The 45,157-nt window shown below is 37.7% G+C and carries 40 protein-coding genes, 1 pseudogene and 2 riboswitches; of the genes and pseudogenes, 9 read left to right on the top strand and 32 right to left on the bottom strand.

Annotated elements, in window-relative coordinates; genetic code table 11:
• Positions 1-1,028: 1,028 nt before the first annotated feature.
• The 5 genes from D1839_RS20920 to fdhA form a co-directional block, all read right to left on the bottom strand.
• Positions 1,029-1,376, bottom strand: coding sequence for a CPBP family intramembrane glutamic endopeptidase (locus tag D1839_RS20920; protein ID WP_286164844.1), 348 nt, complete (start codon positions 1,374-1,376; stop codon positions 1,029-1,031).
• A gap of 635 nt (positions 1,377-2,011) precedes the next feature.
• Complete coding sequence (locus D1839_RS16905; RefSeq protein ID WP_120380976.1) at positions 2,012-2,362, bottom strand: DUF2200 domain-containing protein; 351 nt, start codon at positions 2,360-2,362, stop codon at positions 2,012-2,014.
• A 427-nt stretch (positions 2,363-2,789) separates the two neighbouring features.
• Positions 2,790-3,026, bottom strand: a complete 237-nt coding sequence (locus tag D1839_RS16900) for a DUF4349 domain-containing protein (protein WP_120380977.1) — start codon at positions 3,024-3,026, stop codon at positions 2,790-2,792.
• A gap of 38 nt (positions 3,027-3,064) precedes the next feature.
• The gene (locus D1839_RS16895) at positions 3,065-3,418 is read right to left on the bottom strand and encodes a DUF4349 domain-containing protein (protein WP_158589689.1); all 354 of its coding nucleotides are present in this window, start codon (positions 3,416-3,418) and stop codon (positions 3,065-3,067) included.
• Positions 3,419-3,753: 335 nt separating this feature from the next.
• Complete coding sequence (fdhA, locus tag D1839_RS16890) at positions 3,754-4,971, bottom strand: formaldehyde dehydrogenase, glutathione-independent (protein ID WP_120381008.1); 1,218 nt, start codon at positions 4,969-4,971, stop codon at positions 3,754-3,756.
• 361 nt (positions 4,972-5,332) lie between these two features.
• Here fdhA and D1839_RS16885 point away from each other — a divergent pair, with 361 nt between their 5' ends.
• Positions 5,333-6,970 (top strand): M4 family metallopeptidase, encoded by a 1,638-nt coding sequence (locus D1839_RS16885; protein ID WP_199690333.1) that lies wholly within the window; start codon positions 5,333-5,335, stop codon positions 6,968-6,970.
• A 306-nt stretch (positions 6,971-7,276) separates the two neighbouring features.
• On the opposite strand, the gene D1839_RS16880 is transcribed toward D1839_RS16885, so the two are convergent.
• From D1839_RS16880 to D1839_RS16860, 5 genes are all read right to left on the bottom strand, one after another.
• Positions 7,277-9,067: a S9 family peptidase gene (locus D1839_RS16880; RefSeq protein ID WP_120380979.1), complete on the bottom strand. Its 1,791-nt coding sequence runs from the start codon at positions 9,065-9,067 to the stop codon at positions 7,277-7,279.
• A gap of 249 nt (positions 9,068-9,316) precedes the next feature.
• Positions 9,317-10,564 (bottom strand): dihydrolipoamide acetyltransferase family protein, encoded by a 1,248-nt coding sequence (locus D1839_RS16875; protein WP_120380980.1) that lies wholly within the window; start codon positions 10,562-10,564, stop codon positions 9,317-9,319.
• 15 nt (positions 10,565-10,579) lie between these two features.
• Positions 10,580-11,611, bottom strand: a complete 1,032-nt coding sequence (locus tag D1839_RS16870) for an alpha-ketoacid dehydrogenase subunit beta (protein WP_120381010.1) — start codon at positions 11,609-11,611, stop codon at positions 10,580-10,582.
• Between the two features lie 19 nt (positions 11,612-11,630).
• Complete coding sequence (locus D1839_RS16865) at positions 11,631-12,596, bottom strand: thiamine pyrophosphate-dependent dehydrogenase E1 component subunit alpha (RefSeq protein WP_120380981.1); 966 nt, start codon at positions 12,594-12,596, stop codon at positions 11,631-11,633.
• Positions 12,597-12,835: 239 nt separating this feature from the next.
• Positions 12,836-14,638, bottom strand: a complete 1,803-nt coding sequence (locus tag D1839_RS16860; protein ID WP_158589690.1) for a sigma-54-dependent Fis family transcriptional regulator — start codon at positions 14,636-14,638, stop codon at positions 12,836-12,838.
• Between the two features lie 952 nt (positions 14,639-15,590).
• Between D1839_RS16860 and D1839_RS16855 the strand changes: the two genes are divergently transcribed.
• Positions 15,591-16,067, top strand: a complete 477-nt coding sequence (locus D1839_RS16855) for a hypothetical protein (protein ID WP_120380983.1) — start codon at positions 15,591-15,593, stop codon at positions 16,065-16,067.
• Positions 16,068-16,119: 52 nt separating this feature from the next.
• Here the strand turns inward: D1839_RS16855 and D1839_RS16850 are convergent, their stop codons facing one another.
• The 7 genes from D1839_RS16850 to sufC all read right to left on the bottom strand — a co-directional run bounded on the left by D1839_RS16850 (position 16,120) and on the right by sufC (position 23,598).
• Positions 16,120-16,341 (bottom strand): hypothetical protein, encoded by a 222-nt coding sequence (locus tag D1839_RS16850; protein ID WP_120380984.1) that lies wholly within the window; start codon positions 16,339-16,341, stop codon positions 16,120-16,122.
• Between the two features lie 274 nt (positions 16,342-16,615).
• On the bottom strand, positions 16,616-17,431 hold the full coding sequence (locus D1839_RS16845) for an SRPBCC domain-containing protein (protein ID WP_120380985.1): 816 nt from the start codon (positions 17,429-17,431) through the stop codon (positions 16,616-16,618).
• Positions 17,432-18,376: 945 nt separating this feature from the next.
• Positions 18,377-19,774, bottom strand: a complete 1,398-nt coding sequence (gene sufB, locus D1839_RS16840; protein ID WP_120380986.1) for a Fe-S cluster assembly protein SufB — start codon at positions 19,772-19,774, stop codon at positions 18,377-18,379.
• A 69-nt stretch (positions 19,775-19,843) separates the two neighbouring features.
• Complete coding sequence (gene sufU / locus D1839_RS16835; protein WP_120380987.1) at positions 19,844-20,278, bottom strand: Fe-S cluster assembly sulfur transfer protein SufU; 435 nt, start codon at positions 20,276-20,278, stop codon at positions 19,844-19,846.
• Positions 20,268-21,488 carry a cysteine desulfurase gene (locus tag D1839_RS16830; RefSeq protein ID WP_120380988.1) on the bottom strand — a complete coding sequence of 407 codons (1,221 nt, stop codon included), beginning with the start codon at positions 21,486-21,488 and terminating at the stop codon, positions 20,268-20,270. Before D1839_RS16830 ends, sufU begins: the two co-directional genes overlap by 11 nt.
• Entirely contained in the window at positions 21,488-22,795 is a 1,308-nt protein-coding gene (gene sufD / locus D1839_RS16825) for a Fe-S cluster assembly protein SufD (RefSeq protein ID WP_120380989.1), read from the bottom strand. The genes D1839_RS16830 and sufD overlap by 1 nt, the downstream gene beginning before the upstream one ends.
• A gap of 17 nt (positions 22,796-22,812) precedes the next feature.
• A complete protein-coding gene (gene sufC, locus D1839_RS16820) occupies positions 22,813-23,598 on the bottom strand; it encodes a Fe-S cluster assembly ATPase SufC (RefSeq protein WP_120380990.1) in 786 nt (261 codons plus the stop codon).
• Between the two features lie 628 nt (positions 23,599-24,226).
• On the opposite strand from sufC, the gene D1839_RS16815 reads away from it, so the two are divergent.
• Positions 24,227-24,391, top strand: a complete 165-nt coding sequence (locus tag D1839_RS16815; protein ID WP_166554465.1) for a hypothetical protein — start codon at positions 24,227-24,229, stop codon at positions 24,389-24,391.
• 172 nt (positions 24,392-24,563) lie between these two features.
• On the opposite strand, the gene D1839_RS16810 is transcribed toward D1839_RS16815, so the two are convergent.
• The 10 genes from D1839_RS16810 to D1839_RS16765 all read right to left on the bottom strand — a co-directional run bounded on the left by D1839_RS16810 (position 24,564) and on the right by D1839_RS16765 (position 36,133).
• Positions 24,564-25,391 carry a MetQ/NlpA family ABC transporter substrate-binding protein gene (locus tag D1839_RS16810; RefSeq protein WP_120380991.1) on the bottom strand — a complete coding sequence of 276 codons (828 nt, stop codon included), beginning with the start codon at positions 25,389-25,391 and terminating at the stop codon, positions 24,564-24,566.
• 27 nt (positions 25,392-25,418) lie between these two features.
• Positions 25,419-26,087, bottom strand: a complete 669-nt coding sequence (locus D1839_RS16805; protein ID WP_120380992.1) for a methionine ABC transporter permease — start codon at positions 26,085-26,087, stop codon at positions 25,419-25,421.
• A complete protein-coding gene (locus tag D1839_RS16800; RefSeq protein WP_120380993.1) occupies positions 26,077-27,108 on the bottom strand; it encodes a methionine ABC transporter ATP-binding protein in 1,032 nt (343 codons plus the stop codon). The genes D1839_RS16805 and D1839_RS16800 overlap by 11 nt, the downstream gene beginning before the upstream one ends.
• Positions 27,109-27,209: 101 nt before the next feature.
• A riboswitch (SAM riboswitch) is annotated at positions 27,210-27,321 on the bottom strand.
• Between the two features lie 72 nt (positions 27,322-27,393).
• Positions 27,394-27,705: a thioredoxin family protein gene (locus D1839_RS16795; RefSeq protein ID WP_120380994.1), complete on the bottom strand. Its 312-nt coding sequence runs from the start codon at positions 27,703-27,705 to the stop codon at positions 27,394-27,396.
• Positions 27,706-27,727: 22 nt separating this feature from the next.
• Positions 27,728-28,084 carry a toprim domain-containing protein gene (locus D1839_RS16790; protein WP_120380995.1) on the bottom strand — a complete coding sequence of 119 codons (357 nt, stop codon included), beginning with the start codon at positions 28,082-28,084 and terminating at the stop codon, positions 27,728-27,730.
• A 525-nt stretch (positions 28,085-28,609) separates the two neighbouring features.
• On the bottom strand, positions 28,610-28,990 hold the full coding sequence (gene gcvH / locus D1839_RS16785; RefSeq protein WP_050352416.1) for a glycine cleavage system protein GcvH: 381 nt from the start codon (positions 28,988-28,990) through the stop codon (positions 28,610-28,612).
• A gap of 386 nt (positions 28,991-29,376) precedes the next feature.
• On the bottom strand, positions 29,377-29,730 hold the full coding sequence (locus tag D1839_RS16780; RefSeq protein ID WP_199690335.1) for an arsenate reductase family protein: 354 nt from the start codon (positions 29,728-29,730) through the stop codon (positions 29,377-29,379).
• Positions 29,731-30,638: 908 nt separating this feature from the next.
• Entirely contained in the window at positions 30,639-32,423 is a 1,785-nt protein-coding gene (locus D1839_RS16775) for an acyl-CoA dehydrogenase family protein (RefSeq protein WP_120380997.1), read from the bottom strand.
• A 121-nt stretch (positions 32,424-32,544) separates the two neighbouring features.
• A complete protein-coding gene (locus D1839_RS16770) occupies positions 32,545-33,720 on the bottom strand; it encodes an acetyl-CoA C-acetyltransferase (protein WP_120380998.1) in 1,176 nt (391 codons plus the stop codon).
• A gap of 13 nt (positions 33,721-33,733) precedes the next feature.
• Positions 33,734-36,133: a 3-hydroxyacyl-CoA dehydrogenase/enoyl-CoA hydratase family protein gene (locus D1839_RS16765; protein ID WP_120380999.1), complete on the bottom strand. Its 2,400-nt coding sequence runs from the start codon at positions 36,131-36,133 to the stop codon at positions 33,734-33,736.
• A 415-nt stretch (positions 36,134-36,548) separates the two neighbouring features.
• Here D1839_RS16765 and D1839_RS16760 point away from each other — a divergent pair, with 415 nt between their 5' ends.
• The 6 genes from D1839_RS16760 (at position 36,549) to D1839_RS16735 (ending at position 40,479) form a co-directional block, all read left to right on the top strand.
• Complete coding sequence (locus D1839_RS16760; RefSeq protein ID WP_120381000.1) at positions 36,549-37,592, top strand: metal ABC transporter solute-binding protein, Zn/Mn family; 1,044 nt, start codon at positions 36,549-36,551, stop codon at positions 37,590-37,592.
• Positions 37,593-37,630: 38 nt separating this feature from the next.
• The gene (locus D1839_RS16755) at positions 37,631-38,386 is read left to right on the top strand and encodes a metal ABC transporter ATP-binding protein (protein WP_120381001.1); all 756 of its coding nucleotides are present in this window, start codon (positions 37,631-37,633) and stop codon (positions 38,384-38,386) included.
• Between the two features lie 15 nt (positions 38,387-38,401).
• The gene (locus D1839_RS16750) at positions 38,402-39,235 is read left to right on the top strand and encodes a metal ABC transporter permease (protein WP_120381002.1); all 834 of its coding nucleotides are present in this window, start codon (positions 38,402-38,404) and stop codon (positions 39,233-39,235) included.
• A gap of 109 nt (positions 39,236-39,344) precedes the next feature.
• A complete protein-coding gene (locus D1839_RS16745; protein WP_120381003.1) occupies positions 39,345-39,764 on the top strand; it encodes a Fur family transcriptional regulator in 420 nt (139 codons plus the stop codon).
• Positions 39,743-40,141 carry a fluoride efflux transporter FluC gene (locus D1839_RS16740; protein ID WP_286164845.1) on the top strand — a complete coding sequence of 133 codons (399 nt, stop codon included), beginning with the start codon at positions 39,743-39,745 and terminating at the stop codon, positions 40,139-40,141. Before D1839_RS16745 ends, D1839_RS16740 begins: the two co-directional genes overlap by 22 nt.
• Positions 40,138-40,479, top strand: coding sequence for a fluoride efflux transporter FluC (locus D1839_RS16735; RefSeq protein ID WP_120381004.1), 342 nt, complete (start codon positions 40,138-40,140; stop codon positions 40,477-40,479). The genes D1839_RS16740 and D1839_RS16735 overlap by 4 nt, the downstream gene beginning before the upstream one ends.
• Before the next feature lie 66 nt (positions 40,480-40,545).
• Here D1839_RS16735 and D1839_RS16730 read toward each other — a convergent pair whose 3' ends face one another.
• The 5 genes and pseudogenes from D1839_RS16730 to D1839_RS16710 all read right to left on the bottom strand — a co-directional run.
• Positions 40,546-41,328 (bottom strand): VLRF1 family aeRF1-type release factor, encoded by a 783-nt coding sequence (locus D1839_RS16730; RefSeq protein WP_120381005.1) that lies wholly within the window; start codon positions 41,326-41,328, stop codon positions 40,546-40,548.
• Between the two features lie 104 nt (positions 41,329-41,432).
• Positions 41,433-41,747 (bottom strand): DMT family transporter, encoded by a 315-nt coding sequence (locus D1839_RS16725; protein WP_077301029.1) that lies wholly within the window; start codon positions 41,745-41,747, stop codon positions 41,433-41,435.
• The gene (locus tag D1839_RS16720) at positions 41,747-42,085 is read right to left on the bottom strand and encodes a DMT family transporter (protein WP_120381006.1); all 339 of its coding nucleotides are present in this window, start codon (positions 42,083-42,085) and stop codon (positions 41,747-41,749) included. The genes D1839_RS16725 and D1839_RS16720 overlap by 1 nt, the downstream gene beginning before the upstream one ends.
• Positions 42,086-42,439: 354 nt before the next feature.
• Positions 42,440-42,536, bottom strand: a riboswitch (guanidine-I (ykkC/yxkD leader).
• Positions 42,537-42,652: 116 nt separating this feature from the next.
• The gene (locus D1839_RS16715; protein ID WP_120381007.1) at positions 42,653-44,158 is read right to left on the bottom strand and encodes a BCCT family transporter; all 1,506 of its coding nucleotides are present in this window, start codon (positions 44,156-44,158) and stop codon (positions 42,653-42,655) included.
• 667 nt (positions 44,159-44,825) lie between these two features.
• Positions 44,826-45,080: pseudogene (locus D1839_RS16710) on the bottom strand (transposase family protein); the annotation flags it as partial.
• Between the last annotated feature and the right edge of the window lie 77 nt (positions 45,081-45,157).

Genomic DNA, 45,157 nt, shown 5'->3' with positions numbered 1-45,157 from the left:
AAAAGCCTGAAAGCCCGTCTTTACATGCAATTAAAATATCTTCTACACCTCTATTTTTAAGATCTGTGCATACGCCCTGTGTAAATGGACGTAAAGCCTGTATATTTTATCTTGTATGTAAGAATCTCACTTCACAAATTTATCAGTAACCGTTTTAAACTAAATAGGTACCTATAATCTATAGTCTTTAGGTCGGAATAATAACTAGCGGAACACATAGACACAAGATTCAATCATTAACAAGCATACCGCTTTTATTGTTTGGATCAAAGTGAAGCTCAACGTAGTCACCGTGTGAGTAAGAAAGTATGTCCTATTGATAAACAAGAACAAAGGCGCAGGCGCCCGTTTAGCAACAAAGCGACTGGAGCGAATCAACTAAAGTTTTAGGGAATCATGCTCCTGCAACAGGAGTATACCGACGCCTGAGCGACAAGCCCGTTTTAAGTCGGCCTTCCTCTTAACCTCGAACCGATGATGACTTATCGTAGGGCGATTCGTGAAGTTGCCTAGTTGCTGGGCTCATGCGCCGGACGTGGCTATTCCGTTATATCGGTATCCAAAAGCCAAAATTTTTATACTCTCTTATCTTCTAAAAATACAAGCCAGCGCGTAAGATTATATATACACTTGCTTTTGTTGAAGACAACAAAAAACTGCAGTACACACGAATACTACAGTTCATACTAAGATTATTACTTTTTTTATGGTAAGCAAAGTTTGCTGCAAATATCATTAACCCTCATGTTTTATATTACGGTTAGAAAAAAATTGGCTTATAGTCGTTTCTTAATTTGTGAAACGTTATATATTTAGTCATAAAAAGTTTAGTTTCTTAAATTTTTCTAACGACCGTACCCGATTACAGAAACAAATCCTTTTTGGCTGGACTTTTTTTATTTAAGATGAACAAGTATGTAATCAGGATTAAATGAACGACTAAAACTATAATACTACCCTCCATTTTATAAATGCCACCTGATATTAATAGATTACCGTGGAACGTACTGGTGAAGAGATTTGGATAATCACTTGCCAATGAAACGCCACCGAGGATAATCGCTCCTATTACATTCCAAATGAAATGAGCAATGATTGGGAGCAACTATAGTACCTGTATATTCTAACAGCAATGTTACAAATATACTCATTGAAACAACATTCAGTACGGGGATAATACCTGCTTCAAATGCGCCACCGTGCATCGCGGTAAATAATATCGTAGTGGCAGCTGTGGCGACGATTATATTATATTTCCCCTTCCATAATTGGTATAAATATCCTCTTACCAATAATTCTTGCATTCCAGCATTCAAGAAGGCAGCAGCAATCCAAATCCATAAGTAATCAATGCTGTTTTGTCCTTGTATATTCATTGTTTTTGTAAACAGAAGAACAGCTACTACACTACCTAACCATAAGAAACACCTATTAGAAAATTTTTAAAGAACCGTGATGTTACAGGGATGTTTATTTTTCCCCTTTCTATTATCAAAACAAAAAAGACCGATAATAAAATCACTACAATAAGCGGAGTAAATTCCCACCATAGCCGTAATAACGCTGGCTTTTTCGTTGATATATGCGGTGTAAAAGAAATTAAAATTGCCCAGCTCATAAAAAAAATAATTGTTTTTAAAATAGTGCTTATGAACCTTTTCACTATTGATTCCTCTCTCTATCTACCTGTTGTAAACTGTTCAACAAAATGGACCAACCCTATGGCAAAAGCGAACACATTTCTTTGAATATCTATAAAACACATAAATCTGTAACGTTCACTGTTATAGTCTCAAGTTTCATCTTATCTCTAATAGTTAATTTTCTACTTTGTTCAACGTTTAACGAGCCTCAACTGATTTTCTGCCTGAATTAATGAAATAGAATGAAGCGCAATACCCTCTTTCACCTATACAACCACATCACTTATGTCGCCTACGTATCCACTTACAAAAAGCATTGATTGATTTATTTATATTTTATACAAAGAATCAGGCTTCTTCGTTTACCATTATTTGCGCAAAATATTTTCCATCGATTTTCCCTTTGCTAATTCATCGATAAGTTTATCCAAATAGCGTATTTCCTGCATCGTTGGCTCTTGGATATCTTCCACTCGGACTCCACAAATTACACCTTTGATTAGATTCCGTGAAGGATTCATTTGAGGAGCTTCCGCAAAGAAGGTCTCAAAGTCTGTTAGTTTTTCCAGTTGCGCTTCTAACTCTTCTTGGCTGTACCCTGTTAACCAACGAATAATTTCATCGACTTCCGTTTTCGTACGTCCTTTTTTCTCCGCCTTGGTAACATAATGGGGATAGACACTTGCAACACTCATTGTATAGATCTTATGTTTTGTCATAATCCAACTCCTTGTTTTAATGGCTTTCTTTATTTTATCATAAAAATAGTTGTCCAACACTAGCTCCGCGCTTGCCAACCCAAGTATTGAATTTTATGACTTGTTTAACGGAATTGTAATTAAACAATAATTTTTTGAATTTAAATATCGTGTTATCCCGCTCTTCTTTTTCTGAATATTTTATAGTCCGATATGTTAATGCAATTGTAACAACACCATGTCGTTAACACTTATTTACTGCATCCTACTCACTTCCTGCGATTTCGCTTTATCCATTTTTTTATAATCACCCCCCCTAGCGTAATTAGTCCACCAAACCAGAGAATAATTGGGACATTTCCTGCTATAAAAACAAATATAGCTGAAACCATTTTCAAAAGAAAGTTTGTACTTTTAACGAATTATTGTGTCGTTGCTTCCCAAGTATTTAAATCTTTATTTTTAAGGATACATCATTTTCTCGTACTTCAATATGAACCGTTGCTAGATCAGCTTTATTTTGCAAGTAATTCATTCGTCCCGTAATCTGCTCTATTTCCTCCTGCACTTTAGCAAGGTCTGCTGAAATATTTAATAAATCCTCCGTTTTTGCAGCTTGTTCTATAAAAGCTAGCAATCTTTTTTCTACCACTTTTTTTGAATGGAGCCAAGACTCTAAGTCCACGTATTCTTCTGTTACATCCTGGCCTGATACATTTCTTTTTAATAATTTGCCATCACCCGCTCGACTTTATCCATAAAAACATGAAATTGCTCTTGTGGAATTCTTGCAGTTAAAGAACCTGTTCGCTTTTCTTCCTCTGAATCGTTATCTCTCGTAGACTCCACAATATAGCCGTTATGATTAGTAATCAACTTTTCCAGGTCTGCCATTTTCATTTCATATTCTGTTACCTTTATCCTAATATCTGCAGTATAAATCACCTTTCGATCAGCAACGTTATATGTGTCCGTTTTAGGCACTTCATTTTCTTTACATTTTGTGGGTTGTTCTTCTTCACTCTCTACTTCATCCCTTCCTGTACTACCTTCACCATCTCCAACTTGCATTTCCATTGTTGCTTGTTCATTTTGAGTTTTGGATGTATCCCTATTGTCTGAACGTTCGAAACAACTAGCGACTACGGTTAAGAACAAAGGCTCAGAGCGCCCGTTTAGCAACGTAGCGAGTGGAACGAAGCAACTGAGGTAAAGGAATCATGGTGAGGCACGAACCAATGATGACTTATCATAGAGCGATTCGTGAAGTCGTCTAGTTGCTGGGCTCATGCGTCGGACGTATATATTCGGTTATTTCGTTATCCCAAAACACATCATTTTATGCTTTCTTATCTTTTTTTTAAAAAAGTGCATCGTTACTGTACTTCTAACAGGAATACGCGCAATTCATTCTATGCTTTTACCATTCCATGCGGGTCAATGACAAATTTCTTAGAAGCACCCCCATCAAATGCCTCGTATCCTGCTGGTGCTTCATCCAGTGATATTAATGTAGCATTTACCGCTTTTGCAATCTGTGCCTTGTCACTTAAAATCGCCCTCATTAAATCACGATGATACTTCATCACAGGGGTTTGCCCCGTCACAAACGTATGGGCTTTTGCAAATCCAAGACCAAAGCGAATTTTCAACGTACCCTCTTTGGCATCCTGATCAATCCCCCCCGGGTCCCCCGTAACATATAATCCTGGAATACCCAATTTTCCTCCAGCACGAGTAATATCCATAATCGTATTCAATACAGTCGCTGGAGCTTCACTTGCTCCTTCACCGTGACCACTTGCTTCAAATCCAACTGCATCAATGGCGCAATCCACCTCTGGGATACCAATGATTTGCTCCATTTGCTCACCGATATTTATATGATCGCGAAGATTAATCGTTTCACACCCAAAACTGCGAGCTTGTGCTAATCTTTCCTCAATCAGATCGCCAACAATTACAACAGAAGCTCCAAGTAATTGCGCTGAATGAGCAGCAGCTAAACCTACCGGACCTGCACCTGCAACATAAACTGTCGATCCTGTCTTTACTCCAGCACTTATTGCACCATGATATCCAGTAGGGAAAATATCAGATAACATTGTTAAATCAAGGATCTTCTCCATCGCTTGATCTTTATCAGGAAATTTTAATAGTTGAAAATCAGCATATGGAATCATTACATATTCCGACTGACCACCAACCCAACCACCCATGTCCACATAACCATAGGCAGATCCTGGTCTATCTGGATTTACATTCTCACAAATATGAGTGTCTTGTTGTTTACAATTTCTACAACGCCCACAGGCAATGTTAAAGGGTACAGATACCAAGTCTCCTTTATGGATAAATTCCACATCGCGCCCTACTTCAACAACTTCCCCAGTTATTTCATGTCCAAGCACCAAACCGCTTGGAGCCGTCGTTCTTCCACGGACCATATGCTGATCACTACCACAAATATTTGTCGTTACCACTTTAACAACCGCGCCATGATGACATTTTCGCCCTACATTTAGTGGATTTACTCCCGGCCCATCCTGCAATACTAGATCTGGATAACGGATATCTTGCACCTCGACCTTTCCAGCACCTACATAAACGACACCTCTGTTTTCAACCACTAAAACACTCCCTTTTTGCTCCAGATTTTGATGTTTTGCAAGCATTGTTAATCTAGTTCCATTATACTTCTTAAGAATTAATATTTCTATAATTCTATAAATTTAAACAAAACTTTTTTATTACAATAAAAATTAAATTTATCTCAAATCCGGTATTTTTTTCCTAATTATCGCTAAATACTCTCTACTTCCATCTCCATTTTATAGATGAGCACAAGTCATTTTTCTATTATTTTATAGTTCTATTGATATAAAAAAAATGCAAAAATAAGTCGAATAGTATATTGCATATCATCCAAATCTACGATACTATTAACTTCAAATTAATACCAATAATTACCACAAAAAAGGAGAGAGACATGTGCAAAAAAATTGGCTAAAAAAAGTTGGCGTTGCTTCGATGACGACAGTTCTAGTCCTTAGTAGTAGTCAAATGGTAAATGCTACAGAGAATGAAAAATGGAAGCTTAAAGAAAATGTTGAAACGTTGTGGGAAGAAAATAAACAAGAAGAGGTACCTTCCTTTATTAATGGAAAACTATCCGATCAAAATATCACGAGTGAAAAGGATGTAGCCACGTTTTTTGAAGCTAATCAAGCTGTTTTTAAATTAAACCCTAAAACAGAGCTCAAATTTTTGGCAGCGGATGTTGACGAAGTTGGAATGACACATTATAAGTACCAACCTAAAATTCAAAATATTCCTATAGAAGATTCCAAAGTAGTCGTACACGTTAATCAACATAATAAAATAGCTGCAATAAATGGTGAATTTCATCCGAATGCTCCTGCTAAATTAAGAGAAAAGCGCGTATTAACAAAAAAAGAAGCTCTTCATAAAGCTTGGAAACATATTGACGTAAAACGTAGCGAAGCAGACCAACAAATACAGTCCTTAACTGGAGAAGTTTTTAACTCCCTTGAAGAAAACGCCAAGCTAGTAGTTTTTCAAAATAACGAGAATTACACATTAGCCTATCGAGTTGAACTCCAATTTGCACAACCTTCTCCAGCAAACTGGAAAATCTGGGTGAACGCAGAAAATGGTGAAATTCTTAAAGCCACTAATCAAGTAAAGGAGGCAGCAAAGACTGGAACTGGAATAGGTACACTAGGTGATACAAAAGATTTAAATACGTTCTTACACCAAAATAGCTACTACCTATATGATACGACAAAAGAAATGAATGGAGTAATTGAAACATTCGATAATCAAGGCGGTAGTCAATATCAGCTGCCAGGCATTTATGTGACAGATAGTGATAATCAGTTTACGAGTGAATCGCAAAAAGCTGCTGTTGATGCTCATTATTATGCTAGCGAAGTATTTGATTATTATTATGATACCTTTGATCGTGTAAGTTATGATAATAATGGAGCTTCCATCCGCTCCTCTGTTAATTTTGGAAATGATTATAATAACGCAGCTTGGGTCGGTAACCAAATGATCTATGGTAACGGGGATGGTGATACATTCACTTATCTATCAGGTGCAAAAGACGTTGTTGCTCACGAATTAACACATGCTGTGATTCAGGAAACAGCCGATCTCGTATATGAAAATCAACCTGGTGCTTTAAATGAGTCTTTTGCAGATGTTTTCGGCTATTTCGTTGATACAGAGGATTGGCTACTAGGCGAGGATGTATTTACTCCCGGTAAAGAAGGAGACGCACTTCGTAGCTTAGCGGACCCTACTGCTTACAATCAGCCGGATCATATGGATGATTACCAAAATCTACCGAATACAAACGAAGGTGATTGGGGTGGTGTTCATATTAATAGTGGGATTGCTAACAAAGCAGCCTACCATACGATTCAAGCAATCGGCGCAGATAAAGCCGAGCAAATCTACTACCGAGCGTTAACTGTATATTTAACACCCAACAGTAGTTTCCTAGACGCACGTCAAGCTCTCATTCAATCAGCAAACGATTTATACAATGCAGAAACTGCAGACGCAATTGCTGAAGCATGGGAACAAGTTGGTGTTCAATAGCAATAAATAAATAAATAAATAATTCATTGTGGATAAGTGAGTATCCAGGAGCATGAGGAGCCGTTAACTCCTACTTTGGCTAGTTTTTACACCCCTAAACTGGGAGTGTCTCTAGCACATCCTGTAAAGGAAATTATGCTACTTGTTGGGTGAGCAGGTAATTTGTAGTTACCACCAGTGGGGGATTATTACTTATCCCCCACTTATCAAGAACGAATCTGTCTGTTTGGTTAAACCTAGGAGGTAAAAGCCAAGTTGTTATCTAAGTAAATATCGCACTTCTATTTTCATAAGTAAATTCACCACTTACTTTTTAACTAGATGTGTTTGCATAAACGTTATGATCGATTCATTCATAGTAACGTGGTTGGTCATTTTTTCAGTTTGATGTCCTTCATCTTCAAAAATGAGCAATTCTACATTTTTTCCTTGCTTCTTCAAATCGCTTGCCAATTGTTCCGCTTCCGAAACTGGTACACGCGTATCATTTCGTCCATGAAAAATAAGCAATGGTGCTTGTATATTTGCTGTATGACGAAGTGGTGCAATTTCCTCAAAAAAACCGACATCCTTTTTTAAAGAGCCATATTCATACTCTCTTAATTTGCGTCGCCACGGACCCGTGTTTTCTAAAAATGTTTTGAAGTGAGATATACCGACAATGTCCACTGCTGCTGCCCACAAATTAGGATAGTGGGTAATCGCAGCTAAAACCATAAAACCTCCATAACTTCGCCCCATAATCCCTATTTGTTCACGATTGACACCTCTATTTATAACAAGGTCTTCTACTAACCACTTGAGATCTGCAACTGCATTCATCCGTTTTCTTTGATCATCCAATTTTGAATACGTTCTTCCATATCCCATACTGCCTCGTACATTCGGGACTGCTACCGCAAAACCATTTGCTGCTAAATATTGGATGACTGGATGAAACTCATCGCGAATTTGGTATTCCGGTCCTCCATGAACATAAATCACTGCTGGTTGTGATTGCTTTACATCTCCGTAAAAGAAGTAAGGAACATTTAACCCATCAAAGGAGGGATAAGTAAATAAATTCGGTTCTATCAAATAGCTAGTGATCTCCGAATGACCAATATACGTTAATCTGGTGCAACTCCCCGTTTCTACATGTAGCTGCCAAATATCACCAGGTAACAATGCGCTTTTTATATGCAAAATTAATTCTTGATCGTTCACCCAATACACCGAGTTATACACACCTGTCGGTAACGTCTCTATATAGTCATAAGTGTTATTATCCAAATGATATACTCCGAGCTTCGATCTTCCACCTATATTTACGGTAAAAGCTAGTTGCTTTTGATTTGGTGATAACCTAAGTTCTTCTATATCCCAATTAGCATCAGATAATACTTCTGTTAAAATAGCTGGTTGATGTAAGGAAAATTGATAAATAGCTAGCGTATCTCGTTGAATGTCGGTGAGAACAAACCCTTCTTTTCCATTAGCAGTTAACTCTACCTCTTTAAACCTAGCTAAAGAACCATCTCCTAGTCTAACAATGTTGCCAGTTGCTAGATCCAAAAAAAATAACCTATCTTCAATGTTGGTTTCTGGTATCCGAATAAGCAATTGACTTCCATCCTTTGTCCAGCAAATAGCTTTACAATTTCCATCCGATTCAAAAACAACGGTCTGTTTCTTAGTCGTTAGGTCTAATACGAAAATATCAAAAGTACCGGGGGACCGTCTATTGCTAGAAAATGCAATTTGCTTTCCATCAGGTGACCAACCCCCAAAATAGTGAAAATGCTGTTTAGAAACTACTAATGCCTGAATATTCCGCCAACCACTGCTGTCCATAAGATAAAATTGTTGCTTCTCATTGCCATCCTCATCCATCCCTATGATGGTTTGCTGTCCTGTCGGAGAGTGGAAGACAGAAAGGACTCGATCAGGCAAATAGGTAAATTGCTCCAACTGAGTGGTTACTAAATTCATTTTCCATACTTGCGGTAATCCCGTTTTTTTTGTTAAAAACGTTATCTTATCTTGTTGACCGGGAATAACCATTGGTTCATAAGCGTGTTGTAATTGCAAGTATTCTTTAAGTAAAGATTGCTCCATTTATAAAAGCCCCCTTTTAATCTATTCTAAGTCATTTTCCCCTCTAACAATTTATGAATTAAAACTATTCTATCATTTATTTATACATTCGTCTTTTGTTGATAAGTAATAATATAAAAACCACTCTTTTCATTAAGAATTTGGTTTTGAAAAGAGTGGTAACCATATTTTTCTAAAAGAGAGGAAATAACCGGCCTATTCCTTTGGTTTATTTCTCTATTATAGAGGGCTATGCTACACTTTTAAACTCTATAGTAATAACAAATATGGCTTTGCTAGGTAATGAGCAATCGTATTTAAGAAAGCTGCTGCTGGTGATCCATCTAAGACTCGATGATCAAAGGTTAAACTTAATGGTAATGATATCTTATGCTTGACAGCTTCATTTTCACCTAACGTAAATTCTTTAATAAATGAACCTACGCCTAAAATACCACTTTCTGGCGGATTAAGAATGGGTGTAAAATATTCGACCCCTAGCGCTCCCAAATTGGAAATCGTAAATGTAGCTCCATTTAACTCCGCATTCTTACCCTCTCTAGCTGATTCTGTTACTTGTTTAATTTGCTCTGCTAAACTGCCAAGTGGTAATCTTTCTGTATGTTTTACAACAGGGACGACCAAACCATTTTCTAACGATGTTGCAATACCTAAGTGTACTACATCATATTGATGGAGTTGTTCATCTATTAAATGCGTATTTACTTCTGGATGTTGTTGTAAGCTTAATGTCACTGCTCTTGCCAGAAAAACAGTTAATGTTAGTTTGATATCTAAATTATTTTCTGCTGCTTCTGCCCGCATTTTCTTTTGAAAGACAAGTAGATCTGTTATATCCACTTTTCGGTGCAAAGTTAATTGTGCTGTTGTTGCAAGGCTGTACTGCATATTTGTAGCAATTGATTTTCTCATTGGCGACAAGCCAGATACATGAGCTGCTTTTTTTTGAGCAGTTTGGTTTTCTACCGTTTGTTCTTCTATTATTGTAGCCGCTGCTTGTTGCTTTGCTGCCTGTTCAATATCTCTTCGGGTGATTCTTCCCTTTGGACCAGTACCGGTTACGTTTGAAATATCTATCGCTAATGCTTTTGCCTTTTTCCGAGCAGCTGGTGAAATACGTCTTTTTCGTTGTGGACCATCCACTTTCTGATTAGCTTGATCATTTAGTTCACTTCGTTGGATCGTCTCTTGGTGTACCTCTGGTTCTTGTTCCGTTTTTGTTTCTTCAGCGGTCGATACACCTTCTCCCACCTCTTCTCCATCTTGACCGAGAATACCAATTGGCTCACCAACTGCCGCTTCTTCGGTTACATCTTTTATAATTTTTAATAACACGCCATCAGCTGTTGCCTCTACTTCACTCGTCAGCTTATCAGAACTGATGGTAACAATTCCCTCTCCCTCTTTTACTGTATCACCAGGCTGCTTGAGCCATTCTTCCACCGTTCCTTCTGTCATCGTCATGCCGAGTTTCGGCATTACAATCGATGTAGCCATATAATCCCCTCCTATTTATCTAGATAAGGTTAATTCTCCAATCATATCTTTCGCTGTTTGCACAACTGTTTCCGCTCTTGGGATATATAATTGCTCTAAATTAGTTGCAAATGGCGTAGGCGCATGCGGAGCCGTTACCATCTTAATTGGGGCATCTAATGAATCAAATCCCTTATCCACAACCAGCGCAGAAATATCTGTTGCCGCATTACAACGCGGATTCGCTTCATCAATAATCAGCAAACGACCCGTTTTTTCAACAGACTGTAAAATGGTGTCCTCATCAAGTGGAGATAAGGATCTTGGATCAATAATTTCAGATTCTACTCCTTGCTTTGCTAGCTGATTTGCAGCGTCTTCGGCAACATGCACCATTTTTCCAATCGCAACGATGGTTAAATCATCTCCCTTACGTTTTATTTCTGCTTGACCAAGAGGAATTGTGTAATAACCTTCTGGAACTTCGCCTTTCATGCTGTATAATGTTTTATCTTCAAAAAAGGCAACGATATCATTGTCTTCAATTGCTGTTAATAATAACCCTTTCGCATCGTATGGATTAGACGGAACAACTACCTTTAATCCTGGTATTGCTGTTAACATGCCATACAGAGATTGCGAGTGCTGAGCGGCTGCTCCAGCCCCTGCACCATGGCTCGTACGTATGGTCAAAGGAACTTCCGCTTTCCCACCAAACATATAACGAATTTTTGCTCCTTGGTTCATAATTTCATCCATCGCGCTGCCGATAAAATCGTTAAACATTAACTCTGATATCGGTCTTAATCCAGTGACCGCGGCGGCTACTGCCGCTCCCATGTAGCCAGCTTCGGCGATGGGCATATCCATAACACGTTTACGTCCATATTTATTACCTAAACCTTGTGTCACACCGAATACGCCACCCCAAGCTTCTTCGTCCTGCAAATGATCAACCGTGGCACCTCCAGCTACATCCTCTCCAATCAAAATAACTTTATTGTCTCGTTCCATCGCTATATCCATCGCTTCATTAATTGCTTTTGAAAATGTTAATTTTCTAGCCATTTTTCTCACCTCATTCATATTATTTGTAAGTAACATATACATTCTCAGTTAAAGCTTCCCCACGTGGCACTTTACTGTTATGTGCAAATTCAACCGCTTCTTTAACAGCTTTTATCGACGTTTTTTCAATTTCTTCCATATCTGCTTTATTTAACAGTTTATTCTCTAAAACATATGTCTTGAATTGTTCGATACAATCCACTTCAACTGGCCATTTTTCTCTATCGGTTTCCGATTTATACGATTGATTATCCCCTTCAAAATGACCATGTGTACGGTAGGTAATTGCTTCAATTAAGGTTGGACCTTCTCCATTTCTTGCCCGTTCTACTGCTTCTTGAGCAACTTGATACACCTTTGTAACGTCATTTCCATCTACACGAATGCCTGGAATATCATATGCCTTTGCTCGTTCAGCAATCGTTTTTGCTGAAGTGGCATATTCAAATGGTGTTGCTTCACCAAAACCGTTATTTTCCGCCACAAATATAACTGGTAATTTTAAAGCCGCTGCAATATTAATTCCCTCATGAAAAGTACCATGGTTATTCGCCCCATCTCCGAAGAAGCATACAGCCACACCGCCAGTTTCTAATATCTCTGCAGATAACCCTGCCCCAACCGCTAATGGAAACCCTCCACCAACGATTCCATTTGCTCCAAGCATGCCAACTTCCAAGTCTGCAATATGCATGGAACCGCCTTTTCCATTACATAAACCCGTTTCTTTCCCAAATATCTCAGCCATCATTCCATTTAAACTACAGCCTTTTGCAATACAATGCCCATGACCACGGTGAGTACTGGTAATATAATCATTACTTTTCAAATGGGCACAAACTCCCACAGCTATTGCTTCTTCCCCCGCGTATAAATGGACAAATCCTGGGATTTCCCCTGTTGCGAAAATTTTTTGTACTTGGTTTTCAAAATTACGAATATCATTCATCTTGGCATACATCCAACTGGCCATCTTCTTATCCATTTAAAATCCTCCTCCATGATTTTGTCCCTTCACTTAATACAAGCAAAATTCATGCCAACTTTTAAAGTGGATAAGATAAAGCGTTTTCATGAATAGCAATTAAAAATGAGACAACTTTTGCAAATTGTCTCGTTTTGTCGCAATTTTTATGAGGATTATTGTCAACGCCCTACTATCTATTTTTTGTTTGATTATCATTAATAACGAAAGCGTTAATAGACTAACAGCGCTGTCTTTTGCTATAATTGATACTTTTTAATCTTTCGATATAATGTGCTTCGCGACATGTTTAAATCAGTTGCTGCACTCGCCACATGATTATGATGTTTTTTTAAAGCTTGTTTAAGCTTTTCGACTTCTAACTGTTCTCGAAAACTTTTCGTTTCCATCTTATTGGTACCTCGATCTGGCAGTTCAGCTTGTTCCCATATTGAAATAATGCGGTACAACTCTTCTTCCTTAGGTGTATGATCTTGAAATAAGATACGGCAACGATCTAATGCATTAAATAATTCTCGAATATTCCCTGTCCAGCTTCCATTTTTAAAAATAGACGTCCACTTTTTAATCCAGCTTGGATGCCAGTTCTGTTTATTGCAATAGTGGTCAATTAAAAATGGAATATCTTCCTTTCGCTGCCGCAACGCCGGCACATAAATGGGAAAACCATAAATGCGATAGAATAAATCAGCTCGCATTTTTTCCTCTGCAACTAATTCTCTTATATCTACATTAGTTGCCGAAATAATTCGTACATCTATGGGAATCGGCTCATATCCTCCAATACGTGTCACTTGCTTTTGTTGTAAGACACGTAGCAGGGAAACTTGCATCGAATGAGGTATATCACCAATTTCATCAAGAAATAATGTACCGCCATTTGCTGCTTCCAGTTTCCCTTTTTGACCATTTCTATGAGCTCCAGTAAACGCACCAGGTTCATATCCAAACAATTCACTTTCCAATAGCTGTTCGGGAATGGCTCCGCAGTTAATAGAGACAAACGGTTGATCTGCTCGATCACTATTACGATGAATTGCTTCAGCAACTAATTCCTTGCCAGTACCTGTCTCGCCATAAATATGCACGGCAGCATCCGTTGAAGCAACTTTGTTAACGTCGTGTAATACTTTTTGGAACGCTGCACTTGTTCCTGTTACCCCGGCAAAATAAATAGGCTTTTTATCTGTTGCTTCCTCCACATAAACCTCGTATCCAATGGTACGTCCGTTTGCTCGAATTGCTTTTTTATTCTTGGATAAACTTAGTTCCAACTCTAGCTTGTCTAAAGGTTCGCCAACCATATGTCCATACTGGCTTTCTAAATATCTAGGCACTTTACAAATAAGAGAGTCCTTCGAACAAATAATTGCATCCCCTAGTGGCGGATATTGGAGGAGTAGCTCCATATCTTCATACACCGTTTTTCGCCACGCAAGGGCAACTGAATCAGCGATCATCTTTACTGTAGCTAATACATAATTAAAGTTTATTGGCTTATACGGACTCGATATATTAAGTATGCCAAGTAATTGATTATGGTGATCTACGATTGGAGCAGCAGCACAGTTCCACATTTGGGAAGCGATAGCGAAATGCCCATATCCTCTTACAGTAAACGGTTTTTTAAATCGGTGCGCTAAGCCAATCGCGTTTGTACCGACCTCCGTCTCTCCCCAATTTGCCCCCTGGACAAACAAAATATCGCAAGCTCTCGCTTCTACTGTCCGCTCTCCTTTATTTTGTAAAATATAGCCATCTTTATCAGTTAACGTAGTGACATACCGCCACCCTTTCAAGAAATAATGTAATTGGTCGCGTTGAGCATCTGCTAAAGAGATAAGCAATGTATTTTGCTTTAAACGATCTTGTAATTCATCTGCTTGTAAAATCGCTTTAGAAACGCCGTCAAACGGATCGACACCTTCTTGTTTACATCTTTTCCATGAATCAAGCAGTTCAGAGGATATATTTTCATCAACTAAACTTCCCTCGTTAATAAAACGCTTCCAATTCTCTTTAGTAACCACATCGGTAATCAAAAGCATCAGCCCCTATCAAGGATATATACCAAGTATTACTGGGAAACACATTTATCTTTTATTTGTCCTATAATCATAAGCGCGTTTAAGGCATCAGCTCAAGTTTTACAATTCATACGTGTTTATTGGCTCATACCTAAAGTCATATTCCATTTTAACCTTTGCAAGTTGTTCGGTTAAACCCTCAATTAGCATTTTTAATCGTCATCGAGAATAAAGGGCGTCTCCATCAAGTTAGGGGGCATTCAACCTACTAAATTACTAGTACTCTAATGGTATGACCTAAGACCTTTACGAATAATAGAGCAGTAGGTGCTGTTATCTCCCACTTAGACTTTTCCGCAGTACAGATTATCCAACTACTGAAGGGGGAGACTTACAGCACCTTATTTGCGGGATAAAATTTGTTTGCAAAAAATCGTTATTCCATTACAACTCTTTTTGTAAACTATAATAACATTCATTTGATACATCTGTTCATCATGTTATATAAAACCTAAAGAACTCCAGAAAGTGATTGCTTTAATTTAGTAGCGTGCACCGCTATCTGAATTTGACGTGCTCGTTTTGCTCTCATCCGGCTTTCATAAAGGGACCCTATTTTCTCCGCTATACTCCACTTATCCTTTCTAATTGGTGTAAACCAAAAAGCTGGAGGAATATCTTTAAAGATAGATCCTCATTGAATCACACCTTTTGATAGGTAATCGTCTGTTACTTACAGGTTGACATCAATTTGCACTACTCCCATGAAAATTTATGCTTTAAAAGCTAATTGCTGAATAATCTATCCATTCAACGCATATTTTCATTTGCATTGCCTATACTATGAGAAAGCAAAACAATTCATACATTCTTATGAGAAGCTATTTTTTTCTGGCGTACCTTTGAAATAAAGAAGAGTAAAAATCTCCTATACGATTTAATTTTCAAAAAAAGGAGCTTGAAGACCATGGACAAAGTTATTCATAATCTTGATTTACATTCGAAAGGAATTTGGTTTCCTATCACCATTAGCATTCTACTAGCGTTAACCATGTTTTTCGTTCCAAAAAAGCATATAACATGGAAAGAATTATATTCTACTTTTGGAATGATTGCATTTGTTACTTGGCTTAGCGATGCTTTGATTGCTAGAACATTAGACCTAATTGACCTTGGCGAACCAAAAACAGCAGGACTTGCAGAAATATTAGTGTATACATTTGTCCCTTCATCTCTTGCTATCCTTTTTATTAACAATTATACGTATAAAAATAAATGGTTGTTGGTATTAATCTTTACCATTATTGCTTCTGTTATGGAATGGATTATGGCACAGCTAGGTTACTTAAAATATAATGGCTGGAATCCACTTATTTCAATAGCAGTTTATATTATCGCTTTTGGATTTCTTATACCTGCACATATTAAATTGATTCGAACATAAAAAATTCTGTTAGCGAAAAATATTGCTTTCATAGCGAGGGCTTTATAAATTTTCACTGAATAAAATAGGAAATAACAGCAAAGACCAAAACAAAAATAATAGTTAGCAAAACAGAACTCCCCTGTAACACAAGAGATTGCGATAGACCATCACTTACATTCCAAGCTTCCGTTATATCTGGCTCGTATAAAAAGGTAACTATAACACCAGCTGAAATTTGCAACACCAAAAAACAAAATACAAAACTGGCTGAAAATAAAAGCAACCTTTTCATTTGCTTTAAACCTCTTTTCAATTACTTTTTTTCAACACACTAGTCCAATACTCTAACTACAATTCTATTTCTCGACTTTCCTTCATTTTAGCAAATTATCCAACGTATTGGAACCTTCCCTCCCTCGTTTTCGTACGTAAGAAAATAAAGTGAAGATATTGCTCATTTTCATCTAGCATTAGCCAGAAAAAGCGCTTACTGAAAACATAAAAAAACATCAAATTATTACTTCATCTCCAGAATTGGATTTAGGAAGCTCGTAAATTCCATTTTATTATTTTTCTGTTCGATTGTCCTCAGAGGATAAACGATAAGTAACCAATAAATCATCTTCAAGGTAATTGTTAAAAATTTGGTAGATTACACCATTCCTCCAGCCTATAAATAATTGCATTTTGACGATGCCCTGTCTAATTGCATCCTTATCAACGGAATCAACTATTCCTCTTCCTAATTGTTTATCAAACTCATTCTTGTAATCATCAGCAGCTCCCATATCATATCTCCAATTAGGTAAAGTGTTAATGGCGTCTACTCCCACTGCATCAGCTTCTCCAATCAGATCTATTACCTCAGACTCTGTCATTCCAATATTTAGGTTTTCTTTAATGAATTCATTGTCAAACCCAAATCTTTCGTACTCTATTTGATAAATATATTCTATAAAATTTTCAAACTGCTCATCAAAAATATGTTTAAAAGACCACTTAAGCATCTGTGTCACTAATTTGTACAACCAATTCGAAGGAACCAAAGAAACATTAACCATAAAATTTGTTCCTTCAGGAGTTTTTTCAAGGATATATTCTGTCTTACTAACACCTTCTTTTGTTTCAGTTTCGACTGTGACGTAGTTTGGCGGCTCATATTTTGTATATTTAGCTTGCAGTTCATATACTTTTTTTCCTATTTTTTGCCTAGTAATGAAAGCTATCCCTTCTTTTAAATCCTCTTCACTTCCATCATACATATTTTCAATTATTTGTGTACTCCACTTCAAAACATGTTCATCTTTATTTAAACACTCTGATACGAGTTCAATATCAGTATATATTTCTGATTCAAAACGGTAACAATGTATTTCTTTCATTTTTCACATTCTCCTATCCAGTTTTATTCGATTTATTATACTATGGAAAGGAAAAATTTACTATATTACTATAGAACAAAGGCGCAAGCGCCCGTTTAGCAACGTAGCGAGTGGAACGAAGCAACTAAAGTTTTAGGAATCATGGTGAGGCACGAACCAATGATGACTTATCGTAGGGCGATTCGTGAAGTCGCCTAGTTGCTGGGCGCTTAAGCCGGACGTGGCTATTCCGTTATATCGGTATCCAAAAGCCGAAATTTTTATACTTTCTTACCTCTTAAAAAAGAATGAAATCAATTCTTAATTAATTTATAAAGAAAGTCCTTAGCCAACAGTATCACAACAACATAATACATGGTAAATCACAATACGCCTAATGGCAGAAAAAGATATACTGCTACTTAAAATGCTGATGATTTTGAGCAAAAGAGAGCGTTTTATGCTCACTTTGTATTTAAGGTAAAGGATGTTCATAAAATTTAGTTCTTTACTTTCTTCTTGAACAAATCTCTAACTAAATCTATTACTAGATGTAAAATAATACCCCTATTAGTATACTTGATCCAGTCGCTTAGGTGATAAACAGGAAACAAGTTGAAATGTTGCAGTAAATAATAAAATATAGTTAATATTTAATGATTAATTTATTCAAATTCAAAATGAAGTCCTCCATACTGCTCGCTTGACTTAGATGGCTTTTGAAAAGATATATTCCCTATTAAAAATCCAATCACAATTTCTAACTTATTGGAGTTTTCAGGTTAGGATATTCTAATATAAAAACAACTGCTGATACATAGTTGCACATCACCGAAAAGATTGAAGATGACGCAATAAAAATGTATCAGCAGTATTTAGATTTAGAGTAATTTTTATTCCATTAATTGTGGGGGATTTGTGAGTGGCTAATCCACACGAACTTCTAAAGCATTGTTATCTCAAGCCTTATCCAATCGAACCTTCCATTTCAAATGAGATCAATCGGTTCATTTCAACCGCATATTCCATTGGCAATTCTTTTGTGAATGGTTCGATAAAGCCCATCACAATCATTTCTGTTGCTTCTTCCTCTGTTAAGCCGCGGCTCATTAGATAGAATAGCTGTTCTTCAGAAACTTTAGACACTTTTGCTTCATGCTCTAATGAAATATTATCATTATTTACTTCATTGTATGGAATCGTATCTGAAGTGGATTCATTATCCATGATCAGCGTATCGCACTCGATGTTGGAGCGAGCGCCAGATGCTTTACGACCAAAATGAACCAATCCACGGTAAGAAACTTTTCCGCCATTTTTCGAAATGGATTTTGAGACAATAGAAGATGACGTATTTGGTGCGAGATGATGCATTTTAGCGCCAGAATCTTGTAATTGACCTTTTCCGGCAAGGGCAATGGAAAGTGTATAGCCACGAGCACCTTCACCTTTTAGTAAGACTGCAGGGTATTTCATAGTAATCTTAGAACCAATATTACCGTCAATCCATTCCATCGTTGCATTTTCATCGCAGATAGCCCGCTTCGTTACTAAATTAAAAACATTGTTTGCCCAGTTTTGGATCGTTGTATAACGACAATATGCATCTTTTTTAACAAAAATTTCTACTACAGCACTGTGCAAGGAATTTGTTGTATAGATCGGTGCTGTACAACCTTCTACATAATGAACAGAAGCCCCTTCATCAACGATAATTAGTGTCCGTTCAAACTGTCCCATATTTTCCGAATTTATACGGAAGTAAGCTTGTAATGGTGTGGTTGTCTGAACACCTTTTGGCACATAAATGAACGAGCCACCAGACCACACCGCTGAGTTTAAAGCAGAAAATTTATTGTCCGTTGCTGGGATCACTTTACCGAAGTACTCTTTAAACAGTTCTTCATTTTCCTTCAACGCTGTATCGGTATCCTTAAACACTATCCCCATCTCTTCTAAATCTTCTTTTAAGCTATGGTAAACCACTTCTGATTCATACTGCGCCGAAACACCTGCTAAATATTTTTGCTCTGCTTCAGGAATGCCCAACTTATCAAATGTCCGCTTAATTTCTTCCGGAACCTCATCCCACGTTCTTCCTTGTTTTTCTGAAGGCTTCACATAATAGACAATCTCATCAAAGTTTAACTCTGATAGATCACCACCCCATTGAGGCATTGGACGCTCATAAAAATGCTCCAATGCTTTCAGGCGGTAGTCAAGCATCCATTTTGGTTCCTCTTTCATTCTGGAAATCTCTTCAACAATTTCACGAGTCAATCCTTTCCCTGAACGAAAGACAGAAACGTCACGGTCACGAAAACCATATTTATACTCTTCGATTTCTGGCATATTTTTTGCCATAAATAACCCCTCCTTTAGGTATAATTCAAGAACGATATCCATTTCGTAATAACGCTATATTATTACGCCTTATTCACCTTTAACACCCTTTTCCATCGCTTTCCAAGATAGAGTGGCACATTTAATTCTCGCTGGAAACTTAGATACACCTTGAAGGGCTTCAATATCGCCTAAATCTACCCCTTCCGTATCAACATCTTCTCCCAACATCATTTTGGAAAAAATATGGGACATTTTTATAGCTTTCTCCACTTCTAATCCTTTAATCGCTTGAGTCATCATAGAAGCCGAAGCCATGCTAATAGAGCATCCTTCACCTTCAAATTTAGCTTCTTTAACGATTCCATCTTCTACTTGCATAGTGAGCTGAATGCGATCTCCACAGGTTGGGTTATTCATATCGACAGTTAGAGCGTCCCCATCTATTCGACCTTTGTTTCGTGGATTTTTATAATGATCCATAATAACTTGTCTGTAGAGTGTATCTAGGTTATTAAAAGCCATTCCCAAAATACTCCTTTGTTTTCTGAAGTCCAGCTACTAAGCGATCCACATCTTCTTCTGTGTTATACAGATAGAAGCTTGCTCTTGCAGTCGCGGTCACATTTAACCAGCGCATTAATGGCTGAGCACAATGGTGTCCAGCTCGAACCGCGATTCCCTCTGCATCTAGAACCGTAGCTGTATCGTGAGGGTGAACATCATTCAGATTAAAGGTGATAAGTGCAGCGCGATGCTCTGGACCATAAATGGAAATATCATCCATCGCTTGCATCTTTTGCATCGCATATTGAGCTAGCTTTTCTTCACGCTTGGTGATATTATCCATACCGATATCTTCCAAAAAATCGATCGCTGCTCCTAATCCAATCGCACCGGCAATGATTGGTGTTCCACCTTCAAATTTCCACGGAAGCTCTTTCCATGTAGAATCATATAGATTTACAAAATCAATCATTTCTCCACCAAACTCAACTGGTTCCATATTTTCAAGCAACTCTTTCTTTCCATACAGTACTCCGATGCCAGTTGGAGCGCCCATCTTATGACCAGAAAAGGCGTAGAAATCGCAATTAAGCTCCTGCACATCTACTTTCATATGTGGAGCTCCTTGTGCCCCGTCTACGAGCAAGACAGCTCCATGTTCATGGGCTATAGAAGCTACTTCTTGAATCGGATTAATCGTCCCCAATACATTGGATACATGTGTCATGGCGACAACTTTCGTTTGCTTCGTAATGGTTTTCCTAACATCTTCTAACCGGATCGTCCCATCCTCTTGTAAAGGTATATATTTTAATGTAGCACCGGTGGCTTTGGCAGCTTGTTGCCAAGGGATGATATTACTATGATGCTCCATTGGCGTAATTACAATCTCATCCCCAGCTTTTAAATTAGCTCGTGCATAACTTGTAGCGACTGTATTAATCGCTGTTGTTGTTCCCCGTGTAAAAATAATTTCCGCACTACTGGAAGCATGAATAAATCGGCGAACTTTTTCTCTTGCCCCCTCATAAGCAGTAGTTGCTTTCGTTCCAAGCGTATGCACACCACGGTGAACATTTGAATTATATGATCGATAATAGGTATCAACAGCTTCAATTACTTGAATTGGTTTTTGTGACGTTGCTGAAGAATCCAAATAGACAAAAGGATGGCCATTCACTTCCTGGTTTAAAATAGGAAACTGCTCACGAATGGCTTTTACATCCATTAATATACCTTCCTTTCAATAACCTGCGTCAATTGATTTTTAACTGCTTCGATCGGTAATTGATTTACCACGGGTGCTAAGAAACCATGAACGATTAAACGCTCTGCCTCTTCTTGCGTAATTCCTCGGCTCATTAAATAGTACAACTGCAATGGATCTACTCTTCCCACAGAAGCAGCGTGACCAGCGGTTACATCATCTTCATCAATTAATAGAATCGGATTTGCATCCCCGCGGGCTTTTTCACTTAACATCAATACGCGAGATTCTTGTTCTGCATTTGCTTTTGAAGCACCGTGTTCAATTTTCCCAATGCCGTTAAAAATAGTAGTAGCACTATCTTTCATTACACCATGTTGTAAAATATAACCTTCTGAGTTTTTACCAAAATGAACAATTTTCGCAGTGAAGTTTTGTGTTTGCTTACCTCGACCAACAGAAACTGTTTTAGCATTGGATAATGAATTTTCTCCAACCAAATGCGTAATATTTTCTGAAACGGTATTCCCATCATTCATTTGCCCTAATGCCCAATCGATAATTGCATCACGATAAGCTACCCCACGGCGATTATTATAAGCAGTAGTACCTGCTGCAAAATTATCCACAGCTCCAAATGAGATCTTTGCATTGTCTTGCGCAATGACCTCCGTTACAATATTTGCAACCGTAGGCTCATTCTCATTATGTGAAATATAATTTTCCACATAGGTTAACGAACTACCCTGTTCTGCAACTACAAGCACATGGTTAAACATAGCTAATTCCGGATCTTCCTGCCAAAAAATCGCTTGTAACGGCGCTTCTACTACAATGTTTTTAGGGATGTAAACGAAAACACCACCATTCATTAAAGCCGCATGCATTGCAGTTAAGCGATGTTCATCAATAGATACAGCATCTTTCATATAATACCGCTGGACGAGATCGCTATGATTTTGTAATGCCGTAAAAATATCAGTAAAAATAACGCCTTTATCTTGTAACTCTTGACTTAACGTACTGTGAGCTACAGAATGATTTCGTTGAATTAGGAGGTTCTCAGGTAGATCATTTTCATCCAAGTATTCCTGTAATTCTGCAGGCAAATCTCTTAATGAAGTAATCTTTTCACCTGTTGCTGTATGTTTAAACTCGGTAAAATTCCACTTACCAATTTTCGTTTTATCTGGCTTTGGTAACTCCAAGTCTTCTGCACTGCTTAGCGCCTGAAGACGTAAATCCAACATCCATTGTGGCTCGTTTCTCTCTTTTGAAAACTGTTCAATGTATTCTTTATTATATGGCAGCTTTGTTTCTACAGTCATGAATACCCCTCCTTACATTACGCATTTTGCTCAACAGTATGGTCTTCGATACCAAGTTCTTCCTTAATCCACTCATACCCCTCTGCCTCAAGGCGTTTAGCAAGTTCTGGTCCACCAGATTTCACAACACGACCTTGCATCATAACATGTACAAAATCCGGAGTTATATAGTTTAATAAACGTTGATAGTGCGTAATAATCATGCAACCAAAGTTTTCATCTCGAAGTTTATTAATTCCCTTCGATACAATCTTTAACGCATCTATATCTAATCCAGAGTCAATCTCATCCAACATTGCAATCTCTGGCTTTAACAACATAAGCTGAAGAATCTCATTACGTTTCTTCTCCCCACCAGAAAAGCCCTCGTTTAAATATCGTTGTGCCATATTCTTATCGATTTCTAAATAATCAAGCACACTGTCCATTTCTTTAATGAAATTCATTAAAGAAATCTCATTTCCTTCGCCCCGACGAGCATTCATAGAAGAACGTAGAAAGTCAGAAGTGGTAACTCCGCTTATTTCACTCGGATATTGCATAGCTAAGAATAATCCAGCTCTAGCACGCTCATCTACTTCCATTTCCAATACATCTTCTCCATTTAATAAGATGCTTCCCTCTGTAACCTCATATTTTGGATGCCCCATGATCGCAGAAGCTAGTGTGGATTTACCGGTACCATTTGGTCCCATAATTGCATGGAATTCTCCACCTTTTATTGTTAGGTCGACACCTTTCAGTATCTCCTTGTCTTCGATTGATACGTGCAAATTCTTGATTTCTAGCGTTGATCCAGCCATATTTATACCCCCAAATACATATTATAATAAGTCACATTGATATGAACGTGATATTCATTCTCAATTTATTCTCATTACAATCTTAAATCATTTCGAATTTATTATCAACTCTTTTAGAACAGGAAATCATATGTAAGTTCTAAGTGTATCATTTATTCTAAGTGAGAAACAGAAGGAAATAAAGCAATTATTTGTTCCATATCAACAAGGTTAAAAAACATAGCATTTACTTTCACGTTTCCCTTTATTTTTCTTCTATTTCTATATGTAGACTACCATCTACTACAACAGTTAGCAAACAAGTCTACTCATCATAGAATAAGATTTTTACAATGCGATCCGAAAATAATGAAAAAGCTTATACCTATAAAAAAGAAATAAATTCAATTAATATGGGTATTCGTTCACCTCCCACTGATTGTTAGTACCCTAATGGCATGACGAAATAGGGCATTTAGATGCTGTTATCTCCCCATTAGACTTGTCGCAATCCAGATTACCCAATAGTCTACAACCCCTTATACACGGGATAAACATAGGCAAAAGGGCGTCTATGCCATGTGCATAAACGCCCTTTGCCTTTATCTATCTCGTTTTCAAGATGGTTATCTGTTTTGTTGGATATATGATGCTGCAAAAAGCTTACACTTCTGATGATCTTGCTGACGTTTTCTTTCAACTGCCAGTCGTTGCTTCAGCTTACGTTGATATTCAGCAAAGCCAATGTGGTGGGATTGTTGCATTGCCTTCTCCATTTCAGAAGTGTACTTCATTTTTATTCCGCTATGAATAGGGAATCATCCTTTCTTGATTTTGACTCATAATAAGATTATCATAAGACAGGTTCCCTGTTCAAAACGCATTTAAACGCGTCTTCGCTCAAATAAACGGTTCATTTTTAATTATCGACAGAAAAGGATGACGATATCTACACATGCGCTGTATCTTATGGGATTCCTTCTTTATTATTCTTTTCCACCTACCGGAACAACAGCTCCATCATATTTTTCTTCCATAAAAGATTGAATTTCTTCTGATTGTAAAACTTCAGCCAATTTAATTAACGCCTCATCGTCTTTATCTTCTTTCTTAACAGCTAGCACATTCACATACGGTGAATCTTCATCTTCAATAAACAAGCCATCCTTTGTTGGCTTTAATCCTGCATCGATAGCGTAGTTTGTATTAATAGCAACGAGAGCATTTTCTTCCCTTTCATAGTACTCTGGAAGGGTAGCTGCTTCGTATTCGGGTGAAAACTTTAAATTCTTTGGATTTTCGGCAATATCATCAATCGTAGCTTTTGCTTTATCTACACCAGTATCTAATTTAATCAGTCCCTGCTCCTCAAACAAAGTTAAAATACGTCCATGATCTGGTACAGAGTTACTCATAATTACTTCCGTGCCTTCGGGGATATCATCAATGCTTGCAATACCTTTAGAATAAACACCAATTGGCTCAATATGAATACCAGCAATATAATCAAGTTCATATCCTGTGTCACTTATTGTTTGTTCTAAAAATGGAATGTGCTGAAAATAGTTTGCATTAATCTCTCCTCTATCCAAATCATCATTTGGCAAAACATAATCCTGATATTCACTAATTTCAAGAGTGATGCCCTCTTTTTCCAATAAAGGTTTCGCCTCTTCTAAGATTTCTGCATGCGGTACACTGGAAGCACCGACGATAATTTTGTTATCATCCGCTGCTTTATCATCCCCGCCACATGCTGCTAAAACACTTCCAAGACTAATAAGAAATAGAATGGATAGAATGTATTTTTTCATTTTGTACGCTCCTCTTTTCGTTTTGAATTATCTCTTATCTAATTTGCGTGTGATAAAATCACCAATAAATTGAAATAAAAATACGATCAGTACAATGATAATGGAACAAAGCAGGACGATATCAAAATCTCTGCGCTGGAATCCCGAATAGTAGGCATAGCTTCCTAGTCCACCAGCACCAATGGCTCCTGCCATTGCTGTATAGCCAATAAGTGCAATCGCTGTAACGGTAATACCTGAAATTAATGCAGGCATCGCTTCAGGTAACAATACTTTAAAAATAATCGTTCTTGTTTTTGCTCCCATCGCTTTGGCAGCCTCGATAACACCTTTATCCACTTCTCTTAAAGCAATTTCGACAAGCCGTCCATAAAATGGCGCTGCACCGATGATTAATGCCGGCAAGGCAGCATTAGGGCCACGGATCGTCCCAACGATAAAATCAGTAAATGGGAATAAGAGTAGTATTAATATAATAAATGGAATGGCACGAAACACATTCACTAAAGTGGCTGTTAAAAAGTTAACCCACTTATTTTGCCATAACCCCCCCTTATTTGTAAGGAAAAGTAGCAAGCCTAGCATGATACCAAATATAAATGTTCCGATTAGTGCAATAATCGTCATATAAAATGTTTCATACGTTGCTTCAATAAAATCTTCTATTTTAATTGTAGAAAATAGATCAGTCAACATTACGGATCACCTCCAACTCCACAGAGGTTTCTTCAGACACGTGCTGGACTGCCTTAGCAATTTCTGCCTCATCACCGGTCATCTGGATAAATAAAGTACCATACGCTCCAGCCTGTGTACGGGTAATTTTCCCTTGTAAAATGCTAATATTAATATCGTATGTTTTTACAAGCTTACTGATTAAAGCATCGTTTGTTGTTTCGCCGACAAAATGAAGGCGAATAAGCCTACCTTGCTTAAATGTGTTGATTAGATGTTCGAACTCATTTTCAGCTTCAGCATCCCCCATCAATTGTTGGACAAACTTTTTCGTAACATTGTTTTTCGGATGAGAAAATACGTCTAATACATTACCGTGCTCCACTACTTTTCCATTTTCCATGACGGCAACATGGTTACATATTTTCCGAATGACATGCATTTCATGCGTAATCAAAATAATAGTTATCCCTAACTGCTTATTAATATCAACAAGCAAATCCAATATCGAATTCGTTGTTTCCGGATCCAAAGCTGATGTAGCCTCATCACAAAGTAATACAGAAGGCTTATTTGCCAATGCGCGTGCTATACCAACTCGTTGCTTTTGTCCACCGCTTAATTGCGAAGGATATGTCTTCTCTTTACCAGATAAGCCAACTAAATCAATTAATGATTGTACACGTTGTTGCCTTTCTTCTTTTTCCACTCCCGCTATCTCTAATGGGAAGGAAATATTATCCTCTACCGTTCGTGACCATAGTAAATTGAAATGTTGAAACACCATTCCAATATCTTGTCTTGCCAGACGCAGCTCATTCTTTTTGAGTGCCGTTATCTCCTGCTTATTAATATAAACTTTTCCACTTGTTGGTTCTTCTAGACGATTAATCAATCGTACAAATGTACTTTTTCCAGCACCACTATAACCGATTACACCAAAGATATCTCCTTGCTCAATCGAAAGGGTAACATCGTCTACAGCTGTTGTTTCTGTCTTGTTTGCAGTAAAAACTTTACGCAAACCCTCAATCGATATCACACCTACTCCTCCTTCTTAGCTCTTACTATTATGCCCATATAAGCAATTAAAAACGCCTTTCTGCAAGAGAGAACAGAAAGACGTATGCATGTCAAAATGTCCCCTCATCTATCAAGGCTTATCACCTTGCAGGAATTAGCACCTTTCAAATAGTTCTATTTGAAGGTTGCCGCGGGTTCACTGGGCCAGTCCCTCCACCGCTCAAGATAAGAGTAAATTATTATTTAATTGGAATAGAAACTATAATAGCATGGTGTTTTCAATCTGTCAATATGCTTTTTTGTATTAGAATGCAAACATTTCGGGTTTATGCTTTAACAAATATTGATAAATATTTGCCACATTTCTAAACGCATAAATTTTTTCTACTATTTTTCCATCTTTCTTAATGAGCAAACAAGGCACGCTTTCTACTTGATTTGTTTGCATAAATTCCGGATGTAGCGAAGCGTTCATTTCTAAAAACACTTCCTGTTTTTGCATTTGTTCAATTTTAAGCAACATGCTTTTAGCTAGGTTACAAGTTCCGCAAAGCGGTGTGAAAATATAGAGAAAGTAATCAGATTGCTGCAATTGCTCTTTTGTTACCTGTTGCAAACTATCACCTTTTTACTATAATTTAAATCAAAAAGATAGGGTTAACCGCTATTCTTTTACTTACTAATACTTGTGCTAAAACATTTTCCGGCGTGGTTGCGACTTCCCGGTACTCACTGCTTACATATACATGCTCCGCATGCGGTAATTCTCTTGCTAATTGTTTACGAAGCTTTATACCAGAAGGGTCTTCATCTACAAGAATATAAACTTCCTTATCATCTAATCCATACTCCTCCAACATTTGGTCAAATCGTTCCACTCCGAGGGTTCCATTCGTACAAACAATCGTCAAATCTTCCGCAAGTACTTTGTTTACTTGCCTTTTATCCGTTAACCCTTCTACAATCAAAACCTTCTCTGATCCATCTGTTATCATCACATAGCACTCCTTGGAAAATCAAGCGACAAGCTTGCGTATGCAGAGAGAGCTTGTTTTATTATTAGATGCCGTTCAAAGAACAGACAATATTTCCATTTACATACAGTTTGAGCAATGGTATGCACTTTACAAAATGAATGTATGCTCGTAATGGATGCCTGACTTTTAAACGTGTCATTATATAATAGAAATAAGTCTTCTGCAATTCATTTATGTCCATTGTCATCGATGATTCGCTTATAGTTTATGTTAACAATTATCCAATTATTAATCGTTCCCTATTTATGCATATCTCGAGAAAAGATCTATTTTAGAATTATGATGTTTAGGCTACTAATCAATTAACATATAAGTACTTGCTGATTGATTTACATAAAAAATGAAACCGTATCACTTGTGTAGTCAGGCTTTTTTATAACAGACTAACCTTACATAAACAATCTTGACTTTTCTATTTTTTTACATTTATTCTAGTAAAAACAAAGCTGATTGCAAAATATTGCATATCAGCTATTGAATTATTTATTCACTTATCATTTCTTCATATGCTTCTGCAGATAATAAATCGTCCAATTCGGCTTCATTTGTTGGCTCTACAACAAGCATCCATGCATTTTCATATGGTGATTCATTTACAAATTCAGGACTGTCTTCCAATTCTTCATTTACCTCGACTACTTTACCACTGATGGGAGCGTATAATTCCGACACCGTTTTCACGGATTCTACACTACCAAAAGGCTCATTAATTTCTAATTCATCACCAACTTCAGGAAGTTCAACAAATACAATATCTCCTAATTCGTCTTGGGCAAAATCAGTAATACCAATACGTACATTTCCATCTTCTTGTTTTACCCATTCATGCTCTTTTGAATATAGTAATTCCTTTGGTACGCTCATATATATTCCCCTCCAAATGATATATTCCACTTTCACTATACAAGGTTCAGAGTCATTAATCCAGTATTTATTTTCTGTATTCTTTGATAGAAACTGTTTGGAAACCTAGTCCATTCAGTTACAAATAAATAGACACTTTAAAAAACTTGCATTCCACCCGGAACAGAGGCGCAGGGCGCCCGTTTAGCAACGTAGCGAATGGAACAAATCAACTAAAGTTTTAGGAGTCATGGGGAGGCACGAACCAATGATGACTTATCGTAGGGCGATTCGTGAAGTCGTCTAGTTGCTGGGCGCTTGCACCGGACGTGGCTTATTCGGTTATTTTGTTATGCCAAAGTAACAAATTTTATACTTTCTTATTCTTTAAAATAAACAAGCAATCTTTACAACCAATTTTTTGCAAATTCTTCCTCTTTAAATCCAACCGTCACTTGAGAGCCATCGGTTACGATTGGTCGTTTAATTAACATGCCGTCTGATGCTAATATTTCTGCCATTTCCTCATCTGTAGCATCTGCTATTTTTTCCTTTACATTCAGCTCCCGGTACTTCTTACCACTTGTATTAAAAAACTTCTTTGCGGGTAGCCCACTTTTCTGGATCAAATCAAGTAATTCCTCTTTAGTAGGCGGGTTTTGAACAATATGTATAGGCATATAATTCACTTGTTGATTTTCTAACCATTTCTTTGCTTTTTTACATGTACCGCAATTCGGATACCAATAGAAAGTTAACATCAAATTGCAACCCCCATTCAATAATATGTTCCATTATATCAAAATAGACAAACGTTATTCGAATAAAATGAGTTTGTTTTACAATTTTGCTTGACTACACTTTTGGATAATTTTTCATTGTTTTGAAAAACAAGAGCTGAAAATCCTAATCTAGCAACGATTTGTTTCATAAAAAGTGCTTTATACAAAATATGTGCATAGGAGAATAACAAACATAAAAGTGCTGGGACTATAACTAAAACAGCTGATTAAAAAACAAACAATAAAGTGAATCTTCCCTCAAGATAAAGACGAAATATTTAGGATAGAAGAATGAGCTTAGTCTAGATTTGAGGATGCTTTAGCTAAGACCTTTGAGTAGGACTTTAGCCTAGGAAACAATTTTAGTCGTCGACATTCATGTCTAAATCCACCTGCTTTAGCAGGTGGTCGTTTACGTGCCGTTATCTCTAACTTAGCTTATGGTTGTATGATTTCTCCAACTCCAGAAGCCGAAGTCTTACAGCACCTTATATTGCAAGTTCTACTATAAGTGCCTATCTCGAAAAATAGAAGATGATAATTTTCTAATCTTACCTTTGTAACAAAGTGGGAACTCCCACGTTCCGTGTAAAGCAGGGGAAAAGCCTTAGATTACATCAAACGCTTACCTATTGCTGACGATACATAAAAAGCTTGAGCCGACATCCCTTAGGTACGACCTCTCGACTCCTAAATTAAGCCCGCAGAGGTGCTATCATTTAGATACCTTCTCCCTCATAAATAGCGAGGAGCCTCTATAAGGTATTAGCAGGTATTTCTTGTTTCGTTTTTTGCTTAACAAACCTCTTGCCTTATTTCCTTACAAGGAAAAAAGACGAGCTAATCTAACATATTCATTAGATTTAGCCCGTCTTTTTGTTCTCTTATTATAGAGTATATTTTTCTTCTTCAATGATAGCAGCTGCGATTTCCCGTTTTTTTGCTATTACATTAGTTGGTGTATGACGGGTTAATTTACGTAAGGTAGAAAGCATCATTCGTAATGTATCTCCTTCTTCTACAGCGATCAACGTTTCTTTAGCATTTGCCTCCATACGGTTAAACGCTTCTTGCACGTAAACTTCTGTATACCATAATTTTTGCTTACTCTTTTCTTCTCCATCTCGTTGGATCGCTTTTTCGGTACGAAGAATAGCTGACTCCATATTATAAACTTCTGCTACCATATCAGCCAGATTAACAAGAATTTCTTGCTCATGCTCGATGTTTTGCATGAATTTTTGGGCTGCTAAGCCTGCACCAAGTAGGACCATTTTCTTCGCATTTTTGAGTAAATGTTTTTCCTGCTCTAATGCAGCAGTGCCTGCTTCTTCTGGCATGAGCATCATTAATTCTTCCTGAAGGGATTGTGCTTTTTGCAGTAGTGGAAGTTCTCCTTTCATCGCTTTTTTCAACAGCGTTCCAGGAACTAATAAGCGGTTAATTTCATTCGTTCCTTCAAAAATGCGGTTGATGCGTGAATCACGGTACATCCGCTCTACCTCGTATTCTTGCATGAAGCCATAGCCCCCATGTAATTGCACAGCTTCATCTGCTACGAAATCCAAAAGTTCTGTGCACATATACTTATTCATAGAACACTCAATCTGATATTCTGCAATAGCTCTAGCAACTTCTCTACCATCATTTAATTGCTCATCCGTAAGCGCACCCATCCGCTGTTCAAATAATCCAACGGTTCGATATACTGCACTTTCATTTGCATATGTTTCTGCTGCCATCGTCGCTAGTTTTTCTTTTGTTAGTGAAAAGCTAGAAATTGGCTTGTTAAACTGTTTTCGTTCATTTACATATTTCACTGCTAATTCAATGCCTCGTTTAGCTCCGCCAACACCGCCAATTGCCAGCTTATAACGTCCAACGTTTAAAATATTAAAAGCAATAATATGACCGCGCCCTTTTTCTCCCAACAAGTTTTCCACAGGTACTTCCGCATCCTCTAATATTAATGTACGAGTTGAGGAGCTTTTGATTCCCATTTTCTTTTCTTCAGGTCCAGTTGATACTCCAGGAAATTCACGTTCCACGATAAATGCAGAGAAGTGTTCGCCGTCTATCTTGGCATAAACAATAAACACATCAGCAAAAGCTGAATTGGTAATCCATTGCTTTTCCCCATTTAAAATATAATGCGTTCCTGCTTCATTCAACACTGCTGTAGCTTTTGCACCTAAAGCGTCAGAACCTGAACTTGGTTCTGTCAAAGCATATGCAGCTAACAATTCCCCTGTCGCCAGTTTGGGTAAATACTTCTCCTTTTGTGCATTATTTCCGAAAAACACAATTGGTAATGTACCTATCCCTACGTGCGCGCCGTGAGTGACCGAAAAGCCACCAGCAAGAGCGAATTTTTCCGTAATCAAAGATGAACTAATTTTGTCCAATGCTAAACCGCCGTATTCTTCCGGAATATCTGCTCCTAACAGTCCAAGTTCCCCAGCTTTCTTCAATAATTCAACGGAATGTTCAAACTCATGATTTTCTAGACGGTCAACTTTCGGAAGGACTTCTCCAACTACAAATTCTTCCGTTGTTTTAGCAATCATTTTATGCTCATCCGTGAAATCCTCTGGAGTAATGACATCTTCTGCTGTTAAGTCCTCAACTAAAAAGCCGCCGCCTTTAAATACCTTTTCTTTTGTTTCGCTCATATATATAAACCCCTTTTCTACACTTTTTTAAGTTATAAAATTTCCCCTTAAAAAACTCATCCCCCGTAACACCGTCTGCCTCTCGTAATGTCCTATTTTACAAGTGTGGTAGTTTGATACTCTATAACAGCTCAAAAACACCTGCTGCTCCCATGCCGCCCCCAATACACATGGTTACAACACCATACTGAACTTGCCTCCGTTCCATTTCATGCATAAGTGATAACGTTAGCTTCGTGCCTGTCATCCCAAGCGGATGTCCTAGTGCTATCGCACCGCCGTTTACATTTACCTTATTAATATCCAAGTCCAAAGCTTGAATGACACGTACAGCTTGCGATGCAAACGCCTCATTTAATTCAAATAAATCGATATCTGATAATTCAAGACCTGCTATTTCCAACGCCTTTGGAATTGCAGCTACTGGACCAACGCCCATAATTTCTGGTTCAACGCCAGCTACAGCAAACGAACGGAATTTAACGATGGGGGTTAACCCCTCTGCGTCTGCTTTTTCCCTGTTCATAACTAAAACCGATGCCGCCCCATCACTCATTTGCGATGAATTTCCTGCTGTTACCGTTCCTTTAACGTGGAAAGCGGGTCTTAACTTAGCTAATATCTCTTTTGACGTTCCAGGACGTACCCCTTCATCCATCGCAAACGTCACTTTCTTTTCTTCTGGCTTATTTTGATCATTGATAAATCGATGAGTTACCTCCACAGGGACAATTTCATCACTAAATTTACTTTCCTCAATCGCTTTAGCAGCACGTTCGTGACTTCGGACCGCAAAGGCGTCCTGATCTTCTCTAGAAATGTGAAACCGATTTGCTACTTCTTCCGCTGTATGTCCCATTCCCATATAATACCCTGGTGCATCCTGTACAAGTTTGGAATTTGGCTTAATAACATGCCCTCCCATTGGGATTAGGCTCATTGATTCTGTACCACCTGCAATGATCGTATCACTAGCTCCTACCATTATCCGCTCTGAGGCATAAGCAATACTTTGCAACCCTGAGGAGCAATAACGATTAATCGTAATTCCCGGAACATCGTGGTTTAAGCCTGCAAGCCCAGCAATATTTCGGGCTATATTCATTCCTTGTTCCGCTTCAGGCATGGCACAACCAATGATAACATCGTCTATACTCCCCCTATAGTCACCAGCTCGTTTTAGCGTTTCCTGAATGGTTAGTGCCGCTAGATCATCTGGTCTCGAGTGAGCGAGTGCCCCTTTGTTTGCCTTACCTACAGGGGTTCTTGCACCCGCAACAATTACTGCTTCCTTCACAATAGTTCCCCCTTTAGTTCCGTAATGGTTTTCCTTTGACCAACATATGCTGCATTCGTTGTTGCGTTTTTGGCTCACCGATCAAGCTTAAAAATGCCTCTCGTTCTAAATCTAGCATTACTTGTTCATCGATCTTTATTCCTTCTTGAATACGTCCACCTGATAAAACATAAGCTAGTTTCTCTGCCATCTTTACATCATGTTCAGATGCATAGCCGCTTAAATGCAAGTTTTTAGCACCCAATACCATAGCTGCATAACCCGCATCACCAACTACTGGGATCTTTTCTCTTTTTGGAGCCTGGTATCCAGATTTAGCCAGCGCTAACACATTTTCCTTTGCGTCGTGTATGAGATGATCTGCATTAACACTAATCCGATCACTTTGATCTAAATAACCATTTTCACGGGCTTCAGCAGCAGAAGTGGATACTTTCGCTGTTGCTACTTTTTCGAATACATCATTTGCAACCTTCGTAATATCAAATGCAATCCCTTTTGGCAAATTTCTGAGCATTTTTAAATACAATTCTTTTGTGCCCCCTCCACCAGGGATCAACCCAACACCAAATTCAACAAGTCCCATGTACGTTTCCGAAGAGGCCTGAATCGAAGCTGCTGGTAATGAAACTTCTGCACCGCCACCAAGTGTCATATTAAATGGAGCAACAACCACAGGTTTATTCGCATATTTGATAGCCATCGTCATATTTTGAAATTGACGAATCACCATATCCAGTTCAAAGAAATTATCATCTTGAGCTTCCATCAGCATCATGGCAAGGTTAGCCCCAACGCAGAAATTCTTACCCTGATTGCCAATGACAAGTCCCTCGTAGTTTTTCTCCACTTCTTCAATGGCAAAGTGAACCATTTGTATAATATCTAAGCCGATGGCGTTACTTCTTGAGTGGAACTCTAAACATGCTACACCGTCGCCTAAATCTATTAGACTAGCTCCGGTATTTTTTTTAATGACCCCCTGTACATCTTTTAATCTCCGTAAATGAATTTCTTTTTGGTTGACGGACTTTTCTTTATACGTTCCTTGATCGTAATAATAAACAGTTCCATTTTCTGTTTTATAAAAAGATTCGTTACCTTCCTCTAATAATTGTAAAACCCATTCTGGTATTGCTTCCCCTTCCGTTTGCATCCGTTCTACTGACTTACGTAAGCCGATTGCATCCCACGTCTCAAATGGTCCTAATTCCCAGCCGAAGCCCCACTTCATCGCATCATCGATAGCCGCAATATCATCGGCAATTTCACCAGTTAGTTCGGCAGCATAAAGGAATACTGGCTTTAAAATTGACCAAACAAGCGCGCCTGCACGATCATCTTTTTGTGATAGAAGCGTTTTCAATTTACGATGTAATCCTTTTTCCTGCTTCGCCATTTCCGTTGCTGCTGTTTTTAGCTTTTTCCGTTCTTCATATTCCAATGTTTCTGGATTCAATTCATAAATCGTGCTACCGTCTTTGTCCTTCTTCTTTAAAAAGAAACCTTGACCGCTTTTAGCGCCTAGCCAGCCCTTTTCTTGCATAGTTTGCATAAAGTCTGGCATAGTAAATACCTCTTTTTCTTCTCCGTCTACTTGATCGTATACATTTTTAGCTACATGAATAAACGTATCTAAGCCAACGACATCAAGAGTACGGAATGTTGCGCTTTTTGCTCTTCCAATCATCGGTCCAGTTACAGAATCTACTTCTCCCACACTGTAACCACCACGAAGCATTTCTTGAACAGTGATAAGTAAACCGTACGTACCAATCCGATTGGCAATAAAGTTAGGTGTATCTTTTGCTTCAACAACTCCCTTCCCTAAAACGTTTTCACCAAACTGTTTCATAAATTCAAATACTTCAGGATCAGTATCTTTAGTCGGTATAACTTCAAGCAATTTCAAATATCGCGGTGGGTTAAAGAAATGTGTGCCAAGGAAATGTTTGCGGAAATCTTCGGAACATTCACTGGACATTGCTTCTATGGATATACCCGAAGTGTTTGAGCTGACAATCGTTCCCGCTTTACGATATGCCTCTACATTTGCAAATACTTTTCGTTTAATATCTAAGTTTTCAACAACAACTTCGATAATCCAATCTACATCAGCGAGCTTCTCCATATCATCTTCCATATTCCCTACTTCAATTAAATCAAGGCTTTCTTTGGTTGTAATGGGTGAAGGTTTTTGCTTTAATAATGCCTTTTTACTGTCTGTTGCAATCCGATTACGAACAGATGGATCAGTTAAGGTTAACCCCTTTTTTTCTTCCTCTTTCGTTAACTGTTTCGGTGCAATATCAAGCATGAGCGTCGGTATACCAACGTTAGCCAAGTGTGCCGCAATCCCCGATCCCATTACTCCAGATCCTAAAACAGCTGCACGCCTGATTGATTGCTTCATAATTTATCCTCCCATCCACATTTGAATGAATACTCATTCATTTTATGTCGAAAATAAAAAGATAGTCTCCTATCTACTTAATTATAACTATAAAGTATTTACTGATATTTCGCAACAATTATATACATTTTTTTATGAAAGAAAGCGATACCTCGTTCAGTATGGGTTGCTCCTCCTTCTACGATATCTTAAGTTCCCTTGAAATAAAAAAGTTTTCTGCACGAATGCGCTGCTAACTTTAGCTTTCATAGTACATTTAGTTTTGATTGATACTGTACTTTACAGATTTTATGTAGATCGCCGTATTCTAAGGCTTATTTATTTTTCGAAAAATAATCGTAACCATTCCTATTTACAATTCGTAATGATTACGATATTATATTACAGAAGATATTTTAAAGAGGAGGAACAACTATTGAAAAGAACATCCATTGCCATACTTATCCTTGGTTTGATTACTTTATTCGTTGCCGGTTGTACTAAATCAGATCGTTCCACTGAAAACAACACGGATTTAAACATATACACGTCGATTTATCCGATTCAATTTGCTGTAGAGAGAATTGCTGGGGAAACCGCTGATGTTCATTCCGTTTATCCACCAGGAGTCGATGCTCATTCGTATGAACCAACTTCAAAAGATATGACAAATATAGCTAGAAGTGATGCGTTTATTTACTTGGGTGCAGGGATGGAAGGATTCGCTGAAAGTACAGCAGATGCATTGGATTCAGAGGACGTCAAGCTTGTAGAGCTAGGAAAAAATGAGTACCTTTTTGATATAGGAACCAAGAATGATGCCATTGGTCATGTACATGAAAAAGAAGCGCATGCTGATAGCCACTCTGATAAAGAAAAATCCCATGATAACGAAGCGGAAGCTCATAACGACGGCCCCGCCGATGCAGAGGGAGCCCATGATGGTCATTCTCACGGAGATCATGACCCACATATTTGGCTTGACCCTATGCGAATGGTCACATTATCTGAAGTTGTAAAAGCACAATTAGTCGAGCTCAATCCGGATGAAAAGGATCTATATCAAGCTAATTTTAATAAATTAAAAGAACAATTACAGTCATTAGATCATGATTTTCAAACGGTCTTAGAAGCAAAAACAAACAAGCATATTCTCGTATCTCATGCGGCTTATGGATATTGGGAGGAGCGATATGGTCTAGAACAAATTGCCATTAACGGGTTGTCTACTAATAATGAGCCATCACAAAAAGAATTAACGGAAATCATTGACCAAGCCGAAAAATATAACCTTGATTATATTATTTTCGAGCAAAATACGTCCAATCGTGTCTCAAAGGTGATTCAAGAACATATTCAAGCAAAAACTGCTACCATTCATAATCTGTCTGTCTTAACGGAAAAAAATCTCGAAAATGATGAAGATTATTTTTCGATTATGAAAAAAAACCTAGAAACACTCGATCAAGTAACATCCTAATACTTGATCGAGCAATTTACTTGTAAGGAGGTTAAATGATGAGTGAAGCCGTTATTTCTATGGAGAATGTTAGTTTTTCCTATGAAAACAAACAAGTATTAGATCACATCCATTTTTCTGTACCTCAAGGTTCCTTTATGGGGTTAGTTGGACCAAATGGGGGTGGTAAAACCACGCTTATTAAATTAATTCTCGGCTTGCAAAAGGCTGATACCGGGAACATCCGCCTATTCAACCAGCCGATTGAAAAGTTTAACGACTGGAATAAGCTTGGTTATGTTTCACAAAAAGCAAACGCATTTAATAAAGGATTTCCAGCAACCGTTTATGAAGTAGTATCCATGGGATTAACAGCTAAAATTGGCTATTTAAAATTTTTCCAAAGGAAACATAAAGAAAAAATCATGGAATCAATCGCCCAAGTTGGAATGGAAACATATACCCACGAAAATATCGGTAATTTATCAGGTGGGCAGCAACAGCGAATTTTTATTGCCAGATCCTTAGTAAGTGATCCCGAGCTACTCATTTTAGATGAACCGACAGTAGGTGTAGATAATGAAAATGTGCAACGTTTTTATGAGTTGCTTGACCATTTAAACCGCAATAAAGGGATTACCATGCTGATGGTAACACATGACACTGGAACAATAGCAGAACAAGCTACAGAAATTGCTTGTTTAAATAAAACCTTGCATTTCCATGGTAAGCCAGAGACATATAAATCATTAACGAACGAAGAATGGTCGCAGATATACGGTCACAACATCCATTTAGTAACACATGACCATTGATTTGGAGGAAGTCATATGCTAGGAGATTTTATGGAATACGATTTTTTAAGAAACACACTGTTTACCGGAATAATAATTGGCTTCATTGCCCCTTTATTAGGGTCATTTATTGTGGTTAGGAGACTGTCACTGCTCGCAGATGCCCTGTCACACGTCACATTAGCTGGAATTGCATTTGGTCTATTACTAGAGAAAAAATTCGCGCTTATGATCAGCCCTTTATATAGTGGAATGGTCTTTTCTGTTGTTGGTTCCATATTGATCGAAAAGCTGCGTGGCGTTTATAAAGCATACCAAGAGCTAGCTATACCGATTATTCTTTCAGGTGGAGTTGGACTTAGTGTCATTTTTATTTCTGTAGCAGATGGATTTAATACCGATTTATTTAATTATTTATTTGGTTCTGTGTCTGCAGTAAGTAAAAGCGACTTTTACGTTATTGCGGGGATCGCACTTTTCATTATCATGATGATCGTATTATTTTTCAAGGAATTATTCAACTTATCTTTCGATGAAGAACATGCAACGATTTCAGGACTACATGCAAAAGCGATTCATCTGCTATTTATTGTTTTAACTGCTTTAGTAATTGCTGTTTCTATGAGAATTGTTGGTGTTTTGCTCGTTTCTGCTCTAATGACACTACCTGTTGCAGCAAGTATGCGATTTGCGAAGGGATTTAAGCAAATGGTGTTGTTATCTGTTGTATTTGGTGAAATAGCTGTTATGATAGGATTGATAACTGGGTATTATTTAAGTATACCACCTGGAGGAACAATTGTGATGGTAGCTATCGCACTGTTATTAATCTCCATTGTTGCGAAAGGGTACCGATCGAAAGCTGCATAGCTAACAAGCCCTAGTTTAAATTTTCATTGTTAAGGAAAGCAACACACATTTTCCTTCTTGCTGGCCAATAATTAAATAACTAGAGTAAAAACAAAGTGAGGGAAGCTATATGAATAGAAACGAAGCTGTCACACTTTTACGTAAAAAAGGCTATAAAATGACGGGAAAACGTAAAGATATCCTATCTTTTTTTGAACAAGCAGATGGTTATCGCACTGCCAAAGATTTGATCACGCATTTAGAGGAAAACTATCCTGGTATTAGCTTTGATACCATCTATCGAAATCTTCATCTTTATCATGACCTTGGTATTTTGGAAACTACAGAATTACATGGAGAAAAACATTTCCGAATGAATTGTGTACATCATCATCACCACCACTTTATTTGTAAAGATTGTGGTAAAACGAAAGAAATTGATATTTGCCCAATGGAAGAAGTGGAACAACTATTAACGGACTATTCGATTGAAGGACATAAATTTGAAATTTACGGAAGGTGTCCCGGATGCAAATTAGCACTCGCATAAAAACAATGACAGCAATTGGAATTGGCGGAGCGGTTGGTGCGATGGGAAGGTATGGTATGTCTTTTATATTTACAGCAAAGGGCTTCCCCTTTGCTACTTTATGCGCCAATTTGCTTGGCTGTTTTTTGTTAAGTTTGCTGTTAAATCATAAGCAAATAAAAGAGCGACTTTCTCCTGCATTGTTCACAGCCTTAACTACTGGGTTAATTGGCTCGTTTACTACTTTCTCCACGTTTGCAGTTGAAACAATCGAACTTTGGAGTAACAACGTATTATTAGCCATTATGTATGTTTTACTTAGTATTATTGGAGGTCTATTATTTTGTTATATGGGCTATCAGTTTTCTATACATATTAGAAAGAAGGCAGAAGTATGAGTTTTTTGTTCGTCGCTTTAGGCGGGTTTTTTGGAAGCGTTACTCGTTACCAGCTATCTATTGCAACTAACAAACGATTGATTGGGACATGGCTGGCAAACATTACAGGGTCCTTACTCTTAGCCTTTTTTGTTCATCTTTATACAAGTGAAACTCTTCCACATACATGGTGGCTGGTATTAGGAGTAGGATTTTGCGGGGCATATACAACTTTTTCGACATTTGGAAATGAAACATTACAATTAATTTTCCAACACCAACGCAACAAAGCTATTGGATATATTAGCTTGTCGTTAATCGTTTCGCTTTTACCAGCAGCACTGGTGTTATCGACCTAACCATACTATTCAGTTTAAAACTGCTTAGGAAACAAGAGTCTGGTAAAGCACCAAACTCTCGTTTCCTTACCCAAATAGCTCTTCCAATATTTTTGGCGCCTCATGATCTAACATATTTTTATTGATTACTTCATCTACTTGCTTTGTCATTTGATTTTGGAATGCCTGAGCCTGACCTGGTTCACCTATTATAACTATATTTTCCCAAGCTCTGTCTTTCGCCTGTTTATCTATTTTAGGAGCCAATGATTTATACCAACGGTGCTTATTAGCCTCAAATCGGGCATTCAAGTCATCCTTTTGAATAGTTGGATTACCAGGCCCCATCGCTGTTTTCTCACGCCAGTCATCTACTTCAATATCTAATTCGTAGTTTTTCTCCATTTCCAATTCATTTAAATAGGATTCGATGACTCTTACTTGGTTTTGTTGAACTAGTATAATCCCTGTTTTGGGATACCGATTTTTCAATTTTCTTAACTGCTCCACTACAGGAGTTTGTTGCCAATAAAATTCTGTTTGCAAGCGCATTTGCACCCTTGTCGCAAACCAGATTTCCTCATCTGCAGTTGCAAATACAATAACGCCTCTGCGAAATTGCTGTTCATTGCCTCTGATAAACTTTTCTACTTTTTGTTTTACTTGCTGAAAACTTTTAAGCTCTTCTTTGTTATTTGCTTCTTCTAAATACTTTTCAAAATTACGGATCCCATTTTTAAGTTGGATTTTCCATTCTCCGCCTTGCTGTTCAGGGTCGGAAGGGTCTGTATTTAAATACATGGTAAATACTTTATCCGGCCCTTCCCTTTCCACTGATTCTAAATATTTTAGTTCTTTGTTTATATCCATTCCTGCCTTCACTCCTTTAATGATATCTACTTCTTAGTAATGTATAACCGATAGGAATGTATTATAAACATCAGAATCGTTCCCTTTTTAATCTATCTGATTGACTATGAAATGAGCTTTAAACCAACAGCAGCACTTAAAATCATACCGATGAAAAGCAACCTTCGCCAATCTTTTGACTCACGAAAGAACAACATCCCAGCGAGCGCACTTCCCACTGTTCCCATCCCTGTCCAAACGGCATAAGCAGTACTCATTGCAATTGTTTCCATTGCAATACCTAATAAAATATAACTTAATCCAAATCCGCCTAGAAACCATATTAATGATATTGCATTCACTCGTTGATTTACTTTATTAATACCTGTTACGCCAATTATTTCCGTAAACCCTGCTACAAAAAGAATAATCCAATCCATTACGACACCTCTTCTTTACCTTTTTGCGGCGTTACCAACTTCAAACCGATAACTCCCGTTACTAATAGTAAAATTAGCGCTATTTTTAACGGTTGAACTTGCTCTCCAAAAAGCACTATTTCTGCTATAACTGTTCCAGCACTTCCTATACCTGCAAATACTGCATAGCTTGAACCTACCGGCAACCGGCGCGAGGCTATAACAAGTAAATGCATGCTTACATAAATCGCGATTAGCGTCAGGATCCAATCCATCCAACTGTTGGCATGTTTTAAGCCAATTACCCAGCCAATTTCAAACAATCCAGCGAGAAATACAGTATTCCAGTCTTTATTCATCCACATCACCTTTTTCAATCATTCGTTTTTTTAGCTAGCCAAAGAGTCTTCTACTGACTGAAGGTTCACTTTTATATACTTTAAATTATCTAATCCACTCCTTAATTACCTTTCATGTAAACAAAGGCGCAAGGCACCCGTTTAGCAACGTAGCAACGGAACAAACCAACTAAAGTTTTAGGATCCATGCCACTAAAACAAGGGGTATGCCGACGTCGGGAGGCAAGCTCGTATTTAGTTGGCCTTCCTCTTAGCTACAACCGATGGTGGCTTGCGCTCTTAGCGAGCCATGCGATATCTAATCCCTTAAAAAAGCAAACAAAAAACCCAGAAAGATATCATATTTGTTAGATATCCTCCCGGGCTTTTATCCCTCCGTGTACACGTATAAACGTGCATTTTCTCTTGGTCCAGTCCAGATAATATCTGCGGAACCCTAGAAAATGTTTACTTTCAATACATAGCTAACCATAGTATACTTACGTTTATATGAACTGTCAAATCATCGTTCAAGTTGAGTTTACCAAGTTTTTCTCAACATAGTTATGACCTTATATTTCCGTCACGCTATTCTTTTTCCTGTCTTGCTTTTTGATAATCCCTAGACAACATTCGTGAAAACGAAATCACCATTAGTAATAATATAACTGTAAAAGGCAGCGCCGAAATAAGTGAAGCGGTTTGCAATGCTTCTAATCCCCCTGCCAAAAGAAGTACTACAGCTATTGCCGTAATTAAAAGTCCCCAAATAATTTTCGTAACTAATGTTGGGTTTAAGCTCCCTCTAGATGTCATGGTTCCAAGAATATAAGTTGCAGAATCTGCTGAGGTAACTAAGAACGTAAAAATTAAAAATATAGAAAGGATGGAAAGGATGGATGACATTGGCAAGTGTTGGTACGTTTCAAATAATGCAACCGCAATATCAGCATTTACAGCTTCAGCTATATTCGTCCCATTCATTAGATCGTTATATAGAGCGGTGCCACCAAAAGCTGCAATCCAAATACAAGCAATAGCGGGTGACACAACTAATACTCCTAAAATATATTGACGTATACTTCTACCTCGCGATACCCGTGCTACAAAAGCGCCCACAAATGGAGACCACGCTGTAGACCATGCCCAATAGAAAATTGTCCACTCTCTTACCCAAGTATCTCCCGTGTAGGGTGTTAAGCGTAGGCTATAGCCAATAAAATTCGTAAAATAATCACCGAGTCCTAATACAAAGGTATTTAATATAAATACGGTTGGTCCTGCCAGAAAGACGAAAGCTAATAATAGCAAGCAAAGACCGAGATTAATATTACTTAACCATTTAATTCCCCTGTCTAATCCAGTACTTGATGAAATTAAATACGTTATAAGCATTACGCCCGCGATTACCATTTGCACCCAAATCGATGTGGGAACATCAAATACTGACTTTAATCCACCGTTCATTTGAAGTATGCCTAACCCTAATGAGGTCGCTACTCCCATTACTGTAGCAATGACGGCTAAAGAATCTACAGTATCAGCAACCACCCTGTTTTTACCGACGATTGGCTGAATGGATGTAGAAATTAATCCACGCTGTTTTTTTCTAAATTGTAAGTAAGCAATAACCAGACCTACCACAGCAAAGACGGACCATTGGCTAATTCCCCAATGAAAGAAAGCATATCCCATGGCAACTCTTGCTGCTTCCTCTGTCATTTTTTCTACTTCAGGAAAAGGAGTATTAAAAAAGTGACTCATTGGTTCAGCTACTCCCCAAAAAACTAGTCCCGCACCAAAACCAGCTGAAAAAAGCATGCCAATCCAAGTGAAAAATGAATACTCAGGTTTAGATTGAGCCGTTCCTAACTTTATCTTACCGAATTTGCTTATTGATAAAATGATTAAAAATACAATGAAAATAAACACAGCTAATAAATAAAACCAGCCAAAATTTACAGTCGTAAAATTAAATAGTTTCTCTGCTGTTGCACCGAAATGGTTTGGCATTGTAGCGCCAATAATAACTAGAATTAATATGACAAAAGCTGAAACATAAAACACAGGGTTGTTAAATGTATTATTTTTCATAACAGTTCCTTTCTATAGTGATTTCATCTATGTTTATAAAAAACAGCCAAGAAGAAAACAGATACGGGCGCAAGCAATAAGAGACGAGCAATCTCTTTAGCATATTATTCTATATGGGGGGAATATGTTAATGTATACCCACATCTAAAAAAAATAAACGCAAAAACCTCCCTGTTTCCAAACTTTTGAAATTTCCTGATCGTATTTTTTCGTTTTGTAAGATGAAGTGCTTACATTAGCATACACTATTCACCAATGCTCTTTCCCGAAAATTATATAAATAAAATGCTTTATAATTTTTTTCAACCCGTTAACTTATCCCCTAAAAAATTTTCCTCCAAGGAATAAAACAACTTATAATTAATGGGTGGCTTTATAATGCCACTATATTTTTAAAAACCAACCGTAAAACAAAAATCCCTCAATACTTTAGCGAACTAATGAAAACTCTCTATTCTACTGGCGGGGAAAAATTCTGCACCATTTCGATAGCCAACCACAATAACGACGAATAAGGTAATTCATAAGGATACTCAAACATTTGCAATATTTTAACCTGCTTATAGCGTGAATTGTTCCCCCTAACCGTGTAACCTATCCAATATCAGATATCCCTAGGTAGCTACTTGTAGTTGGTTATATTTCCAAAATAGATAAAATGATCCTATTCCGCAAATCGCTTCCCGCATGAACAGGCATAGCGGCGCTTTTTGTAGAAGAGGTACGTCAACCGTTCAAACCACTTTAAATGTTTGATCTTTTGGATCCGGTAATCATGAATTTTCTTAGTCCTTTCACCACAGCCGGGACACTTATGTACCTTGACAGCCATTTCTACATGAAGCGCAATACGATCTTCCATTTTCTCCACTTTTGTGATCCATACATCTTCAAGGCCGGGGATTTTTATGGTAAAATTCATTTGCACGCAACTCCAATCTTTTCTTGTTTCTAGTCAATTCAAGTATAAAAGAATTGGATGTTTGCGTGTATATTTTT

This window comes from Roseburia sp. 1XD42-34 (assembly GCF_009917385.1).
Lineage (GTDB): Bacteria > Bacillota > Bacilli > Bacillales > Amphibacillaceae > Virgibacillus.
The sequence above is the reverse complement of the archived record's forward strand: the minus strand, read 5'-3'. Positions and strand labels throughout refer to the sequence as shown.

Coding starts and splice junctions, on each gene's coding strand:
- D1839_RS20920 (WP_286164844.1), bottom strand. CDS start 1,376: ATGAATATACAAGGACAAAACAGCATTGATTACTTATGGATTTGGATT.
- D1839_RS16905 (WP_120380976.1), bottom strand. CDS start 2,362: ATGACAAAACATAAGATCTATACAATGAGTGTTGCAAGTGTCTATCCC.
- D1839_RS16895 (WP_158589689.1), bottom strand. CDS start 3,418: ATGGAAATGCAAGTTGGAGATGGTGAAGGTAGTACAGGAAGGGATGAA.
- D1839_RS16880 (WP_120380979.1), bottom strand. CDS start 9,067: ATGGAGCAATCTTTACTTAAAGAATACTTGCAATTACAACACGCTTAT.
- D1839_RS16875 (WP_120380980.1), bottom strand. CDS start 10,564: ATGGCTACATCGATTGTAATGCCGAAACTCGGCATGACGATGACAGAA.
- D1839_RS16870 (WP_120381010.1), bottom strand. CDS start 11,611: ATGGCTAGAAAATTAACATTTTCAAAAGCAATTAATGAAGCGATGGAT.
- D1839_RS16865 (WP_120380981.1), bottom strand. CDS start 12,596: ATGGATAAGAAGATGGCCAGTTGGATGTATGCCAAGATGAATGATATT.
- D1839_RS16855 (WP_120380983.1), top strand. CDS start 15,591: ATGGACAAAGTTATTCATAATCTTGATTTACATTCGAAAGGAATTTGG.
- D1839_RS16850 (WP_120380984.1), bottom strand. CDS start 16,341: ATGAAAAGGTTGCTTTTATTTTCAGCCAGTTTTGTATTTTGTTTTTTG.
- D1839_RS16845 (WP_120380985.1), bottom strand. CDS start 17,431: ATGAAAGAAATACATTGTTACCGTTTTGAATCAGAAATATATACTGAT.
- sufB (WP_120380986.1), bottom strand. CDS start 19,774: ATGGCAAAAAATATGCCAGAAATCGAAGAGTATAAATATGGTTTTCGT.
- sufU (WP_120380987.1), bottom strand. CDS start 20,278: ATGGCTTTTAATAACCTAGATACACTCTACAGACAAGTTATTATGGAT.
- D1839_RS16830 (WP_120380988.1), bottom strand. CDS start 21,488: ATGGATGTAAAAGCCATTCGTGAGCAGTTTCCTATTTTAAACCAGGAA.
- sufD (WP_120380989.1), bottom strand. CDS start 22,795: ATGACTGTAGAAACAAAGCTGCCATATAATAAAGAATACATTGAACAG.
- sufC (WP_120380990.1), bottom strand. CDS start 23,598: ATGGCTGGATCAACGCTAGAAATCAAGAATTTGCACGTATCAATCGAA.
- D1839_RS16815 (WP_166554465.1), top strand. CDS start 24,227: ATGCTGCAAAAAGCTTACACTTCTGATGATCTTGCTGACGTTTTCTTT.
- D1839_RS16810 (WP_120380991.1), bottom strand. CDS start 25,391: ATGAAAAAATACATTCTATCCATTCTATTTCTTATTAGTCTTGGAAGT.
- D1839_RS16805 (WP_120380992.1), bottom strand. CDS start 26,087: ATGTTGACTGATCTATTTTCTACAATTAAAATAGAAGATTTTATTGAA.
- D1839_RS16790 (WP_120380995.1), bottom strand. CDS start 28,084: ATGATAACAGATGGATCAGAGAAGGTTTTGATTGTAGAAGGGTTAACG.
- gcvH (WP_050352416.1), bottom strand. CDS start 28,990: ATGAGCGTACCAAAGGAATTACTATATTCAAAAGAGCATGAATGGGTA.
- D1839_RS16780 (WP_199690335.1), bottom strand. CDS start 29,730: ATGTTAACTTTCTATTGGTATCCGAATTGCGGTACATGTAAAAAAGCA.
- D1839_RS16775 (WP_120380997.1), bottom strand. CDS start 32,423: ATGAGCGAAACAAAAGAAAAGGTATTTAAAGGCGGCGGCTTTTTAGTT.
- D1839_RS16765 (WP_120380999.1), bottom strand. CDS start 36,133: ATGAAGCAATCAATCAGGCGTGCAGCTGTTTTAGGATCTGGAGTAATG.
- D1839_RS16755 (WP_120381001.1), top strand. CDS start 37,631: ATGAGTGAAGCCGTTATTTCTATGGAGAATGTTAGTTTTTCCTATGAA.
- D1839_RS16750 (WP_120381002.1), top strand. CDS start 38,402: ATGCTAGGAGATTTTATGGAATACGATTTTTTAAGAAACACACTGTTT.
- D1839_RS16745 (WP_120381003.1), top strand. CDS start 39,345: ATGAATAGAAACGAAGCTGTCACACTTTTACGTAAAAAAGGCTATAAA.
- D1839_RS16740 (WP_286164845.1), top strand. CDS start 39,743: ATGCAAATTAGCACTCGCATAAAAACAATGACAGCAATTGGAATTGGC.
- D1839_RS16735 (WP_120381004.1), top strand. CDS start 40,138: ATGAGTTTTTTGTTCGTCGCTTTAGGCGGGTTTTTTGGAAGCGTTACT.
- D1839_RS16730 (WP_120381005.1), bottom strand. CDS start 41,328: ATGGATATAAACAAAGAACTAAAATATTTAGAATCAGTGGAAAGGGAA.
- D1839_RS16725 (WP_077301029.1), bottom strand. CDS start 41,747: ATGGATTGGATTATTCTTTTTGTAGCAGGGTTTACGGAAATAATTGGC.
- D1839_RS16720 (WP_120381006.1), bottom strand. CDS start 42,085: ATGAATAAAGACTGGAATACTGTATTTCTCGCTGGATTGTTTGAAATT.
- D1839_RS16715 (WP_120381007.1), bottom strand. CDS start 44,158: ATGAAAAATAATACATTTAACAACCCTGTGTTTTATGTTTCAGCTTTT.